The sequence below is a fragment of the Actinomyces culturomici genome (genome assembly GCF_900499005.1).
GTDB classification, from domain to species: Bacteria; Actinomycetota; Actinomycetes; order Actinomycetales; family Actinomycetaceae; genus Pauljensenia; species Pauljensenia culturomici.
This window is the reverse complement of record NZ_LS991317.1, coordinates 264822-322492: the sequence shown is the minus strand read 5'-3', so window position 1 is coordinate 322492 and position 57671 is coordinate 264822. Positions and strand designations below refer to the sequence as shown.

General features: G+C 66.3%; 48 protein-coding genes and 3 pseudogenes (2 of these 51 cut by a window edge). 31 read left to right on the top strand and 20 right to left on the bottom strand.

Annotated features, from left to right (window positions below; genetic code table 11):
- The 5 genes from gyrB to dnaA all read right to left on the bottom strand — a co-directional run.
- Positions 1 to 750: the 5' portion of a DNA topoisomerase (ATP-hydrolyzing) subunit B gene (gyrB, locus tag DY157_RS08465; protein WP_115728207.1), read on the bottom strand. 1278 nt of this gene lie to the left of the window's left edge; only the first 750 of its 2028 coding nucleotides appear in the window; the start codon lies at positions 748 to 750; its stop codon lies off the left edge, out of view.
- Positions 751 to 915: 165 nt separating this feature from the next.
- Positions 916 to 1725, bottom strand: coding sequence for a DUF721 domain-containing protein (locus DY157_RS08460; RefSeq protein ID WP_235827140.1), 810 nt, complete (start codon positions 1723 to 1725; stop codon positions 916 to 918).
- On the bottom strand, positions 1722 to 2906 hold the full coding sequence (gene recF / locus DY157_RS08455) for a DNA replication/repair protein RecF (protein WP_115728206.1): 1185 nt from the start codon (positions 2904 to 2906) through the stop codon (positions 1722 to 1724). The genes DY157_RS08460 and recF overlap by 4 nt, the downstream gene beginning before the upstream one ends.
- Positions 2907 to 2913: 7 nt before the next feature.
- Positions 2914 to 4050, bottom strand: coding sequence for a DNA polymerase III subunit beta (gene dnaN, locus DY157_RS08450; protein WP_115728205.1), 1137 nt, complete (start codon positions 4048 to 4050; stop codon positions 2914 to 2916).
- A 496-nt stretch (positions 4051 to 4546) separates the two neighbouring features.
- A complete protein-coding gene (dnaA, locus tag DY157_RS08445) occupies positions 4547 to 5986 on the bottom strand; it encodes a chromosomal replication initiator protein DnaA (protein ID WP_115728204.1) in 1440 nt (479 codons plus the stop codon).
- A gap of 460 nt (positions 5987 to 6446) precedes the next feature.
- Between dnaA and rpmH the strand changes: the two genes are divergently transcribed.
- The 9 genes and pseudogenes from rpmH (at position 6447) to DY157_RS08400 (ending at position 13680) form a co-directional block, all read left to right on the top strand.
- Positions 6447 to 6587: a 50S ribosomal protein L34 gene (gene rpmH / locus DY157_RS08440; protein ID WP_003791379.1), complete on the top strand. Its 141-nt coding sequence runs from the start codon at positions 6447 to 6449 to the stop codon at positions 6585 to 6587.
- A 10-nt stretch (positions 6588 to 6597) separates the two neighbouring features.
- Complete coding sequence (rnpA, locus tag DY157_RS08435) at positions 6598 to 6951, top strand: ribonuclease P protein component (RefSeq protein WP_115728203.1); 354 nt, start codon at positions 6598 to 6600, stop codon at positions 6949 to 6951.
- A pseudogene (gene yidD / locus DY157_RS11780) lies at positions 6948 to 7268 on the top strand (membrane protein insertion efficiency factor YidD); the annotation flags it as partial. The gene rnpA and the pseudogene yidD, both read left to right, overlap by 4 nt.
- 146 nt (positions 7269 to 7414) lie before the next feature.
- Positions 7415 to 8758, top strand: a complete 1344-nt coding sequence (gene yidC / locus DY157_RS08425; RefSeq protein ID WP_115728201.1) for a membrane protein insertase YidC — start codon at positions 7415 to 7417, stop codon at positions 8756 to 8758.
- Positions 8759 to 8838: 80 nt separating this feature from the next.
- Positions 8839 to 9396 (top strand): Jag family protein, encoded by a 558-nt coding sequence (locus DY157_RS08420; protein ID WP_115728200.1) that lies wholly within the window; start codon positions 8839 to 8841, stop codon positions 9394 to 9396.
- Entirely contained in the window at positions 9393 to 10124 is a 732-nt protein-coding gene (gene rsmG / locus DY157_RS08415) for a 16S rRNA (guanine(527)-N(7))-methyltransferase RsmG (protein WP_235827139.1), read from the top strand. Before DY157_RS08420 ends, rsmG begins: the two co-directional genes overlap by 4 nt.
- 131 nt (positions 10125 to 10255) lie before the next feature.
- Complete coding sequence (locus tag DY157_RS08410; RefSeq protein WP_174232155.1) at positions 10256 to 11137, top strand: ParA family protein; 882 nt, start codon at positions 10256 to 10258, stop codon at positions 11135 to 11137.
- 325 nt (positions 11138 to 11462) lie between these two features.
- A complete protein-coding gene (locus tag DY157_RS08405) occupies positions 11463 to 12872 on the top strand; it encodes a ParB/RepB/Spo0J family partition protein (RefSeq protein WP_115728198.1) in 1410 nt (469 codons plus the stop codon).
- Between the two features lie 181 nt (positions 12873 to 13053).
- Entirely contained in the window at positions 13054 to 13680 is a 627-nt protein-coding gene (locus tag DY157_RS08400; protein WP_115728197.1) for an HAD family hydrolase, read from the top strand.
- A 130-nt stretch (positions 13681 to 13810) separates the two neighbouring features.
- Here DY157_RS08400 and DY157_RS08395 read toward each other — a convergent pair whose 3' ends face one another.
- The 5 genes from DY157_RS08395 to DY157_RS11775 all read right to left on the bottom strand — a co-directional run bounded on the left by DY157_RS08395 (position 13811) and on the right by DY157_RS11775 (position 19811).
- A complete protein-coding gene (locus DY157_RS08395; RefSeq protein WP_115728196.1) occupies positions 13811 to 14806 on the bottom strand; it encodes a D-alanine--D-alanine ligase family protein in 996 nt (331 codons plus the stop codon).
- A gap of 76 nt (positions 14807 to 14882) precedes the next feature.
- Positions 14883 to 16214: an aminotransferase-like domain-containing protein gene (locus DY157_RS08390; RefSeq protein ID WP_115728195.1), complete on the bottom strand. Its 1332-nt coding sequence runs from the start codon at positions 16212 to 16214 to the stop codon at positions 14883 to 14885.
- A gap of 309 nt (positions 16215 to 16523) precedes the next feature.
- The gene (locus DY157_RS08385; protein ID WP_160159495.1) at positions 16524 to 16736 is read right to left on the bottom strand and encodes a hypothetical protein; all 213 of its coding nucleotides are present in this window, start codon (positions 16734 to 16736) and stop codon (positions 16524 to 16526) included.
- A 433-nt stretch (positions 16737 to 17169) separates the two neighbouring features.
- A complete protein-coding gene (locus DY157_RS08380; protein ID WP_115728193.1) occupies positions 17170 to 18393 on the bottom strand; it encodes a DUF3322 domain-containing protein in 1224 nt (407 codons plus the stop codon).
- Entirely contained in the window at positions 18390 to 19811 is a 1422-nt protein-coding gene (locus DY157_RS11775; RefSeq protein WP_235827138.1) for an SbcC/MukB-like Walker B domain-containing protein, read from the bottom strand. Before DY157_RS11775 ends, DY157_RS08380 begins: the two co-directional genes overlap by 4 nt.
- A gap of 366 nt (positions 19812 to 20177) precedes the next feature.
- On the opposite strand from DY157_RS11775, the gene DY157_RS11770 reads away from it, so the two are divergent.
- Positions 20178 to 21320 (top strand): hypothetical protein, encoded by a 1143-nt coding sequence (locus tag DY157_RS11770; protein ID WP_235827137.1) that lies wholly within the window; start codon positions 20178 to 20180, stop codon positions 21318 to 21320.
- Positions 21321 to 21578: 258 nt separating this feature from the next.
- Here the strand turns inward: DY157_RS11770 and DY157_RS11990 are convergent.
- The 3 genes and pseudogenes from DY157_RS11990 to DY157_RS08365 form a co-directional block, all read right to left on the bottom strand.
- Positions 21579 to 21797: pseudogene (locus DY157_RS11990) on the bottom strand (ATP-binding protein); the annotation flags it as partial.
- A complete protein-coding gene (locus tag DY157_RS08370; RefSeq protein ID WP_115728191.1) occupies positions 21794 to 22456 on the bottom strand; it encodes a DUF4194 domain-containing protein in 663 nt (220 codons plus the stop codon). The pseudogene DY157_RS11990 and the gene DY157_RS08370, both read right to left, overlap by 4 nt.
- Positions 22443 to 23903: a DUF3375 domain-containing protein gene (locus DY157_RS08365; RefSeq protein ID WP_160159494.1), complete on the bottom strand. Its 1461-nt coding sequence runs from the start codon at positions 23901 to 23903 to the stop codon at positions 22443 to 22445. The genes DY157_RS08370 and DY157_RS08365 overlap by 14 nt, the downstream gene beginning before the upstream one ends.
- A gap of 221 nt (positions 23904 to 24124) precedes the next feature.
- On the opposite strand from DY157_RS08365, the gene DY157_RS08360 reads away from it, so the two are divergent.
- A complete protein-coding gene (locus DY157_RS08360) occupies positions 24125 to 24631 on the top strand; it encodes an oxidoreductase (RefSeq protein WP_115728189.1) in 507 nt (168 codons plus the stop codon).
- Here DY157_RS08360 and DY157_RS08355 read toward each other — a convergent pair.
- Positions 24603 to 25058, bottom strand: a complete 456-nt coding sequence (locus DY157_RS08355) for a hypothetical protein (RefSeq protein ID WP_160159493.1) — start codon at positions 25056 to 25058, stop codon at positions 24603 to 24605. The two genes, DY157_RS08360 and DY157_RS08355, sit on opposite strands and share 29 nt — an antisense overlap.
- A gap of 280 nt (positions 25059 to 25338) precedes the next feature.
- Here DY157_RS08355 and DY157_RS08350 point away from each other — a divergent pair, with 280 nt between their 5' ends.
- From DY157_RS08350 to DY157_RS08320, 7 genes are all read left to right on the top strand, one after another.
- Positions 25339 to 25779 (top strand): RbsD/FucU family protein, encoded by a 441-nt coding sequence (locus tag DY157_RS08350; RefSeq protein WP_115728187.1) that lies wholly within the window; start codon positions 25339 to 25341, stop codon positions 25777 to 25779.
- 3 nt (positions 25780 to 25782) lie between these two features.
- Positions 25783 to 26736, top strand: coding sequence for a ribokinase (gene rbsK, locus DY157_RS08345; RefSeq protein WP_115728186.1), 954 nt, complete (start codon positions 25783 to 25785; stop codon positions 26734 to 26736).
- A 224-nt stretch (positions 26737 to 26960) separates the two neighbouring features.
- Positions 26961 to 28016 (top strand): autoinducer 2 ABC transporter substrate-binding protein, encoded by a 1056-nt coding sequence (locus tag DY157_RS08340; RefSeq protein ID WP_115728185.1) that lies wholly within the window; start codon positions 26961 to 26963, stop codon positions 28014 to 28016.
- 106 nt (positions 28017 to 28122) lie between these two features.
- On the top strand, positions 28123 to 29634 hold the full coding sequence (locus tag DY157_RS08335; RefSeq protein ID WP_115728184.1) for a sugar ABC transporter ATP-binding protein: 1512 nt from the start codon (positions 28123 to 28125) through the stop codon (positions 29632 to 29634).
- Position 29635: 1 nt separating this feature from the next.
- Positions 29636 to 30646: an ABC transporter permease gene (locus DY157_RS08330; RefSeq protein ID WP_115728183.1), complete on the top strand. Its 1011-nt coding sequence runs from the start codon at positions 29636 to 29638 to the stop codon at positions 30644 to 30646.
- A gap of 14 nt (positions 30647 to 30660) precedes the next feature.
- Complete coding sequence (locus DY157_RS08325; protein WP_115728182.1) at positions 30661 to 31713, top strand: ABC transporter permease; 1053 nt, start codon at positions 30661 to 30663, stop codon at positions 31711 to 31713.
- Positions 31710 to 32273: an RpiB/LacA/LacB family sugar-phosphate isomerase gene (locus DY157_RS08320; RefSeq protein ID WP_115728181.1), complete on the top strand. Its 564-nt coding sequence runs from the start codon at positions 31710 to 31712 to the stop codon at positions 32271 to 32273. Before DY157_RS08325 ends, DY157_RS08320 begins: the two co-directional genes overlap by 4 nt.
- Positions 32274 to 32445: 172 nt before the next feature.
- Here the strand turns inward: DY157_RS08320 and DY157_RS08315 are convergent, their stop codons facing one another.
- The 3 genes from DY157_RS08315 to DY157_RS08305 form a co-directional block, all read right to left on the bottom strand.
- Positions 32446 to 33465, bottom strand: coding sequence for a LacI family DNA-binding transcriptional regulator (locus DY157_RS08315; RefSeq protein WP_115728180.1), 1020 nt, complete (start codon positions 33463 to 33465; stop codon positions 32446 to 32448).
- Between the two features lie 60 nt (positions 33466 to 33525).
- Positions 33526 to 34566, bottom strand: coding sequence for a zinc-dependent alcohol dehydrogenase family protein (locus tag DY157_RS08310; protein ID WP_115728179.1), 1041 nt, complete (start codon positions 34564 to 34566; stop codon positions 33526 to 33528).
- A 108-nt stretch (positions 34567 to 34674) separates the two neighbouring features.
- On the bottom strand, positions 34675 to 35919 hold the full coding sequence (locus DY157_RS08305) for an ROK family transcriptional regulator (protein ID WP_115728178.1): 1245 nt from the start codon (positions 35917 to 35919) through the stop codon (positions 34675 to 34677).
- Between the two features lie 80 nt (positions 35920 to 35999).
- Between DY157_RS08305 and xylA the strand changes: the two genes are divergently transcribed.
- The 3 genes from xylA to DY157_RS08290 all read left to right on the top strand — a co-directional run bounded on the left by xylA (position 36000) and on the right by DY157_RS08290 (position 40316).
- Entirely contained in the window at positions 36000 to 37352 is a 1353-nt protein-coding gene (gene xylA, locus DY157_RS08300) for a xylose isomerase (protein ID WP_115728177.1), read from the top strand.
- 130 nt (positions 37353 to 37482) lie between these two features.
- Positions 37483 to 38841 (top strand): xylulokinase, encoded by a 1359-nt coding sequence (locus DY157_RS08295; protein WP_115728176.1) that lies wholly within the window; start codon positions 37483 to 37485, stop codon positions 38839 to 38841.
- Positions 38838 to 40316: an MFS transporter gene (locus tag DY157_RS08290; protein WP_115728175.1), complete on the top strand. Its 1479-nt coding sequence runs from the start codon at positions 38838 to 38840 to the stop codon at positions 40314 to 40316. Before DY157_RS08295 ends, DY157_RS08290 begins: the two co-directional genes overlap by 4 nt.
- Positions 40317 to 40349: 33 nt before the next feature.
- On the opposite strand, the gene DY157_RS08285 is transcribed toward DY157_RS08290, so the two are convergent.
- Positions 40350 to 41450 carry a LacI family DNA-binding transcriptional regulator gene (locus DY157_RS08285; protein ID WP_160159492.1) on the bottom strand — a complete coding sequence of 367 codons (1101 nt, stop codon included), beginning with the start codon at positions 41448 to 41450 and terminating at the stop codon, positions 40350 to 40352.
- A 251-nt stretch (positions 41451 to 41701) separates the two neighbouring features.
- Here DY157_RS08285 and DY157_RS08280 point away from each other — a divergent pair, with 251 nt between their 5' ends.
- The 7 genes and pseudogenes from DY157_RS08280 to DY157_RS08250 all read left to right on the top strand — a co-directional run bounded on the left by DY157_RS08280 (position 41702) and on the right by DY157_RS08250 (position 52640).
- Positions 41702 to 43009: an extracellular solute-binding protein gene (locus tag DY157_RS08280; RefSeq protein WP_115728173.1), complete on the top strand. Its 1308-nt coding sequence runs from the start codon at positions 41702 to 41704 to the stop codon at positions 43007 to 43009.
- Between the two features lie 13 nt (positions 43010 to 43022).
- Entirely contained in the window at positions 43023 to 43961 is a 939-nt protein-coding gene (locus DY157_RS08275) for a carbohydrate ABC transporter permease (protein ID WP_115728172.1), read from the top strand.
- Positions 43958 to 44785, top strand: coding sequence for a carbohydrate ABC transporter permease (locus DY157_RS08270; protein WP_115728171.1), 828 nt, complete (start codon positions 43958 to 43960; stop codon positions 44783 to 44785). Before DY157_RS08275 ends, DY157_RS08270 begins: the two co-directional genes overlap by 4 nt.
- Positions 44786 to 44825: 40 nt before the next feature.
- Positions 44826 to 46802 (top strand): right-handed parallel beta-helix repeat-containing protein, encoded by a 1977-nt coding sequence (locus DY157_RS08265; RefSeq protein WP_115728170.1) that lies wholly within the window; start codon positions 44826 to 44828, stop codon positions 46800 to 46802.
- Positions 46803 to 46876: 74 nt separating this feature from the next.
- Positions 46877 to 49255 (top strand): glycoside hydrolase family 3 N-terminal domain-containing protein, encoded by a 2379-nt coding sequence (locus DY157_RS08260; RefSeq protein WP_115728169.1) that lies wholly within the window; start codon positions 46877 to 46879, stop codon positions 49253 to 49255.
- Positions 49252 to 51573, top strand: a complete 2322-nt coding sequence (locus tag DY157_RS08255; protein ID WP_115728168.1) for a glycoside hydrolase family 3 N-terminal domain-containing protein — start codon at positions 49252 to 49254, stop codon at positions 51571 to 51573. The genes DY157_RS08260 and DY157_RS08255 overlap by 4 nt, the downstream gene beginning before the upstream one ends.
- Before the next feature lie 64 nt (positions 51574 to 51637).
- Positions 51638 to 52640 (top strand): annotated as a pseudogene (locus DY157_RS08250) (acetylxylan esterase).
- A 175-nt stretch (positions 52641 to 52815) separates the two neighbouring features.
- On the opposite strand, the gene DY157_RS08245 reads toward DY157_RS08250, so the two are convergent.
- Positions 52816 to 54045 carry an AGE family epimerase/isomerase gene (locus DY157_RS08245; RefSeq protein ID WP_115728167.1) on the bottom strand — a complete coding sequence of 410 codons (1230 nt, stop codon included), beginning with the start codon at positions 54043 to 54045 and terminating at the stop codon, positions 52816 to 52818.
- 104 nt (positions 54046 to 54149) lie between these two features.
- Positions 54150 to 55115, bottom strand: a complete 966-nt coding sequence (locus tag DY157_RS08240) for a sugar-binding transcriptional regulator (RefSeq protein ID WP_115728166.1) — start codon at positions 55113 to 55115, stop codon at positions 54150 to 54152.
- 135 nt (positions 55116 to 55250) lie between these two features.
- Here DY157_RS08240 and DY157_RS08235 point away from each other — a divergent pair, with 135 nt between their 5' ends.
- The 3 genes from DY157_RS08235 to DY157_RS08225 all read left to right on the top strand — a co-directional run.
- Positions 55251 to 56261, top strand: coding sequence for an ABC transporter permease (locus tag DY157_RS08235; protein WP_235827135.1), 1011 nt, complete (start codon positions 55251 to 55253; stop codon positions 56259 to 56261).
- A 61-nt stretch (positions 56262 to 56322) separates the two neighbouring features.
- Positions 56323 to 57342, top strand: a complete 1020-nt coding sequence (locus DY157_RS08230) for a substrate-binding domain-containing protein (RefSeq protein ID WP_115728165.1) — start codon at positions 56323 to 56325, stop codon at positions 57340 to 57342.
- A gap of 5 nt (positions 57343 to 57347) precedes the next feature.
- Positions 57348 to 57671, top strand: the 5' portion of a protein-coding gene (locus DY157_RS08225) for a sugar ABC transporter ATP-binding protein (RefSeq protein WP_115728164.1). Its footprint extends 1236 nt past the window's final position; only the first 324 of its 1560 coding nucleotides appear in the window; the start codon lies at positions 57348 to 57350; its stop codon lies off the right edge, out of view.

The following is a 57671-nucleotide window of genomic DNA, read 5'->3' as shown; positions in this document are numbered from 1 at the left end:
CTCGTACATGTACGTGACCTGGCGGAACCCGGGGACCGGGTCGTCGGCGGTGCCGAGCTCGTCGCCGGTGATCTCGTCGCCGTCGTCGACGGCGCTGGGGCGCTCGTCGGTGAGGGTGATCCGCAGGCCCTTGTTGAGGAATGCCATCTGCTGGAAGCGCTGGCGCAGGGTCTCGAAGGAGAATTCCGTCGTCTCGAAGATCTCGGGGTCGGGGTAGAAGGTCTGCGTCGTGCCGGTCTCGTCGGTCTCCTCGCCGCGGACGAGTTCGGTGATCGGCGTGCCGCCGTTCGCGAACGACATGCGCCATGCGTAGCCCTGGCGCTTGATGATCGTGTCGACGCGGGTGGAGAGGGCGTTGACGACGGAGATGCCGACGCCGTGGAGGCCGCCGGAGACCGCGTATCCGCCGCCGCCGAACTTGCCGCCGGCGTGGAGGATCGTCATGACGACCTCGACGGTGGGCCTGCCCTCGGTGGGGTGGATGTCGACGGGGATGCCGCGCCCGTTGTCCTCGACGCGCACGCCGCCGTCGGCGAGGATCGTCACCTCGATGTGGTCGGCGTATCCCGCGAGCGCCTCGTCGACGGAGTTGTCGACGACCTCGTAGACGAGGTGGTGGAGTCCGCGCTCGCCGGTCGAGCCGATGTACATGCCCGGGCGCTTGCGAACGGCCTCCAGGCCCTCGAGAACGGTGATGTCCGAGGCGCCGTAGCCGTCGGACCCGTTCGTCGTCTTCTCGTTGTCAGCCACACGGCTCCCCTCTTCGAGCCGGGTCCGCGGACCCGACGATTCACCTTGGAGATTCTATCAAGAACGGTCCTCGAAAACGGTTCCGGCGAGCCCCCGAGCGAACCCTGAGAGAGCCCGTGACCTGCGCGTTCCCGGGTGTGAGGAGCGCCACCCACAGGCGTCGCCTCACCCGTAGGTGTCGCGCGGACCCCTCCCCCTCACGGAGAGCGGGCCCTTGCGCCACGAGGGCGCGACCGGCCCCCGGATGATCACCCGTTCGACCACGCCGGCGCCCACTTCCTCGTCGATGCGCCGCTCGATCGTCTGGAGGAGGAGGTGGAGCTGCTTCGCCCATGCGGTCGAGGAGCATCGGACGATGAGGGTGCGCTCCTCGAAGGCCTCGACCTCGGAGTGCTCGGCGACGGCGGGACCGACGATCTGCGGCCACTTCGCCATGATCGAGCCCATCTTCGTCGGGGTGTCCCAGTGGTTCTTCTTGATCATCCGGCCGAGCACCGAGTCGAGACGCCCCGCGGGCCGGTACTCGAGGCGCATCGCCGCCATGCCCGGGGCCTTCGCCCACTTCGCGGCGGCGCGGATCCTCGCGCGTTCGAGGGCGACGAGATCCCCTTCGAGATCCCCCTCGATCGGCGCGGGCGCCCGGTGCGGACCATCCCCGGTCGCGTTGCCGTCCCCCGACGCCCCTTCGTCATCGCCGAGGTCGAGGGCGGCGGATTCCGAGGTCCCGGTGAGATCGCCCGACGCAGGACGGGTCCCCTCGAGGCCCCATGCGGGCAGGGCCGTGCGAATGTAGCCCTTCGCGCGGGCGATCCGCTGGGCGCGCTCGAGGGCGCGGGCGAGGTACTCCTCGGCGGATTCACGCGACTCCGCCGCTCCGATCCCGTCGGCCGGCGACTCCGCCGGGCTGAGCCCGTCGGCGGGCGATTCGGCGGCCTCACCGGCCCGCGCGCCCGCGTCGGTATTCACGCTGCTCACGAGGCGACCGATCCGGTCTCGGGAGACCACGAGACGCGCACGACGTGGGTGTCGAGTTCAGCGGGCACGTCCTCCTCGACGGCCGCGGTGATGAGGACCTGGTCGGCGGCGTCGATCCGGGTCGCGAGTCCCGAGCGCCGCTTCGCGTCGAGCTCGGCGAAGACGTCGTCGAGGACGAGGATCGGCGTCTCCCCCTCCGCCCGCAGGAGGTCGAAGGAGCCGAGCCGCAGGGCGAGCGCCACCGACCAGGACTCGCCGTGGCTCGCGAAGCCCTTGACGGGCATGCGCCCGAGGACGAGGGCGAGGTCGTCGCGGTGCGCGCCGACGAGGTTGACGCCCCGCTCGGTCTCCTGGTCGCGCATCCTCTCGAGAGCCGCGAGGATCCGCCTCGTCTGAGCCTCGACGTCCGCGAGGTCGGCGGAACCCGGATCGTCCGGATTCGTCCCGATCGACCTGTCGATCGACGCGTCGAAGGAGAGCTCGAGCCGGCGCGGGGAGTCGGCGACGTCGTCGTAGGCGGCGGCCGCGGGATCGGCGAGGAGGGCGACGACCTCGGCGCGCGCGGCGGTCATCGCCGCGGAGAGCTCGGCGAAGCGCTCGTCCCACACTCCGAGGGTCGACAGATCCGGGGTCCTCCCCCGCCGCACCGCCGACTGGGCGGCCTTGAGGACCGCTGCCCTTTGGCGGGCGACCCGCTCGAAATCGGACTTCACCTGCGCATGCAGGGGCTTCAGCTGGATCGCGAGATCGTCGAGAAGAGCGCGCCGAACGGACGGGTCGCCGCGGACGAGCTGAAGATCCTCCGGCGCGAAGACGACCGTGCGGACGAGTCCGAGGATCTCGCGGGGCCGGACGTTCGCCCGGTTGATGCGCGCCCGATTCGCCTTGCCCCTCACGATCTCGAGTTCGACGACGCGCTCGCGCTCCTCGGCCCCCACCGTTTTCACCCTCACGAAGGCGCCCGCGGGAGCGGCCTCGTCCTCGTCGATCGGGAGGCGGACGAGCGCGCCCTCTGCGCTCACGCGGTGGGAGGAGAAGGTCGAGAGGTAGGCGATCGCCTCGACGAGGTTCGTCTTCCCCTGCCCGTTCGCGCCGAAGAGCACCGTCGGCCCCGCGGGCAGCTCGAGGACGACGCGCCGCCACGACCGGAAGTCGTCGAGCGCGACGTGGGAGACGCGCATCGGGGGATCAGACTCCGAAGCGGATCGGCATGAGGAGGTAGCGGAACGCCGTGACCTCGCCCTCGTCGGCCTTCGCCTGGCCGGTCATGACGGCCGGTTTGTTCGGATGGGTGAAGCCGAAGCGGACGAAGTCGGTGTCCATCACCTGCAGGCCGTCGAGGAGGAACTGCGGGTTGAACGCCGTCGAGATGTCGTCGCCGTAGAGCGTCGCCTCGATCGCCTCGGACGCCTGGGCGTTGTCGCCCTGTCCGGCCTCGAGGACGAGGCGCCCCTCGGTGAAGGCGAGGCGGACGGAGGTCTTCCGCTCAGCGACGAGGGACATGCGCTTGACGGCCTCGAGGAGCGCGTGACGATCGCACACGGCCTGGATGGGCGTCGAGTCGGGGAAGAGGCGGCGCACCGGCGGGTAGTCGCCGTCCATGACCGTCGAGGTCGTCCGACGCCCGGACGCGGAGAATCCGATGAGGGAGGAGGCACCGGGCTGGGACTCGGCGGAGAGGCCGAACTCGACCTTCGCGCCCGAAGTCATCGACTTCGCGACGTCCTGGAGGATGCGCGCCTTGACGAGGGCGACCTGCTCGATCGACGGATCGATCGGCTCCCAGTCGAGCTCGCGCATCGCGAGGCGATAGCGGTCGGTCGCGAGGAGGGTCATGTGCCCGCCGTCGATCTCGATCCGCACGCCCGTGAGGAGCGGGAGCGTGTCGTCGCGCGAGGCCGCGATCGACACCTGCGCGACCGCCTGGGCGAGGACCTGCGAATCGACGGCGCCGGCGGAGGCGGGCTGGGCCGGGAGGAGCGGGTACTCGTCGATCGGCATGACCGCGAGCGTGAAGTGCGAGGAGCCGCAGGTGAGGTTCACCTTCTGGCCGTCGAGCTCGACGGCGACGGGCTTCGCGGGCAGCGACTTCGAGATGTCGGCGAGAAGGCGACCGGAGACGAGGACGTCGCCGGGCTCCTCGACGGTCGCGGGAATCCGCGAATTCGCCGAGACCTCGTAGTCGAAGGAGGAGAGCGTGAGCTCCTCGGCCTCCGCGTGGATGCGGACGCCGGCGAGGATCGGACTGGCCGGACGGACGGGGAGGGCCCTGGCGGTCCAGGACACTGCCTCGGCGAGGACGTCGCGGGCGACGGTGAACTTCATTCCGGCCTCCGGGAAGACATGACGATATGCCGTCCCACTCTACCCGGAGCGCGGGCATCGCGTGCAGCCCCCGATCTCGACCGTGGACGAGGGGCGCGAACAGGGCGTCGGGGATCGGCGGAGCTCATGGCGGCGAGTTTTCGTGTCATTCGAAATGACAAGAGTCTTGTCATCATCAGGGGTGTGGATTCTGTGGAAACACGGACTTCTCCGCGCGACCGCGCCGATTTCACCGGTGGACGGATCCGGGGACGCGCATGGGGATCCGCCACGAGCGCCTGTGGACGCGAATTCTTGTCATTCTCCGCGATCCACAGAGGCCGCTCCTGCGTCCACAGGATCGGGGCGTCGATCCACCCCGCGAATCACATGCTCTGTGGACGTCCTCGTCGATGAACGATCCCCCGCCCGCGGAAAGCGAACGGGGGACGGACGACGATCCTCGCTGCGCACGAGGCCGGGGCGGCGCGATCGACTCGACGGAGAGGACGGATCCTCAGTCGCCGCGGGCCTTCTTCTTGATCCGATTCGTCAGCTCGGCGACGTGGTTGAAGGTCTCCCGCTTCTCCTTCATCTGGGCGAGGATCTTCTTGTTCGCGTGGATGACGGTCGTGTGGTCGCGGCCGAAGGCCTGGCCGATCTTCGGCAGGGAGAGGTCGGTGAGCTCGCGGCAGAGGTACATCGCGATCTGCCGGGCCTCGACGACCTGGTGCGAGCGGTCGGTCGAGCAGAGCTGATCGATTGTCACCCCGAAGTAGTGCGCGCACTGGCCCATGATGAGGGCGACCGTGATCTCGTTGTCGTCCGGGTCGGAGACGTAGTCCTTGAGCATCATTTCCGCGAGGGAGAGGTCGACCCGCTCCTTCGTGAGGTTCGCGTAGGCGACGACGCGGACGAGGGCGCCCTCGAGCTCGCGGATGTTCGAGGAGATGCGCGAGGCGATGTACTCGAAGACCTCGGGCTGGATCTCGAGGGCGTCGGTCGCCGCCTTCTTCTGGAGGATCGCGATGCGCGTCTCGAGGTCCGGCGGCTGGACGTCGACGAGGAGCCCGGACGTGAAGCGCGAGGTGAGGCGCTCCTCGAAGCCGTTGAGGTAGTTCGGGTGGACGTCGGAGGTGAGGACGATCTGCTTGTCGGCCTCGTAGAGCGCGTTGAAGGTGTGGAAGAAGCCCTCCATCGTCTGCTCTTTATCGCCGATGAACTGGATGTCGTCGATGAGGAGGATGTCGAGCTCGCGGTAACGGCGGTGGAAGGCCTCGACCTGGGAGTTGTCCGTCTTGTTGAGGCGGATCGCGTTGATGAACTCGTTCGTGAACTCCTCGGAGTTCACGTACCGCACCTTGAGGCGCGGGTAGAGCGAGAGGGCGTAGTGCCCGATCGCGTGGAGGAGGTGCGTCTTCCCGAGGCCCGAGTCTCCGTAGATGAAGAGCGGGTTGAAGGTCGTGCCCGGTGACTCGGACGCGGCGAGGGCTGCGGCGTGGGCGAAGCGGTTCGAGGGGCCGATGACGAAGGTGTCGAAGGTGTACTTCGGGTTGAGGCGGGTCGGGGCCGAGTCGAAGCCGTTCGTCGGAGCGGGCGCCTCGGTGCGGCGCTTCTTCGCGGGCGCCGGGGTCTCGGCGGGGGCCGCGCCCTTCTCCTCCGGCTCCTCGGTCTCCTCGTCCTCGTCGAGCGACGCTGCGAGGGAGGGGTCGACGGTGATCGCGATGCGGATGTCGCGTCCGAGGGTCTTCGACAGTGCGGTCGTCACCTCTCCGTTCGCCTTGGACTCGATCCAGGCCTTCGTGAAGTCGGAGGGGACGGCGAGGAGGATCGTTCCCTCGATGTCGCCGAGCGGCTTCGCGCTGCGCAGATAGTTCGAGGCGGCGGGGCCGAGATCGTGCGTGGAGATGGTGTCGAGGGCCTGCGACCAGGCTTCGGCCAGGGGTTTCGTCTCCACGGAGGGTCCTTCTCATCGAGCTGCGAGTGATGTCGATCACCGGGTGGGGCCGCTTCGCGTACCACCCGACGGCTTGCCACTGTAGCCGTCCCCAGCGGGATTCACAGCTTGGGGATGAAACTGTGGAAAGAGGAATTCGAATGACATTCGTGTAGTTACATCGGCGGCGCGCGGCCGTTCTGCGGAAAGACGATTCTCCACAGCCCTGTGGACGAATATGTGGAATTCACAACTGTGGACGCCGACCTCCACAGAGAATTCCACAGGTGTGAATTCGGGGACTTCGTCACAGCGGCCGCAGCGGCGTTGACTCGCGTTCGGCGGCCTCCTAACCTGGTTGTTCGTCTGTGCCCGTTTCGGCGGGCGCGCCCATGGATTCCTGCGCGAAGCCCTCGCGGTGGAATCGCCACAACACGACCGATGAGCGGGGAAACGCCCGCTCCCGCCGAGGAGAACTGCAGTGACCACCAAGCGGACCTTCCAGCCCAACAACCGTCGTCGCTCGAAGACGCACGGCTTCCGCCTCCGCATGAGCACCCGCGCCGGCCGCGCCATCCTGGCCGCCCGCCGTCGCAAGGGTCGCGCCAAGCTGTCCGCCTGAGACCGCGCTGGTGCTGCCTCGCGCACACCGGATGGTCGATCCCGAGGATTTCCGGCTCACCTTCCGCAAGGGGGCGCGAGCCGGCGATCCGGTCCTGATCGTCCACGCACGAACCGACGAGGAGCGGGATGACCGCCTCGTCGGTTTCGTCGTGCCCAAGAGGGAGATCAAACGGGCGACCGGGCGCAACCGCGTGAAGCGGAAGCTGCGCCACCTCATGCGCGAGCGGCTCGACGCGATCCCCGAGGGCGGCAGGGTCGTCGTCCGCGCCAGCGGGAACGCCTTCGACCTCGACTCGAACGCGCTCGCTGGCCACCTCGACTCCGCCCTCGCGAGGGCGTGGAAGCGCTGGGAGTCGAAATGACGATCCCCGGCCCGCGCGCGCTCCTCAACCTCGTCGTCACGGCGCCGATCCGCTTCTACCGGCGGTTCGTCTCCCCGATGATCGCGCCGCGGTGCCGATACGCGCCGACCTGCTCGACCTACGCGATCGAGGCGATCGAGGTCCACGGGCCGATCAAGGGGATCCTCCTCGGCACATGGCGGATCCTCCGCTGCAACCCCTGGAGCCTCGGCGGCGTCGACCACGTCCCGCCCAAAGGCCGATGGAAGCCCGATCCCTGGGTCCCCCCCGAGGACTGGGCCGGCAATGCGACCGACATCGTGAGGCCCACCCCGATGGGNCCTCGGCGCCCTTCGGTCGTCCGGCCGCAGCCGGGGGGTTCTGGGGGACGAGGCCGGAGCCGCCCTCGTCCCCCAGAACCCCCCGGCTGCGGCCGGACGACCGAAGGGCGCCGAGGGCGCCCGCACTTCCTGAAGGAGCGCGCATGTTCGACAAGATCCTTCACCCCTTCGCCGTCGCGGTGGCGTGGGTGTGGGTGAAGATCCACGACCTCCTCGTCGTCCTCGGATTCTCCTCGGGATCCGGCGCGGCGTGGGTGATCTCGATCGTTCTACTCACCCTCATCGTCCGCATCGCGATCGTTCCGCTCTTCCTCAAGCAGATCAAGAGCTCGCGCGCCATGCAGGCCGTCCAGCCGGAGATGCAGCGCATCCAGGCGAAGTACAAGGGCAAGACGGACCAGGTCTCGCGCCAGAAGCAGGCCGAGGAGACCCAGGAGCTCTACAAGAAGTACAAGGTGAGCCCCTTCGCCTCGTGCCTGCCGCTCCTCGTGCAGATGCCGATCCTCTTCGCGATGTACCGCGCGATCTACGCGGTGAAGGACCTCGCCGCCGGCACCTACAAGTACGCGAACATCGAGACCGATCACCTCGGTCCGATCACGCAGGAGCTCGCGAAGTCGATCAACGGCTCGACCGTCTTCGGCGTCCCGCTCTCCCACACCATCACCTCGGGCGACGGCGCGGCCGCGGTCGCCGTCTTCGTCATCTTCATCGCCGTGATGATGGTGCTCCAGTTCTTCTCGATGCGGATCTCGATGGTCCGGAACATGCCGCCGGCGATGGACCCGAACAACCCGATGGTCCAGTCGCAGAAGTCGATGCTCTACATGATGCCGCTCATGTACCTCTTCTCCGGCGCGTTCTTCCAGATGGGCGTCCTCATCTACATGGTGACGGCCTCCATCTGGGCGATCGCCCAGACCTACTGGACGATCCGCGTCATGCCGACCCCGGGCTCCCCCGCCTACAAGGAGCTGGTCGACCGCCGCCACGCGAAGTACATCGAGTGGGCGAAGCCCTTCTTCGCGTCCTACGACGCCGAGCGCGCCGCCCTCCCCTCGTCCGCCGCCGACCCCGCGGTCGTCGCCCTCAATGAGAAGACCTACGCCGAGGCCGCCCAGCGCGCCAAGGGCGAGAAGGTCGCGACCGACTTCCCGGAGACGATGACCGCCGGCGACAAGGTGTCGATCCTCCGCAACCTCGCGAACCAGGAGTGGACGACCCTCCCCGACGAGATGTGGATGCACGGCGTCCGTCAGGCCACCGCCAAGGCCGACGAGCGCAAGGCCCAGCAGGAGCGCCGCGACCAGCACAAGAAGCTCTCGCGCGAGGAGCGTCTCGCCGAGGCCGAGCGGACCCGTGCCCGCGAGGCCCGCAAGGAGGCCGCTTCCGAGAGCCCGTCGGGCCTCAGCCCGGAGGAGATCGAACGCCGTCGGCAGGCGCGCCGCAAGGCCCGTCGCGAGCAGAACAAGAAGAAGGGTCGCTGACCGGCCGCGCGCCGAACGACCCGCGGGGGCGACGCCGCCCCCACCACCAGCCCTCGCCCACACGAATCGGGAGACCCGCAATGACCGAGAACCAGAAGGACAAGCTCAGCCGCCTCGAGGAGGAGGGCGAGCTCGCCGCCGACTACCTCGAGGAACTCCTCGACATCGCCGACCTCGACGGCGACATCGAGATCGACGTCGAGAACGGGCGCGCGAGCGTCGAGATCATCTCCGAGAACCCCGCCGCCCTCGAGCGCCTCGTCGGCGAGGACGGGGAGGTCCTCGACGCCCTCCAGGAGCTCACCCGCCTCGCCGTTCAGACCGAGACCGGGGAGCGCTCGCGCCTCATGCTCGACATCGCCGGCTTCCGCGCCGACCGGAAGGCCGAGCTGCAGGACCTCACCATGGAGGCGATCGCGCGCCTGCGCGCCACAGGCGAGCCGCAGAAGCTCGAGCCGATGAACCCCTTCGAGCGCAAGGTCTGCCACGACGTCGTCGCCGAGGCCGGCCTCGTCTCCGAGTCCGAGGGCACCGAGCCCCACCGCTGCGTCGTCATCCTCCCCGCCGACGAGGACGCCGAGTCCGAGGTCGACGAGGACATCGACGAGGTCGAGGCCGAAGGGTCGGACGAGGCGTGACCGACTCGACCCCCCTGACGGGATCCGACTCCGCGGGCGCGACCTCCCAGGCCGCGCCCGCGGGCGTCCCCGACCCTCTCAATCGGAAGGTCGGCGACCCCTTCGTCCCGGAGCGCCCGACGCCCGAGGTCGAGCGCTTCTTCGGGCCTGCCTTCGCCGATGTCGAGGAGTTCGTCCGCATGCTCGAGGAGGAGGGCGAGATCCGCGGTCTCGTCGGCCCCCGGGAGATGCCGCGCCTCTGGTCGCGCCACGCGGTGAACTCGGCCGCCGTCCTTCCCTTCCTCCCCCGCACGGGGCAGGTGCTCGACATCGGATCGGGCGCGGGCCTTCCCGGGATCATCATCGCGATCTGCCGGCCGGACCTCGACGTGCACCTCGCCGAGCCCATGCAGCGACGCTGCGACTGGCTCGCCGATGTCGTCGACAACCTCGGGCTCGACAACGTGACGATCCATCAGGCGCGCGCCGAGGAGCTGCGCGGCAAGGGCCGCGCCGACGTCATCACCGCGAGGGCGGTGGCGAACATGTCGAAGCTCATCCGCATGACGACGAAGCTCATCGCCCCGGGCGGATCCCTCGTCGCCCTCAAGGGCCGCAGGGCCGCCATCGAGGTCGAGGACGCCGCCAAGGAGCTCAAGAGCCACCACCTCGAGGCGACGATTCACGAGGTCCTCTCGATCATGGAGGACGAGTCGACGTACGTCGTCGTCTGCAAGCGGACGAAGTAGGCGGTCAGTCGGGCCTCCCCGCAGTCGGCGGAGGAGGCCCGTAGACTGTGGGGCGCAGTCGAATGGAAGGTGCGAAGGTGTCGGACGCCAACCGGGGAGGCACTCCCCTGCTCTCCCAGCTCGAGCAGAACATGCGCGATCGCAAGATGCTCGAGGCCGCGACCTTCGGACGACCCGCGCGCACCCGGGTCATCGCGGTCGCCAATCAGAAGGGCGGCGTGGGCAAGACGACTTCGACGGTCAACCTCGCGGTCGGTCTCGCGACGGGCGGCCTGTCGGTGGTCGTCATCGACGCCGACGCGCAGGGCAACGCCTCCAGCGCCCTCGGGGTCGAGCACCCCTCGGGGACGCCGTCTGCCTACGACGTCCTCATCGGCGGCACCGCGATTGCCGACGTCCTCCAGTTCTGCCCGGACGTCGAGGGCGTGCGCGTCTGCCCGGCCACGATCGACCTGTCGGGCGCCGAGATCGAACTGGTCGATCTCTCCCGTCGGGAGTTCCGCCTGGCCGAAGCCGTCAAGGAGTTCCTCTCCGTCACTCGGGACGTCGACGTCGTCCTCATCGACTGCCCGCCGTCGCTCGGCCTCGTCACCCTCAACGTCATGGTGGCCGCCGATGAGGTCCTCATCCCCATCCAGACGGAGTACTACGCCCTGGAGGGCCTCAGCCAGCTCTGGTCGACGATCGATCGGATTCGACGGGATCTCAATCCGCGGCTCCACGTCTCGACGATGCTGCTGACGATGGCGGACAAGCGGACGCGACTGTCGGAGGAGGTCGAGGCGGAGGTCCGCGCGCACTTCCCGACGCTCACCCTGCGCACGGTGATCCCCCGCTCGGTGAGGATCTCCGAGGCGCCGAGCTACGGACAGTCGATCATCACCTACGACCCTCGCAATGTCGGCGCGCTCGCGTACCGCAAGGCCGCCCTGGAGTTGTCGCTTCGCCTCGCCGCCGAGGATGCCGATTCCTCCGACGCTGCGGGTATTGAAATAGCCTCTGACCTGCACTGATAGTCAACTCTGGGTGGTCGATGGGCAGGAAGACCGCTCAGTCGATCGTCCGGGGCGCGCTCCGAAGAGGACTGTGAACGCGCGCGTGTGCAGAGGCGTGATGGCAAGCCTCGCCGACGTGGTCGATGATGTTTCACGTGAAACATCGACGTCGATGCATTGGGCGATGGGCTACTGGAGTCATATTGATGGGTGCTGAGGGCGTCATCGTCGGTACGGAGGTACGACGGTGTGCGGATGAGCTCCATAGGCCTCCGAGGTCATGGCGATGCGACGTCGGAGTGTTTCACGTGAAACAATGGGGGCCGACTTCATGGAGGTAGGCATGGCAGCGGAGAAGACTCAGCGGAATTCTGCACGTGGCGCGGGGCGGCACTCGGCGCTCGGGCGGGGCCTCGGCGCCCTGATCCCGACCCAGGTGGCGGAGCCGACCGATGATCCGGTAGCCGAGAATCCGCTCGATATCCTCTTCCCCGCCCGACCGAGCACCGGGGCTCGGGCACGAGGCGGTTCGGCGAAGGATCTGCTGGTGCCCAAGGGCGGCTCGTCGAAGAAGGCGAAGCGCACGAGCGTGTCGACCTCGAAGGCGACTGCGGGGCTCACGAAGGACGCCTCGTCATCGGTGAACGAAGCGAATCCGGCGAGCTCGGCGCTTCCTTCCGCAGAGGCGTCCGCTGCGGCAACCGCGGAGGATTTCGCCCAGGCGACGGACGGCGCGCAGTCTGCTGGGGAGAAGGGAGTGGCCGAGGCTCGGACTCCGGCGCACGGCGCGGAGGGCGCCGCGCCTGCGGCGCCGACCGGTTCTTCGAGTTCGAAACGAGAGCTGTTCGAGGACGTCCTCGGAGCCGATGTTTCACGTGAAACATCGGAGGAGCTCCTCCCCGTTCCGGGAGCGACCTTCGCGGAAATCCCGCTCGACTACATCGTTCCGAACACCAAGCAGCCTCGCGAGGTCTTCGACGAGGATGAGCTCGCAGAGTTGCGGGATTCGATTCGCGAGGTCGGAGTCCTCCAGCCGATCGTCGTCCGACCGATCGACTTCTCGATCGAACCGGGCGAGCGGCTCGCGCAGTACCTCGCGGAGAAGCCGAAGGCGCGCTTCGAGCTCATCATGGGGGAGCGGCGCCTTCGCGCGTCCGAGCTCGCCGGCTTGGAGACGGTGCCGGCGATCATCCGGCAGACGGAGGATCAGGACCTCCTCCGCGATGCGCTGCTCGAGAACCTCCACCGCGCGCAGCTCAATCCGCTCGAAGAGGCTTCTGCGTATCAGCAGCTCATGGCTGATTTCGGGGCGACTCAGGAGCAGCTCTCGAAGCGCATCGCGCGCTCGCGCCCGCAGATCGCGAACACGCTGCGTCTGCTCAAGCTGCCTCCGAGCGTGCAGAAAAAGGTCGCCGCGCAGGTAATCTCGGCCGGGCACGCGAGGGCCCTTCTGTCCCTCGAGACGGCGCAGGAGATGGAGCTCCTCGCCGAGCGGATCGTCGCGGAAGGATTGTCCGTCCGCACGACGGAGGAACTCGTGAGGCTTGGACGGACGAAGGCCGTCCCGCGTTCTCGGGCGAAGCGGTCGGCGGTCGTGTCCCCGCTCGGCGAGTCGGTCGTGGCGGCGCTGCAGGACGCCTATGAGACGCGAGTGACGATCACGGAGGGAGCGAAGAAGGGCCGTATCGTCATCGAGTTCGCCGGTCCCGACGATCTTCGGCGAATCGCGGATCTCATCGCGGCGAAGCGCTGAGCGAGGAGGGACTGCCCTCGGGTTCCGGGTGCGCACTCTTCGGAATCGTTTCCGATCGGCGCGCACGGGAATCGCGACATCGTGAGGCCATTCGTCCCCGTGCGATTGCCCACTAAAGTGGTTGCGCGCACCCTCGTCAGCCGACAATGAATCAAGGTCCCATCGGCAAGGAGGTGCTCGCATGCCCGCCCCGGCAACGCGTCCGATCCTCTTCGACGTCGGCGGCGTACTCGTGAATTCTCATCCAGATCCCGAGTACATCGCGTCGCTCATCGGCGACGGCGCGCCCGCCCTCGTTTCCCTCGTCGATCAGTCGATGTGGGCGAACAGGGACTCCTACGACGCGGGCTGCTCCGATCGAGAGTTCTGGGACCGCGTCTCCGGAGATTGCGGCAAGCCCCAAGTCTCCGATGAGGTCCTCGCCAAACTCGTCGAGCACGACGCGATGCGCGTGCATGAGGCGAACACCGACGCGATCGCCCTCGTCGATGAGCTCGCGGCGGCGGGCGTCCGCCTCGGGATCCTCTCGAACGCGCCGCAGCCGATCGCCGAGCAGATCCGTCTCGCCGAATGGGCGAAGCCCTTCGAATTCTTCGTCTTCTCCTGCGAGGTCGGCTCGTGCAAGCCGCATCGAGCGATCTACAGGGAGGCTCTCGAGCGTCTCGGCGGAGATCCGGAGGACGTCCTCTTCTTCGACGACCGGAAGAAGAACATCCGCGCCGCCGAACTCGTCGGCATGCACGGGCTCGTGTGGACCGATGCGGCCGCCGCGCGGGCCGAACTTGTCGCCCGGGGCTACCTCGCCTGACGACCGTACGGCAGGATCCATCCCGATCACACGCCTGTGACCTGGGGAAACATCGCTAATAGCTGACCGGCGGCCCGCGTGAGCGGACCGCCGGTCAATCGATAAGAGGAGTGGAGTGGGGGAGAGGGCCTCAGTCCTCGGGAGCCTCCGCCTCCGAATCCCCCGCCCCGTCCTCGTCGATGAGCGGACGACCCGCGGCGACGAAATCGACGATCCTGCAGCAGAGCTCGGCAAAGGAGCCCGCAGCCTCGGCCGCCTGGGGGAGGAGCGAGGTGTCGGTCATGCCGGGCATGACGTTCGCATCGATGAACCAGCATTCGCCGGCCTCGTCGACGACGAAGTCCATCCGCGAGAGATCGCGGAGGCCGAGGACCGTGTGCGCCTCGACCGCGGCCGCGCGCAGGGCGTCGAGTTGCTCGGCGGAGAGGCGGGCCGGCACGAAGTACTCGGTCTCGTCGGTCGTGTAGCGGGCGGCGTAGTCGTAGTCGCCGCGATCCGTCGCGATCTCGACCGGCGGAAGGGCGACGGGGCCGTCCTCGAGGTCGATGACCGAGACGGCGATATCGCGACCGGCGATGAACTCCTCGATCATGATGTGCTCGCCGTACGCGAAGGCGTCGACCATCGCCGAGCGGAGCTCCGCGGGATCGTGGACCGTCGAGAGGCCGAGGGCGGAGCCGCCGTCAGTCGGCTTGATGACGAGCGGGAATTCGATCCGCGACTCGATGGCCGAGAGCACCTGGGTGGCGCCGAGCTGGCGGAAGAGCACCTGGGGGAGGGCGAACCAGCCGGGCGTCGGCCGCCCGGCGGCGGCGAGGAGCGCCTTGGCGGTCGGCTTGTTGGAGGCGAACTTCGCCTGCGTCGACGAGGAGCCGACGAAGGGGATGCCGATCGCCTCGAGCAGGGTCTGGAGCGAGCCGTCCTCGCCGATCGAGCCGTGGACGAGCGGCCAGATGACGTCTGGGGCGAACTCATCGATCACCGAGGTGAGGGACTGGTCGACGTCGGACAGGCGGACCTCGTAGCCCGCCTGGGTGAGGATGTTCGCGACCCTTCGGCCGGAGCGCACCGACACGTCGCGCTCGTGGGTGAGACCGCCGGCGATGATGAGGACCTTCGACTTCACGGGGTATCTCCTTGTTCCTTCGACCAGTGGGCGCGACGCCGAGGCCGCGCCCACCGGGGGACTGTATCGGTGCTGATCAGAGAGTATTCGGAGCGGGGGCGACGCCGGGACCGACCTCGTCGACGTCCTGCCTGTGGAAGCCGGCGCCGAACATGTCGACGAGCTCCTTCTCCGCGTTGACGACCGTCGAGAGGCGACGGATGCCCTCGCGGATCCGCTCGGGCGTCGGATAGCAGAAGGAGAGGCGCATGTGGTCGGCGCCCTCGCCGTTGTAGTAGAAGGCCGTGCCCGACACGTAGGCGACCTGGGCGCGGACGGCGCGCGGGAGCATCGACTTCGCGTCGAGGCCCTCGGGGAGGGTCACCCACGTGTAGAAGCCGCCGTCGGGGTGCGTCCACTGGCAGTCGGGCATGTACTCGGCGAGGGCGTCCATCATCGCCTGGCACCGCTCGGCGTACATCGCGCGGAAGACCTTGACCTGCGAGTACCAGTCGTAGTCGGTGAGGTAGTCGGCGATCGCCATCTGCCCGACCATCGAGGGGGAGAGGATCGCCGACTCGGATGCGAGGACGAGCTTGTCGCGGATCGCATGCGGGGCGTACGCCCAGCCAATGCGGAAGCCGGGCGCGAACATCTTCGAGAAGGAGCCGAGGTAGACGACGCCCTCCGGGGAGAAGGACTTCAGCGCCGGGATCGGGTCGGAGTGGAATCCGAGCAGCCCGTAGGGGTTGTCCTCGAGGATGAGGACCCGCTCGCGCATGCAGATCTCGGCGACGAGCGGCCGGCGCTCGAGGGAGAGCGTGACGCCCATCGGGTTGTGGAAGTTCGGGATCGTGTAGAGCATCTTGATCGTCCGGCCGGAGGCGCGGACGTCCCGGATCACCTGCTCGAGGGCCTCGGGGATGATGCCCTCGTCGTCCATGGGGACGTGGACGACGTCGGCCTGGCGGGCGCGGAAGACTCCGAGCGCGCCGACGTACGAGGGCGCCTCGGCGAGGATGACGTCGCCCGGATCGATGAAGAGCTCCGTCATGAGGTCGAGGGCCTGCTGGGAGCCCGTCGTCACGACGACGTCGTCGGGGTCGGCGCCGATGATGCCGTCGTAGCTCATCACCTCGGTGATGCGCTCACGGAGCACCTCCCAGCCCTGACCGGATCCGTACTGCATCGCCTGGGCGCCGTGATTGGCGACGAGGCGGCGCGCCGACTCGGCGAGTCGGTCGAGGGGGAGGTCCTTGAGGTTCGGCATTCCGCCGGCCAGCGACACCACTTCGGGGCGCGAGACGACGGAGAAGAGCGCTCGGATCTCGGAAGCTCGCAGGTTATGAGCTCGCGCGGCGTAGGCGTCGAACCACGGGTCGAGTCGATTTCCCTGCTGATTTCCGGACCGTTGCGCTGAAGTGCTCACTGGACCTTCCTTACTCGTCTCGTTGGCGGCCGCCGTTCGGCGGTCGCGGCGCGCGCCGCCGTTCGTCACGTTCGCGTCGATCGACGAGGGCGGGGCGGGTTCCCCTGGAAGGGGAGCGGCCGGATCGCCGACGTCGAGTCGCGCCCCGTGATCCGGGCGACACTCGGTCCTAGTGTGCCACCCCACAAGCGGAAGAGCCCCATCGGTCCGCATCCCGCTGAGAGTCGGAGGCCCCGCCTCGCCGCGCGTTGGTAGCGCGACGCCGGCATGCGTGTTCGTCACAAGGCGAATCGGCCGTCGTTCACGCGATCACTCGCGGTCGAGGGCCCTCGGCCCCGGGGACGGGGGAGTCGTCCGTCCGTATCGCGTGGTCTTCTGGCCCTGCTTGCCGAGCATCTCCACGAAGCCCGCGTCGATGAGCTTGTTCAGCGACCAGCGCACCTGACTGACGTGAAGACCGGTGAGCTCGACGAGCGGGTCACGGCCAATATCCGTCGGCGTATTGCGAGCGATCCAATTCATCGCATCGTCGAGAAGATCGCGGATCGGTCCAGTGAGATGAACGAGATCCCTCGCGCGCGTCGAAGCGCCCCGCGGCATCTCAACCGCCGCGGTGATTCCAAGGGCGGGACGGCGTCCTTGAGGATGCGAGCCGCGTGCGTAGAGCCCGGCGAGTGTCGCCTCGCCTGCCCAGCGCCGCAACGATTCTGGCGACGGCATCCTCGTCGAGTCCTGCTGAGTGCGAGTCCATCACAGATAGACCCTAAGAGTCTGGGAGTGCGTCGACGAGAAATGAGGTGCGCGGTGCGCACGTGCAGTGGGTGTTGATGCGATGCGAATGCCCAGTTCGCAGCTGAAGTAACAGGCGGTCTCTGAGAGCGGGTGTCTGGTCATCAGCGTGTCGACATCGTGACGCGGGCTCATTGTCACACTGATACTCTCGCCGTCCTGAAACTCACCATCTCAGCTGCGCGATCGCAGTCATCAATTGCTCGAGCGCCCACGACCACTCGATGCGCTCCTGCTCGAGACGCACGCCGCCGTCCTCGTGGACTGCCTCCCAGGCGACCCTCTCCTCCGCGGTAAGTAGCGAGGGCGGAACGGACCAGGTCTGGGGATCGGGAACAGACAAATCTCGATATCGACCGAGCGTTCCCGCATCCATCATGAGCGAGCGGACATCGCGGTGGTGATGACGGAGGCGATGGAGGATAGTGAGTCCGTCCGCGTCGAGGTCGCCCCAGTAGAGCAGAGGAATATCGACGGCCCAATTCAGAGACTCGACATGATCGATCGCATAGCCTCCACCATGAACTGCGACGACACCGTCCAGATCAGGCAGAGCGAAGAGGGTCTGCTTGTTCTCGAGTACGAGGAGGACCCGCGGACGCGAGTCGACGTCACCGGAGGACTCCCACAGCTTGCCGAGTTCCCCGGTGTCGAGCATCGCATGTCGGATACCCATGGGCCGCAGCAGCGGATCGGCGAAGACGACATCGCGCGGGCGAGGCAACGAAGCGACTCCGAAGTCGGTTCCACCCGGGCGATGCAAGACTTCGCGGGCACCGCCGAGCAGCGCGGCGATCAGCCGACGGTGCCGCTCCACCCACTTCGAATCGACGCCCGCAATAGGAAGCTGCCGCATGTAGAGGCCCGAATCGGGGTGGTCGAGGAACCAGCGAGTGACGGCGATCGCCCGAGCGAAATCGGGATCCGCGGCAACCCGCAGATCGCGGGCGCACGACTGCATCGCCCGGGCCAGAACTTCGGCGCCGTCGATGCCACGGGCACCTTCAGCGTTCTCGACGAGCATCTCGCGAAGCCCGGTGAGGCGCGATGTGAGGAGAGACCAGTCCGCCGATCGTCCGGCGAGCGCGGCGAGCGCACTCGCCGAGTGCACGTCGAGGGAGCTCGGCACACGCTGTCGTCCTAATCCACGCCATCGTCGTTCCTCCCAAAGAACTTCGCAGCCGATGGGCATGTGCGCCGACGTCCATGCGGTGATCCACTCGGCAACGCGGCCGCCCTCGTTGAGGGCGAATGACGCAGTGGGCGGGTGAAGCTGGAACCTCAGGTGGAGAGCGCCATCGCTACCGTCAACGTGGGAGGCGAGAAAAGCGAAGGCGTGGCGATCGTAGGTCTTCTGCGCCCAAGAGCGAGCCTCCTGGAGTCCTCTCATAGCCTCCCCTCCGTTCGAGAATCGGCCCCGTCCTCGTCGATTGGCGTCACCCTGGTGAACGAGATGGACGACAGACGCGAGGCGTCGCCCGTCGGGTTCGAAACGGTGACCGCACCACCGACGTGCCGCGCGATCGTCTGAAGCATCTTGAGGGGCGTGGCGAGGAGGAGCTGGAATCGGAACTGGTCGAAGACCGCGAGACCCGCCTCGGTGAACTCGGCATCCGTCTTGTCGAACGCCTCGTCGAGAGCGACCGTACCGTAGCGGGGGATCTCGCGTCCCACATCTGCGAGCTGGTAGCGCAGGGCCGCGACGAGGCAGAAGGTGACGAGCTTCTGCGATTGTCCACCCGAGCGCCCGCCGCTTCCTTCATACACATCGGTCTGAACGCCCTGGGAATCGTGTTCGATCGCTCGGAACGAGACGTGCGCGCGTGTGTCGAGCACCCGATCCCGCCACCTCCGGTCCGCCGGATCAGCGGACCCGAGCCGTTCGAGAACCTTCTTCATGAGGAGGAACCGCTGCTCCGCCTGAGCGGAACTCTCCGCCGCCGAGTTGAACGCACCCGACGTGATCCGATTGAGGTCATCCGTGAATGCGCGGACCTCGCTGCTGATCCGGGGAGAGGGCTCGATCCGCAAGTAGCGATGCCGCCGCCTGTCGAATGGCGTGAGTGCCAGGGACGCGTTCGCCGGCTCGATGGACTTGCGGACGTGCGCGAGACTCGACGCGATCTCCTCGCGGATTCGCCCGAGGTTGTTCTGCGACTGCTCGGCGAGGAGGCGACGGAATCGGCCCTCGAACTCCGGGAGGCGGTCCGTCTGCAATTGCTCGAGAACGGCGAGGAAGTCCGGTGCCGACGCTGGTGTGTCGGGGACGAGGTTCGCCACCTTGCCGGGCCAACGAGACGCATAGGTGAGCTGGGCGTTCGAGATCCTCCGATCGAGGCCTGCGAACTCCTTGTGCGCATCATCGAGTTCGCGCGAGAGGATCGCGCCGATCTGATCGGTCACGGTCGTCACCGAGTCGGCGTCGATGTGGCGCTTGAGGTGGGTGGCGCGCTCACGAAGGCGCCCCTCGACTTCGGGATCGACGGACGCTTCGTTGAGATCGGATCGCGCCCGGGCTTCGCGTTCCTCCAAGTCGGAGACTCGGGATTGCGCGCGGCCGACGTTCGTCGTCGCGATCTTCTCGGTCGCCTGCGAGGACTCTGCGCGCTTCGTGAGCTCCTCGAGACGCTGTCGCAGGATCGGCACCTCGGAGTTCGCGGTCTCGAGGTCGGTGATGCGCTGCTCGGCGAGCTTGAGCGCCCTGCGTCGTCCCCCGACATCGATGGTCTCCCAGGACGTCTCCTCGAGGACCTTGAGCTCCGAGATCCGCTCGACCCGCTCCTTGTCCTGCGCGTAGAGACGTTTCACAACCGATTCAGCCGCCTGGAGCGACTCCTGCGCTGCACGGGCGCGTCCGAGGAGCTCATCAAGGAGGTCATCGTTCGATGTGCCGATACTCCACTTCGTCCGATCATTGATCGGTGTCGTGTCATCCTTCGTGAAACGTCGACCGGCTTTCACCGTGCCGCGAATCGTCACGGCCCTGTCGAATCGATTGAGCTCGTCGGCATCGAGGACGCACACGTGGGGGAAGCGCACAGCGACTTCGCGCCGGATCCACTGCTCGAACCGCCCCGGAGCGACGCGGAGCTTTCTCGCGGCAGATCGCGGGTCCGTTGACGGAACCTCCTGATTCCCCTCCTCCGGACACTGGAAGACGAGCCGGATGCCGAGATGCGTTGCGTCGATGAAGCGTCGCGCATCCTCGAATATCTCCGGCGCGATGAGAAGTGTTCGGGCGAATCCCGACATGAGGCGCTCGATGGCACCCTGCCACTCGATCTCGGCCACGTCCATGAGTTCGCCTGCGAAGGGGAGCATGCTCGACGGCACTTCAAGGGCCCGAGCGATTCGGTCGCGCCGCTCGGTGAGCCTCCGATCAATGCAGCTTCGGCCCTCCTGCCGGGCTCTCGTGTCCTTTTCCAACTCGGCAAGGGCCGCACGGGCCCGGTCCCGCTGAGCGATCGCCTCCTCGAAGGCCTGCGAGCCGCGTTCAGTCGCGAGGCGTTCGCGCACGTGTTTCACCTGCTCGATGACCTGCGCGAACTCCGCACGCGAGGAGGGAACGGCCGGCGCCTCCTCGATTCGCGAGAGCCGCGAGAGGAATCCGCTTGCCAGGCTCTCGGTGTGTGCGAGTTGCTCCAACGCCTCATCGCGCTCGCGCAGCGCCCTATCGATATCCGCGCCTCCGCGCTGCATGAGGTCGGCTCTCGCACGGTCCCGCGCCTCGAGATCTTCGCGGGCGCGGGCCTCGGCCTCCTGCTGCTCGGCTTCCCTCGCGGCCAATTCAGTGCGCGCACGCGCCAACTGTTCCCCGATATCGGTCAGGATGATCCGAGCTCGAAACGCGGGAAGCCCTTCACGATCCGCCTCCCGCTTCGCAATCTCGTCGATGAGATCGGTGCGCCGCGCCCAGAATCCATGGAGGGGGCGGAGAACCTCCACCTGGTCGCGCGCGTCGACGACTGCCTCATGGGCTTGGTTGAGATCGTCGAACTCACTCACCGCGTGATCCGCCGCCTCAAAAGTGCTCGGCTGATCGAGCATGAAGGAACGAAGGAGCTGATCGAGGCTCCGCATCGACTTCGCCGAAAGCGCCTTGTGGAGGAGCTTCTGCGCGGTCTCGCGTCCAATGCCGGTGCGCTTGCGGAGTTGCGGGCCGAAAGCGGTGTACGAGTCGAAGAAGACTCCTTCCGGGAAGGCCGCCTTGAGCCGCTTCTTGTCGATCCCGGAAAGGACGACGCCGATCCAGTCGGGGAGCTCGACCGGATCCGAGGTGAGGGCGTAGATGCTCCGCAAGTCCTGAGCCGCCCGTGAAGCCCCTTTCACATGGAAAAGACGAACCGCCGAGACGACGCCCCCGATGCCGTTCTCCCACGTCATCGAGATCCCAGCGCATGTCGGCCCCGTGCGGAGGTAGGAGGTACGGATCTCCTGGGTGTCGTCGTCCGTGTAGTTGCGGTGCGCGCCCCGGACGTACGACATGAGCGTGCGCTGATCGTCTCCGGTTTGCGAATCCGTCGCCGCCGAATTGAAGTGGGCATCCTGAGGGGCGATCATGATCGCCGACATCGCGTCGAGAAGAGAGGACTTCCCCGATCCGGATTCGCCCGTGAGAAGCAGGCCGGCGCGGGGAACGTCGATCGAGTGGTGACCGCAGAAGGTTCCCCAGTTCGTCACCTGCAGCCGGGAAAGACGGAATTGGCCAGGAGCCGGCACATCCTCGTCGAGTCCTTGAGCGTCGAGCGCGTCGAAGAGATTCGCCTCGTCTCCGAGGTTGGGCCGGTCGGTCATGAGTCCTCCTCATCGCGGATCCTGCGGTATTCCTCCTCGATGCCCGAAACGAGGTCGGCGGTGACGATGAGCCCGAGGATCGACATGATCTCGTATCGCCCCTCGGTGTCCGTCGCGTCGAGGAGGGCATACCTCGCGAATCGGTCGACCGCGGCTTTCACCCGCTTGGAGGCGAGGGCTCGGTCCTGATTGCCGTCGACGCGGTACTGCTGGATGTGCTCAACGAGCTCATCGAGGCCGACGAAGGCGCGCTCATTGTGCGCAGCAGCTCGCAGGAGAAGATGTCGAAGGTGAAGCAGTAAGGCCGTATCCACGAAGCTCAGCGACTGCTTCCGCATCATCTGCGGGATATCGTCGACGTCGGAAGAAGCGTTTCTTGCGAAGGCGACCTCACGGTCCTCGTCGAGTGCGAGGTCGAGGTAGAGATCGGCGAGGCGCGAGCGGATGATCGCCTCGTGCGCAAGAAGAACGGGCCACAGGTTCGGCGTCCGACGAGCCGAGACATAGGGGCCGCGAATGAGCTGGACAAGGGTGGAGCGGACCGGCGCCGGAAGCATTCCGGTATCACCGGGCCACAGTCTCTCGGTGCGCGGCGCCTCTTCGTCGGGAACGGAGTCCCCCTCGGACCGGGCGGCGTCATGTGCGTCAGGCGGTGCCATCAAAGGCCTCCTCGAAGAAGTAGCTCGGCGTCATGCGGGCCTCGACCCGTACACCCTGCCAGGTCCACTCCAGGTCCTCTCCGGCTTCGATCGGCGTGCCATGGCGCTGCCCGAGGATGTGGAGCCCGATCACCGATGCGAGCCCCTGTGTTGCGGGGAAGCGTTGAAGGACTCCACCGATCGAGGCGGGGGTGTCCTCGTCGAGAGTGCGGCGGACGTGATCAGTGAGCTCATCGAAGTCGATCTCGTACTCGCGGACCGAGGCGCGAAGAGCCTCCCAGTCGATCGTTGAGGGGGGAGCGGATTCGATGGGAACCTCCGCCTGAACCTCGGAGGGGACGTGGAGGCTGAGGCGACCGACGGAGAGCATCTCGGGGGAGGTCAGTTCGATGCTCGCCTGCATGTGGTCGTGGAGCCTCAGGACTGGAGCGGCATCAAGGCCGGCGCGCTGGGCGCGGCGAATGCGTTCGGACAGTTCGCGGAACTCCTCGAACTGGCGGGACTGGGCGAATTGACGGAGCGACCTCGAGAAAGAGCTCATCGAGCGGGCGACGACGAAAGACTCCGCCCGCAGTTTCACGTAGTAGTCCCGCAGGTAATCGACTTCATCCAGATCGACGGAGGAAATGAAGTCGCGCGTGAGAATCCTCGCCACCGCATCCTCGAAGAGGGCATGCGATTCGTCGTCCATGAGCAGCGAATAGAAGGCGTTGAAGGATCGCCATTCAGGGCTCTCGCGGATCTCATCCATGCCACGGAACACCGAGTCGAGGACGTCCCCCTGAACGAGATCGTCGTCGATGAGGCGGATTCGCAGTTCGCGGCCCAGGCGTTCCATCGCATCTCGGACGCGAGCGAAATCAGAAGGGACGTCTCGGGCATCCGCGAGGACTTCCGTAAGGAAGGCCGCCGCGGAATCCGCATTCATCGCCGTGAATTCACCGCGTCGGGTGGCTTCGATTTGACGATCGATTCGAGTTCGCTCTGCTTCCAGAGCGCGAAGACGTGCCGAGATCGAATCGTCCGTATCGGTTGCGAGGCGTTCTAACGAGCTGAGGATGGAGGCGAGGCGCGACTCCGACACGCCAGCTCTCGGAGCGAGGATCCTTTCGAGGAATCGGATCGCTTCGTGCCCGGGCGCAGATAGCTCGAAGATCTCGCCTTTTCCGATCGGCGCCGGCCGACGCATGAGATAGCCCGCTTTCACCCATTCCATGCAGTAGTGCTGGGCAGTGCCGGGAAGCTCGAAGCCGTGGCGGCGGAGCTCATCGAGATCGTCGTCGACGAGGGAATAGAGCTCCGCGGCAGGAAGTGAGGCTTCGTTGCCCCCAAGATGCTCGAGAAGGATCCCAAAGACGACCGGCATCGTCGGCTGGCGCATGAGGGCGAGAACGGGTGAATCCTCTCGCTGGCGCTGCATCCGGAGTGAATGAGCGATGGCGGACAAGGGGTTCACCTCCTCGTGACCAGCGTGGAATCGTCTCGACGGTCTGATTGTGACAACTGTACAAAGCCGCATGGGCAACTGAAGGCGGCGTTCGCCCCTCCCCAGCCGTCGCCGGTGCGTTCCTCATCGCGAGACGAAGGTCGCAGGATCGTGCGCCTTCGGCTTCCTAGCATGGGTGGTACGGGCGTCAACGGCGACGCCCGCACAGAGAAGGACCTCCCATGACCGGCGCGCGCGTCGGCGGGATGAGGACTGAACGGATCCTCGCCACGCCCTTCACCATCGGAAATCTCGCCCTGAGGAATCGGACCGTCATGACCCCGATGGGCACGGACCTCGCGAACCTGGACGGCACTCCTGGAGACCGCCTCCTCGCCTACTGGATGGAGCGCGCCGAGGGCGGGTGCGGGCTCCTCATCGCGGAGATCACCCGCATCAACGACGTCCACGGAGCGGGCACCGTCCACCAGCTCTCCGTCACCCGCGACGAGCACGTCGCGCCGCTTCGCGAGGCGATCGAGAAGATCCACGCGACGGGCGCGAAGTTCTTCGTTCAGCTCCATCACCCCGGCTCGGAGGGGATCCCCGCGATGTGCGCGGGCGGAACGACCGTGTCGCCCTCGGGAGTGGTCGTCCGGACGACCGGGGCGACGACGCGCGCGCTCGAACTCGGGGAGGTGGAGGCCCTCGTCGACGACTTCATCGCCGGCGCGAGGCGCGCGCGATGACGGAGCCGTCGAGGTCCGAGGCTGCGAGGCGCTCGCCCGAGAGGAGCCGCCGGGGCGCCCCGACGAGGAGGTCGTGGTCGAGGCCGATTCCCTCGAGGTAGAAGGCGCGGAAGGGGTCGTTGCCCTCTTCGAGGAGCGAGGCGGCCCGCTTGCCGAGCGAGTAGACGCCGCGGGACTCCTTGAGGACGCCGAAGGCCGCGCCCGCGTCGAGCCAGGACTCGAGGGCCGATTCCATTCCGGGGGCGATGCCGAGCGCCCTGCCGAGTTCCTCGGCGGTGCCGGGACGGTCGCGCATGATGTCGAAGAAGCCCGACTCGAGGCCGGCCCCCATGTAGGCGAAGCGCAGATAGGCCGGGCCCTCCATGCCGAGGCGGGCGACCTGTCCGAGCCAGCGTCGGCGAGCAAGGGCGAGGAGAACGGTGAGCATGGGGATTCCCTCCTGTCGGCGATCGGTGTGGATGAGCCGCATGGCCCGCGCAAGCGCGCGGATCTCGACGTCGATCATCGACGAGGACGCAGGGGGCGCTGCGCGAATGGAATGACGAGCGGATGCGTCGACGACATCCCGCAGGGACACGGTGGTGCGAGAGACCTCGTGACAGATGCAAACGTTTGCGTTAGCATCGTCGAACAGCGCCCGCGATGGAACGCCGAGCAACGACGCCCGGCTCGCGCGACGAGCGCTCCGCTTCTTGAAGGAGACGCGCATGCTCAAAGGAATCGATCCCCTCCTCAACGGGGATCTGCTGAAGGTCCTCGACGACATGGGGCACTCGGACACGATCGCCATCGTCGACGCGAACTTCCCCGCCCATCGAGTCCACGATCGGGTGATCGATCTGCCGGGCGTCGGCATCGTCCCCCTCGTCGAGGCGATCGTCTCGGTTCTCCCGCTCGACGTCGAAATCGCCCCGAAGATGATGGAGTCGAACCTCGATCCGCGGCCCGCGGTCGAGGACGAGATCCAGGCCGCGGTCGGCGGGCGCGAATGCGAGATGATCGATCGGTGGGCGTACTACGACCTCGTGAAGAACGCCTACGCCGTGGTGTCGACGGGGGAGATGCGCCTGTGGGCGAACATCGTCCTCTACAAGGGGCTCGTCACCGATCCCGCCGACCCGTCGGCGCGTCAGTTCGAGGAGGTCTGAGTCGTGAGCATCGCCGTCATCGGATCGAACAACACCGATCTCATCACCTACATCACGCGCCTGCCCATCGAGGGCGAGACGATCGAGGCTCCGGACTTCGAGATCGGCTTCGGGGGGAAGGGATCGAATCAGGCCGTCGCGGCCGCTCGCCTCGGTACCGAGGTCGTCATGGCGACCTGCGTGGGCGACGACTCCTTCGGCGCGTCGACGATCGAGAACTACCTCGCGAACGGCATCGACGTCTCGCTCGTCAAGCAGGTGCACGGGACCTCCGGGGTGGCGCCAATCTTCGTCGATCCCGAATCCCACAATCGCATCATCATCGTCAAGGGCGCGAACAACGGACTCCTCCCGGAGGACGTCGAGGCCGCCGCAGAAGCGGTCGCGCGCACGTCCCTCATCGTGTGCCAGCTCGAGATCCGGATGGAGACCGTCGTGGCCGCCATCGAACTCGGAGAGAGACTCGGCATTCCGGTCCTCCTCAATCCGGCTCCGGCGACGAAGGAGCTCGATCTCGGAGTCGCCGCCAAGTGCGCCTACGTGATGCCGAACGAATCCGAACTCGCCCTGCTCACCGGGATGCCGACGGAGACGGACGACGAGGTGCGCGCGGCGGCCAACGTCCTCCTCGAAGCGGGATGCCGCAACGTCATCGTCACGCTCGGAGCGAAGGGCGTCAGATGGTTCTCCGCCGAGGGCGATGACATGCGCCTCGAGGAGTTCCCCGCCGATCCCGTCGACACGACCGGCGCGGGGGACGCCTTCATCGGCTGCTTCGCCCACTGCCTCTCCGAGGGCCTCCCGATCGCCGACGGTCTCGAGCTCGCCAATGCGTACGCCGCGTTGTCGGTGACCACGCGCGGGACTCAGAAGTCGTACCGGACGGCCGCGGAGTTCCGCTCCTGGCTCGAAGAGAGGGTGAGCGCTCTCGCCGAATCCCCGGCATTGCGCCATTGATAACGATTGCACAACATCGCGCCGATGTGCTCGACAGAGCGTGACGCGCAACATACCATCGTTCGTGTTCGTTCGAAGGGTCGGCTGAAATCCTCTGCCGATCGACGAATCCCCATCGCGGCGGGCCCGAAGGAGAGCCCGATCCGACAGGGGAATGACCACGACGGCGCGTTCCGGCGCGCCACGATCCCCATCAGTGTCGATGTGAATCACAAGGAGTGACCATGAAGTCCCGTTTCGCAGCCGCAAGTGCAATCGTTCTCACTTCGGCTTTCGCCCTCGCCGCCTGCTCCGGCGGCACGGGCACCGCCTCGTCCGATTCCGCCTCCTCGGGCGGCTCTTCCTCGTCCGCCTCCGGCAAGGACTACACGATCGCCATCGTCCCGAAGGACGCGACGAACCCCTGGTTCGTCCGCATGGAGGTCGGCGTCAAGAAGTACGCCGAGGAGACCGGCCTCAACGTCTTCCAGAAGGGCCCGGCCGAGACCGACGCCACCATGCAGGCCCAGGTCATCCAGGACCTCATCGCCCAGGGCGTCGACGCGATCGGCGTTGTCCCGGTCGATCCGGGCGCCATTGAGCCCGTGCTCAAGGAGGCCATGGACGCCGGCATCGTCGTCGTCACGCACGAGGGCGCCTCGCAGGAGAACACGATGTACGACATCGAGGCCTTCAACAACGCCAAGTACGGCGCCTTCATCATGGACAACCTCGCCAAGGCGATGGGCGAGAAGGGCACCTACACGACGATGGTCGGCCACGTGACGAACGCGTCCCACAACGAGTGGGCCGATGGCGCGGTCGCGCGTCAGAAGGAGGCCTACCCGAACATGCAGCTCCTCGAGGCGGAGCCCCGCGTCGAGTCCCAGGACAACGGTGAAACCGCGTACCAGGTCGCAAAGGAGGTGCTGAAGAAGTACCCGGAGGTCACCGGCATCCTCGGCACGTCCTCCTTCGACGCCCCCGGCGTCGCGCGCGCGATCGACGAGCTCGGCCTGCAGGGCAAGGTCTTCACCGCCGGAACCGGCATGCCCGCCGCCAACAAGGAAATCCTCGACAAGGGCCTCGTCGCGGCCCTCACCCTCTGGGATCCCGCGGACGCCGGCTACGCCATGGCCTCGCTCGCCACGAAGATCCTCGACGGCGAGAAGATCGAGGACGGGATCGACCTCGGCCCCAAGGGCTACCAGATGCACTTCGCCGAGGGCTCGGACAAGGTCCTCGAGGGCGACGGCTGGATCCAGATCACCAAGGAGAACGTCGACAGCTTCGGCTTCTGACGTTTGCGCGGGGCGCCGAACCCCTGTTCGGCGCCCCGCATTCCGCGCATCAGGGCGCGCCCCCGAGCGATCGGGGGCGCGCCGCGGGCCTGGAAGGAATCGATCAATGGAATCCCCCCTCATCTCAGTGAAGAACGTCAACAAGACGTTCGCGGGCGTCCACGCCCTCAAGGACATCAACCTCGACATCGCGCCCGGCGAGATCCACTGCCTCGCCGGCGAGAACGGCTCGGGCAAGTCCACCCTCATCAAAGTCATCTCAGGCGTCCACGAGCCCGACTCCGGCATCATCGAGATCGGTGGCCGCCAGTGGACGAAGATGACCCCGCTCGAGGCCATCGGCGCCGGCGTGCAGGTCATCTACCAGGACTTCTCGGTCTTCCCGAATCTCACGGTCATGGAGAACCTTGCGCTCACCACCGAGGTCGCGGCCGGACGGAAGATCGTCAACTGGAAGCGCTTCAGGAGCATCGCCGAGGAGGCGGTGGCCAAGATCGGATTCCGCGTCGACCTCGACGCCAAGGTCGGCGATCTTTCAGTCGCCGACAAGCAGCTCGTCGCCATCTGCCGCGCCCTCATGTCGGACGCGAAGCTCATCATCATGGACGAGCCGACCACCGCCCTCACGAAGCACGAGGTCACGGCGCTCTTCACCATCATCTCCGACCTCAAGTCGCGCGGTATCGCGATCCTCTTCGTCTCCCACAAGCTCGAGGAGGTCTTCGAGATCTCCGAGCGCTTCACCATCCTCCGCTCCGGCGAGAAGGTCATCACCTGCGAGCGCGACGAGCTCGACCGTCACAAGTTCGCCAAGTACATGACGGGCAAGGAATTCGACGAGACCCGATTCGTCGCCGACCGCGTCACCGACGAACCCGTCCTCGAGGTGGAGAACCTCGGGTCCGAGGGGGCTTTCGCCGACGTGAGCTTCTCCCTGCGCGGCGGCGAGATCCTCGGCATCACCGGCCTCCTCGGATCGGGACGCACCGAACTCGCCCTCGCCCTCTTCGGATCGCTCGCGACGAACGCCGGATCGATCCGTGTGAAGGGCGAGGAGGTGCACCTGCGGAACGTCCAGGACGCGATCGACGCCGGAATCGCCCTCGTCCCCGAGGACCGACTCACGGAGGGCCTCTTCCTCTCGAGGTCGATCGGGGAGAACATCGTCATCTCCGAGCTGTCCGAATTCGCCGGAGCCCTCGGTGTCCTCGACAAGAAGGGGATCGCCGAGGAGGAGCGCCGCTGGGTGAAGGACCTCGAGGTCGCGACCCCCGATCCGGACAACGCCGTGAACACTCTTTCCGGCGGCAACCAGCAGAAGGTCGTCCTCGCGAAGTGGCTGGCGACGAAGCCGGACGTCCTCATCCTCAACGGGCCGACGGTCGGCGTCGACATCGGGTCGAAGTACACGATCCACTCGATCCTCCAGCGCCTCGCCCGCGAAGGCATGGCGATCGTCATCATCTCCGACGACATCGCGGAGGTCCTCACCAACTGCTCGTCGGTCCTCATCATGCGCGGCGGACGGATTCGCGAGTCCATCGATCCCGCCACGACGGCCGAGGCGGAGCTCGGCGAACTCATGTCGCGCGACGTCGCAGCGGAAGGAGCGAAGTGAAATGACATCCCTCAAGACGAAGATCCTTCGGGCGAACGAATTCTGGGTCTTCCTCGTCATCGTCGCCCTCGCCCTCGTCATCCAGGCGCGATCCGGCCAGTTCTTCTCCGCGAACAACCTCGTCGATCTCGCGAACGCGATGGTCGTCCCCGGTCTCTTCGCCGTCGCCGCGCACCTCGTCCTCGTGTCGGGCGGTATCGACGTCTCCTTCCCGGCGCTCGCCTCGCTCGCCGTCTACGCGACGACGCGGTTCCTCGTCGATCAGGGCTACAACGGGCCGGTCATCGTGCCGTTCCTGCTCGCGATGCTGCTCGGCGCACTGCTCGGCGCGTTCAACGGCCTGTTCACCTCGTGGCTCACGGTGCCGACGCTCATCATTACGCTGGGCACGGCGAACGTCTTCTCGGGCGTCATGCAGGGCGCGATGAAGTCGGTCCAGATCCCCGATATCCCCGCGTCGATGAAGGCCTTCGGGGAGTCCTCGCTCTTCACGGTGAAGAACCCCGAGTCGGGCCTCCAGTCCGTCATGCCGACGAGCTTCCTCATCTTCGTCGCCGTTCTCGCGATCGCCTACTTCGTCACCCGCTACACGATGTTCGGACGCGGGATCTTCGCGATCGGCGGGGACGAATCGGCCGCCGAACGGGCGGGCTTCAAGGTTCGCCGCACGAAGTTCTGGCTCTACGTCATCGTCGGCGTGATCGCGGCGCTCGCCGGCATGGTCCGCACGACCTCGATGGGGCAGATGCATCCGACGAACCTGCTCGGCATGGAGATGATGGTGATCGCCGCGGTTGTCCTCGGCGGCACCGCGATCACCGGGGGGACGGGATCGCTCACGGGCGTCGTCCTCGGCACCCTCCTCATCGTCATCGTCCAGAACTCGATGATCCTCACCGGCATCCCCACCTTCTGGCAGGGCTTCGCCCTCGGCCTCCTCATCATCGTCGGCACCGGCGTCTCCGCCGTCCAGGTGGCGAGGTCGAAGCGGGCCAAGGCCTCGATCCTGTGAAAGGAGAACGCGATATGACCACCTCATCAGCGCCCGCGCGCAAGGGGCTCTCTCTGCCCTCCTTCCTCCAGAAGGACTCGTACATGACGAGGCTCATCCTCGTCCTCGCCCTCCTCCTCGTCTTCTTCGCGATCATCCGCCCCGGGCCGTTCTTCGCGACGCGAACATGGGTGTCGATGGCGATCCAGTTCCCCGAGTTCGGCCTCATGGCCCTCGGCGTCATGCTGACGATGTTCACCGCGGGCATCGACCTCTCGGTCGTCGCGATCGCGAACGTCACCTCGATCTGCGCGGCGCTCGTCCTTCGAGCGGTGCTGACGGGCGACGCGACTCCCGGATCCATGGGGCTCGCCGCCGTCATCGCGCTCGCGATCGCGCTCGCGGTCGGCGTCGTGTGCGGGGCCTTCAACGGCTTCCTCGTCGCGACGCTGAAGATCCCGCCGATCCTCGCCACCCTCGGCACCCTCGAACTCTTCGGCGGCGTCGCGATCATCCTCACCGGCGGCAAGCCGGTGTCGGGCGTTCCCAAGGCCTACGGCGCGGTGTTCGCCGCGAGAATCGGCGGGCTCATCCCGATGGCGCTCATCATCTTCATCCTCTGCGCGGTGATCGTCGGCCTCATCCTGTCGCTCACCGGATTCGGCACGAAGATCCTCCTGCTCGGCACCAACGAGACGGCGGCGCACTTCTCGGGAATGAAGATCACGAGCCTCCTCATGAGGACGTACATCCTCTCCGGGATCATGGCGGCGATGGCCGGACTCGTCATGCTCGCGAACTACAACTCCGCGAAGGCCGACTACGGGGCGAGCTACACGCTGCTCACGGTCCTCATCGTCGTCCTGGGCGGAGTCAACCCCAACGGAGGCAAGGGCCGCATCGCGGGCGTCGTCCTCGCGATCGTCATGCTCCAGGTCCTCTCCTCGGGCCTCAACATGTTCCCGAACATCTCGAACTTCTACCGTCCGCTCATCTGGGGCGGCGTCCTCCTCTTCGTCATCTGCGCGAATGAACTCAATGGGAGGAACCCGTTCAAGGGACTCCTCCGAGAAAGGAAGAACTCATGAAGACCGTGAGAAGCAAGCACATCGTCGTGGGCGCCGACTTCGCGGGATTCCCCCTCAAGGAGGCGGTCAAGGCCCACCTCCAGGAGCGCGGGTGGACCGTCACCGACCTCACCCCCGATCTGGAGGCGACGCCGATGTACCACCGCGTCGGCTTCGCCCTGGGCGCGAAGATCGCCGAGGGCGAGTTCGAGCGGGCCCTCGCGTTCTGCGGAACGGGGATGGGCATCCACATCGCGGCGTCGAAGGTCCCGCACGTCCACGCCGCGGTCTGCGAGACGGTGCCCTCCGCGAAGCGTGCGGCGGCCGCGAACAACGCGAACCTCCTCGCCATGGGCGCCTTCTACGTGGCGCCCCGCACGGCGATGGCGATGGCGGACGCCTTCCTCGAGTCGGAGCTCGGCACGGGCTACGAGGATTGGGACGGCTTCTACGACTACCACCGCATCGGCTACGACGAGTGCGAGAACTTCGACTACGACGCCTACAAGGCGAACGGCTTCGAGGTTCCGAACCCGCAGTCGGCGGTCCTCGCCGACCAGCCGAAGGGCCTCGCGTACTGACGCGTCTCGTGTTCAGACGGTCCGCCCCCGAGATCTCCGCGACCGCGGCGGGTCCGGGGGCGGGCTCCTTTTTTCGGGGCAGCCTCCCCGATCGACGAGGCCGGGGCGGAGGCGCCTGAGGAAGGGGAGGGACTCGGACGCGGCGTCGTGGGCGGCGGAGCCGCGGAGAGGGTCAGAAGGCGTATCCGGTGGATTCTCTGACGATGAGTTCTCCGCGGACGGCGATCCGCTTCTCGGTCGGCTCCTCCTCCGAGAGGAGGATGTCGACGCCGCGATGGGCGATCTCGGCGAGAGGCTGGCGGAGGGTGGTGAGGGAGGGCCGCATGAACTGGGCGAACTGAATGTCGTCGAAGCCCGTCACCATGACGTCCTCGGGGATGCGCAGTCCGCGGTGGCGGAGCTCGGTGACGGCGCCGATGGCGATGAGGTCGTTGAGGCAGACGACCGCGTCCCACCGATTCCCCCGGGCGAGCAGGGCGCGGATCGCATTACGGGCGGAATCGACGGAGAAGTTGCACTCGACGACGTCCGAATCGCGCAGGCGCATGTCGAACTCCTCGGCGGCGGCCCTGGCCTCGCGGACGCGCGTCACCGACGAGACGTCGGATCCCGTATTCGCCAGGAGCGCGATCCTTCGGGCCCCCTTCTCGCGAAGGTGCTCGAGGACGGACCGGATCCCGTGGCGATCGTCGACGCCGACCATCGGAAGATCGGGGAGCTGCACCGCACGGTCGAGTTGCACGGTGTGGACGAGGGCGGAGGTGCGCTCGACGGCCGGAGTGGAGAAGGTCTCGTGGCAGGGGACGAGGATGAGTCCGTCGACGGAGCCCCCCTCGAAGGTGCGGAGCTGGAAGTCCTCCTTGATCACCGACATCTGAGAATCGGAGAGGAGGAGCGAGAGGCCCCGTTCCGCGAGGCGGTGCTCGACCTGGACGACGAGCTCCATGAAGAAGGGGTTGGAGATCGAGGGGACGACCATCCCGATCTGCTTCGTCTTCGCGAGGCGGAGGGAGCGGGCGACCGGATTCACCCTGTAGCCGAGCTCCCGCGCCACCTGACGGACGTGGTCCCGGGTCTGCGCGCCGATGAGTTCGGAGCCCCGCCCGAGGGCGCGCGAGGCGGTCGATACCGAGACGCCGGCGGCGCGCGCGACGTCGACGAGGCGAGGGCGGTGCTTCTCGTCGATCGTCATGTCCTCAGAGTAATGGTCGGAAACGTGGGGGCGCGGGGCGTTCCGCCGGGATCGGACGGATCAGATGTCCCCGATGCGCAGAAGGGACTTGATCGCCCGGCGCTCGTCCATCGCGGCGTACGCCTCCTGGACCTCGTCGAGCGAGAAGGTCTTCGTGAACACCCGTCCGGGATCGATGGCGCCGGCGAGGACGGCGTCGAGGAGGACCCCGCGGTCGTGCGTCGTCACGGAAGCCGGGCCGCCGCGCAGCCCGATGTTCTTCCAGAAGAGCGGGGCGAGGTCGATCTCGACGAAGTGGGGGACTCCGACTCGTCCGACGACGGCGCCCGGCCTCGCGACGCCGATGGCCGTCGCCGTCGCCTCGTTCGACCCGACGCACTCGAGAACGGCGTCGGCGCCCGCCCCCTCCGTGAGATCGAGGACCTCCGCCACGCCCTCGTCGCCCCTGGCGGCGACGACGTCGGTGGCGCCGAACTCGCGGGCGAGGGCCTGACGGTCTTCGTGCCGACTCATCGCGATGATCCGCTCGGCGCCGCGCATCCCCGCCGCGAGGACGCCGCACAGGCCGACCGCGCCGTCGCCCACGACGACCGCGGTGTCGCCGGGCCCGACCTCGGCGGAGAAGGCGGCGTGGTAGCCGGTCGCCATGACGTCGGAGAGCGTGAGGAGGGAGGCGCGCAGGGCGTCGGAGAAGGCGGCGGGGTCGCCCGGGACGACGACGAGCGAGCCGTCGGCGTTCGTCGCGCGCATGAATTCGGCCTGGTAGCCGGCGTTGCCGCCGCCCTCGGTATTCGCGCAGTTCGCGTCGAAGCCCGCCCGGCACGCGGGGCAGTACCCGCAGCCGTGGGTGAAGGGCACGACGACGAAATCGCCGGGCTTGACGCGGGTGACGGCGTCGCCGACCTCCTCGACGACGCCGGTGGCCTCGTGGCCCGTGAGGCCGGGGGTGCGCGGGGAGATCCCGCGGTACCACCACAGGTCGGACCCGCACACGCACGCGTCGACGACGCGGATGATCGCGTCGGTCGGCTTCTCGATGACGGGGAGCGAGGCGTTCTTCACGACCATTCGGCCGGGCTCGACGAAGAAGGCAGCGCGCATGAGGGCTCCTGGGGTGGGGGAGTGGGTGTCGGGCGGCGACGACTTCGCCCGACGCTCCAGACTAAGCCCGCGACGACCTCGGGCGGTGACTACTCGGTAAGGGAGACGTCAGGCCGTCCAGGCCATCGGATCGTCGACGAGGCGCTGGAGGATGCGCAGCGCCGCGCCTCGGACGCCGAGATCCTGCGAGTCCTTGAGGATCTCGACGGCGGGCTGCGACCAGGAGGCCTGGAGGACGCGCTTCGCGATCTCCTCGCGAGCGGGTTCGAGGACCCATTCGCCGACTTCGGCGACGATGCCGCCGATGAGGACGAGGGGGATGTCGACCGAGTTGATGACCGCGGCGAGGGCGCGCCCGAGCGCGGCCCCGCCCTCGTGAAGCGCCTCGAGGGTCGCGGCGTCGCCGGCGAGGGCGGAGGCGCGGATGTCGGAGATCGTCGCGCCCTTCGGGAGGCCCGCCCTTCTCGCGAGGGCGCGCAGGCCGAGGTAGGCCTCGAGGCAGCCGGTCGCGCCGCAGGAGCACGGCGGACCCGCGGGGTCGGCGCAGATGTGTCCGATCTCGCCGGACCATCCGCGCGCGCCGCCGAGCGGGCGGTGGTCGACGATGATGCCGGCGCCGATCCCGACCTCGCCGGACACGTAGACGAAGGAGGCGGGTCCGGAGGGGACGCCGGGCAGCGGGTTGGCGACGGCGAACGCCGACAGATCGGCCTCGTTCGCGACGATGGCGGGATAGACCTTCGCGAGCGGGGCGAGGAGCTGCTCGAGCGGGACGTCGCACCAGCCGAGGTTCGGGGCGAGCGCGAGTGAGGCGGGGGAGACGAGGCCGGGAAGCGCGAGGCCGGTGCCGAGGAAGATCGCGCCCTCGGGCAGGGAGTCCTCGACGAGGGCGTTCGCGATGCCGGCGAGACGGGTCATGACCTCCGCGGGTTCGGACCCCGCGGAGTCGGTCTCGACGTGGGCGGCGCCGATCTCCTCGCCGGCGAGGTCCATGAGGACGGCGTCGAGGCTCGAGATGTTGACCTCGAGGCCGAGGGCGACGGCTCGCCCGGGGGCCGGGGTGAGGCGGTTGGCGGGGCGGCCGCGCCCGCCCGAGGGCGGTTCGAGTTCGAGGACGAGGCCGGCGCCGATGAGTTCGTCGACGAGTCGGGAGACGGTCGCCCGGGTGATACCGGTCGCCTGCGCGATGCCGGAGCGCGAGATCTCGCCGGGCGCGGCGAGGATCTGGCGGAGCGCGAGGGAGAGGTTCATGGCGCGAAGGCTCTCGGCCTTCACGCCCGACATCGCGCGTTCGGCGGGGTTGAGCGGAGATCGGTGGGTCACTGCGGCGTGACGGCGAGCTGCGGGCGGCATGCCCTTGACTCTAGTGCATTTCGACCACTATGTTTTGTTATGTAACAAAAACCCGCCCACTGATCCTCAGAGAGGCACCCATGTCTGACAATCTCTGGAACATCGAGAAGATCCCCTACGTCGGAACAGAGTCGCTCCGCCAGGGCCTCGGCTTCCGCTACTACGACGCCGACCGCGTCGTCGCCGGCAAGACGATGAAGGAGTGGCTGCGCTTCGGCGTCGCCTACTGGCACACCTTCGAGCAGCGACTCGTCGACCCCTTCGGCGAGGGCACCGCGCAGCGCCCCTTCGATGGCAAGTACTCCAAGCCCCTCGATCTCGCGCTCGCGAAGGTCGACTACGCCTTCGACTTCTACAAGGCCCTCGGCGTCGAGTACTTCTGCTTCCACGACCGCGACATCGCCCCCGAGGGCGACACCCTCCGCGAGACGAACGCCAACCTCGACAGGGTCGTCGACCGCATCGAGGAGCTGAAGAAGGACTCGGGCATCAAGCTCCTGTGGAACACCTCCTCCCTCTTCACCAACCGCCGCTTCCTCTCCGGCGCCGCGACCTCGCCCTTCGCCGAGATCTACGCCTACGCCGGCGGCCAGCTCAAGCACTCCCTCGAGATCGCCAAGCGCCTCGGCGCCGAGAACTACGTGTTCTGGGGCGGCCGCGAGGGCTACGAGAACCTGTGGAACACCGACCTCAAGCGCGAGCAGGACCACATCGCCCGCTTCTTCCACATGTGCGTCGACTACGCCGCCGAGATCGGCCTCGACGCCCAGTTCATGCTCGAGCCGAAGCCCAAGGAGCCGACCGCTCACCAGTACGACTTCGACGCCGCTACCTCGATCGCCTTCCTCCAGAGCTACGACCTCGCCGACAAGTTCAAGCTCAACCTCGAGGGCAACCATGCGAACCTCGCCGGCCACACCTACCAGCACGAGATCCGCGTCGCCCGCGCCGCCGGCATGCTCGGCTCGCTCGACGCCAACCAGGGCGACAAGCTCATCGGCTGGGACATCGACGAGTTCCCGTCGGACCTCTACGAGACGACCGCCGTCATGCACGAGGTCCTCGCCGAGGGCTCGATCGGCCCGCACGGCGGCCTCAACTTCGACGCGAAGCCGCGCCGCACGTCCTTCACCGCCGAGGACCTCTTCCAGGCCCACATCGTCGGCATGGACTCCTACGCGGCCGGCCTCCTCGTCGCGGCCCGCATGCACGAGGACAAGTTCATCGAGGATCTCGTCGGCGAGCGCTACTCGTCCTTCGACTCCGGCATCGGCGCGACCGTCGAGGACGGCACCGCCACCCTCGCCTCCCTCGAGGAGTACGCCCTCGACGTTCCGCAGGCCGACCTCGTCGCCGCGGTGAAGTCCGACCACCTCGAGGCCGTCAAGGCGACGATCAACAACTACATCGTCGACACCCTTGGCCGCGCCTGAGAAGCCCCCGGAGCGGGCGGCCCTGGAATACGCTTTCCAGGGCCGCCCGCTCCGCACTCATCCCGATGGCGGACTCCCCGCGCCCGCGGGCTCCGCGCTCGTCCACGACAAGGAAGTTCTGGAGACACCCATGAGCACCCGCCCCTACGTCGCCGGCGTCGACACCTCGACCCAGTCCTGCAAGGTCGTCGTCTACGACCCCGAGCACAAGGTCATCGTCCGCCAGGGCAAGGCCTCCCACCCCGACGGCACCGAAGTCGATCCCGAGAAGTGGTGGGAAGCCTTCCTCGAAGCGGTCGAGCTCGTCGGCGGCCTCGACGACGTCGCCGCCCTCTCGGTCGGCGGCCAGCAGCACGGCATGGTCCTCCTCGACGAGGGGGGCGAGGTCATCCGCCCCGCGCTCCTGTGGAACGACACCCGCTCGGCCGGAGCCGCCCGCGACCTCATCAGAGAGCGCGGCGCGGACGGGCGCGACGACGCGGGCTCGCAGGGCGTCGCCTGGTGGGCTGACGCCACCGGATCGGTCCCGGTCGCCTCCCTCACCGTGACGAAGCTGCGCTGGGTCGCCGACAACGAGCCGGAGAACGTCGCGCGCATCGCCGCGATCTGCCTCCCCCACGACTACCTCACGTGGCGGATCATGGGCCGCCCCTCCCTCGAGGCGCTCGCCACCGACCGCTCCGACGCCTCCGGCACCGGGTACATGGCCCGCGAGACCCCGACCTACCGGCGCGACATCCTCGCCTCCGCGCTCAAGATCTCCGAGGACGAGGCCGCGCGCATCGTCCTGCCGAAGATCGCGGGCCCGTGGGACGCGATCGGCCACGGCGACCCCGAGCGCGGCTGGGGCGAGATCGTCCTCGGCCCGGGCGCCGGCGACAACGCCGCCTCCGCCCTCGGCGTCGGCCTCGAGCCGGGATCGGCGCTCCTCTCTCTCGGCACCTCCGGCGTCGTCGCCGCGGTCTCGGCGACCTCCGTCGCCGACCCCTCGGGCCTCGTCACCGGATTCTCCGACGCCTCCGGCAACTGGCTCCCGCTCGCCTGCACCCTCAACGCCTCGCGCATCATCGACGCGATGATGAAGGTGACCGGACTCGACTACAAGGAGTTCGACGAGTACGCCCTCTCCGTCCCGGACGCCGGCGGCCTCGAACTCATCCCCTACTTCGAGGGCGAGCGCACCCCGAACCTTCCGGATGCGACCGCCGAGCTGCGCGGGATGACCCTCGCGAACTCCGACCGCGCCCACGTCGCCCGCGCGACCGTCGAGGGCCTCCTCGCCCTCATGCGGTACGCCCTCGACGCGATGCGCGCCCTCGGCGTGCCGCTCGACCGCGTCCTCATCGTCGGCGGCGGCGCGAAGTCGACCGCCGTCCAGGCGCTCGCGGCCGAGAAGCTCGACGCGACGATCGAGATGCCCGAGGCCGGCGAGTACGTCGCCCTCGGCGCCGCGAAGCAGGCCGCCCGAGTCCTCGCCGAGCGCGAGTGACCGGAACGAGGAGCGGAGGAGGGCTGCGCGTCTACGCGGCCCTCCTCCGCCGTCCCCGCGTCGCCCGTTTCCTCCTCGGAGGCGTCATCGTCCAATTCCCCTACGGAATGGTGAACATGGCGCTCCTCATCGGCGCGCGCGACGGCTACGGCTCCTATTCGAGCGCGGGCGTCGCCGCCGCGGTGATGTCGGTCGCCGGCGCCCTCTTCGGCCCGAACGTCGGGCGCGCGATCGACAAGTGGGGGCAGAAGCGGGTCGCGACCATGGTCGGCGCCTTCTGGCTCGCCTCGATCGCGCTCCTCGGCCTCGTCCTCGTCCTGCGGCCCCCGTATTGGGTGCTCGTCGCGGTCGTCGTGATGCTCGGCGTCAGCGTGCCCGGCGGCTCGCTCATCCGCGCGAGGTGGCGGGTCGCCCTGCGCTCCGATCCGGGCGCGATGCCCTCGGCCCTCTCCCTCACCTCGGTCGCCGAGGAGTGCATGTGGGTCCTTTCGACCCCAATCGCGACGGCCCTCGCGACCCTCGTGTCGCCGGTCGCGGCGCTCGTCTTCGGCGTCGCGACGATCCTCGTCGGCCTCCATCTCCTTCTCGGCGACTCGACCCACGAGCCGGCTCCGCTCGTTCCCGGGGCTCCGCTCCCGCTGCGGCGCCGGCGCGAGCCGAGCGATCCGACGATCGAGGACACCGCCGTCCTTCCCGGCGTCGCGGCTCCCGGCGTCGACGCCGACTACCCGCCGCTGCCCGGCTCCCTCCCCTCCGACGCGGAGGCCGATGGCGATCCGGATCGCGACGGCACTGCGAACGATCCGGCAGGGCACGCGTCCGCGCCCGAGGAGCGCCCCGCCCCGGCCTCGTCCACGAGGATCCACGAACGGCTGTGGACGCCGACTTTCGCGGTGCTCCTCCTCGTCCTCGTCTTCTACGGCGCCTTCCAGTCGACGACCGGCATCGCGATCGTCGCCTTCGCGCGCGAACTCGACGTCCAGGCGTGGGCGGGCACCGTCACCGCGTGCTTCTCCGGCGGCTCGATGATCGGCGCGCTCGTCTACGGGATGCGGACCTGGCCCGGCGCGCTGTGGGCGCGCTTCTACATCGGGCTCGCCGCGCTCGCCATCTCCTGCTCGCTCCTCGTCCTCGTCGACTCGATGCCCTTCGCCGCGGTCGTCATGCTCATCGCGGGACTCTTCCAGGCGCCGACGATCGTCAACATCAACCAGATCTTCATGCGGATCGTCCCGGCCGCCCGCTTCACCGAGGGCATGGCCCTCTTCGGCTCGATGTGGGTCATCGGGATGTCCCTGTCGAACATCGTCGCGGGCGCCGCGATCGACCGCTTCGGCGCGCGCGGCGGCTTCGCCACGGTCGTCGGGTTCGCGCTCGCGGCACTCGCGCTCGCGGTCGTCTCGATGCCGTCGGTACGCGGTGCGTTGCGGCGCTCGCCGGACCTTCGCCTGGGCGACGAGGGCGCAGAGCGGTAGCCGCACTCGTGGAAGGAGCCGGGGCGGGGCGTCTCAACCGACGGGGAGGTCCGGCGAGGGGGTCATACGTGTCGAGTCGACGGATGAATCGGGAAGAACTCGTGCCGGAACGGGTCCCGTTGTCTCTCTGACAATGAGCTCGGTGGCGAGACGCATCGGACTCATGGCATCTGGCTTGCTCTGGAGTGTGAGGATCGCTCGGACGGCCGTCGAACCGAGCTCCCTCATCGGTTGACGGACGACGGTCATCCGCGGGGTCGATGTCGAGGCGATCTCCGTATCGTCGAAACCGATGACGGAGATGTCACGGGGAATCTCCATGCCGCGTCGGCGGGCCGCATCCATGACGCCGAGGGCGATCCAATCGGAGGCGCAGATGAACCCGGTGGGTCGTTCCTCGGGTCGAAGGCTCAGCAGTGAGTCACCTGCGGAGACTCCTCCGGGGAAGCAGAAGTCCGACCACCGTACGAGGTTCGAGGCGTGTGGGACGTCATGCGCCTTCAAAGCGGAGAGATATCCCTGGTACCTCTCGAAGGAGGGAACCGAGGTCTCCGGTCCGCCGACGAACGCGATTCTCCGATGGCCAAGAGAAATGAGGAGCTCCGTCGCCTCCATCGAGGCGTTCCAATTCGTCGCTCCGATCGTCACAAGGCCGTCGCGAGGCGCCGTCGTGGGGTCGACGGCGACCAATGGGAGACCGAGGCGCGAGCACGTCGAACGAAGCGCACCGGACAGCGGAGTCGTGACGACGATGAGGCCGATGTGTGTCTTGGCGATCGAACGCAGCCACGTCGGCGTCAGCGGAACATCCTCTGAATCGCCGTCGACTTCGAGATGGGTCGTGTTGAGGTAGATGCCCTGTGCGGCCGCCTCGATGCAGGCTCCGGCAAGGACTTGAGCGGTATAGAGCGAACTGAAGGTGTCCACGACGAATGCGATCTGAGGAACCGCGCTGATGTTGCTTCTTCCCACATAACCGAGGTCGGTCGCCGCTGCGATCACGCGTTCATGGGTCGAGCGGGAGACGTCCTTGCGATGATTCAGGGCCTTGGATGCGGCCGCGGTCGAGACGCCGGCGAGTCGGGCGACGTCGGAGAGCGTGGGGCGCCCCGATAGTCCTTGCGTCCGTGTCATGTCCGTCGGGTCGTCCTTCCGGGAGGTGCGAAATAGTTTCGACATGCATCGTACATCGAGCCGTAATGGATTCGTGATGATTCAGGGATTGACAGATATAGGTGCGCTACTAAACTAAAGACACGAAGGCGAGCGTCCGAAATAGTTTCGATCATGGTCGATCGAACCGAAGCCCGCCGGGGGGTGCGTCGGGAGGTATCGGCGCACGTGTCATCCAAAGTGGTCATCGACGATCGAAGAAGGAAGATCCCATGAACCTCAAGAAGCGACTCTCAGTGGTGGGGGCCCTCGGCATTACGGCCTCGCTGCTCCTCTCCGCATGCTCCGGCGGCGCCCAGCCGAGCGGAGCCTCGGACTCGTCCGGCTCCGCCTCCGCCTGGGTGCTCACCGGCGGTACCCACGAGACGATCTGGAAGGATTCCTTCGACTCGTGGAACTCGGCGAATCCCGACAACACCATCAAGACCGAGTGGTTCGCCAACGACGCGTACAAGGAGAAGGTCAGGACCGCGATCGGCTCGGGCAACGCTCCGACGCTCATCTTCGGATGGGGTGGCGCAACCCTCAAGGACTACGTCGCCGCCAACAAGGTCGTCGACATCACCGCCGATACGCAGACCGTTCTCGACAAGGTCATCCCGTCGATCGCCGAAGGCGGCAAGGTCGATGGCAAGGTGTACGGCGTTCCGAATATCGGCACGCAGCCCGTCGTCCTCTACTACAACAAGCAGCTCTTCGACCAGGCCGGCATCTCCGTTCCGACGACCTGGGACGAGCTCCTCTCGGCGGTCGACACCTTCAAGTCGGAGGGTGTCATTCCGATCGCGCTCGCCGGCGCTTCCAAGTGGACGAACATGATGTGGCTCGAGTACATGTTCGACCGGGTCGGCGGCTCCGATGTCTTCAAGAAGATCGCGGCGAATGAGAAGGACGCCTGGTCCGACCCCGCAGTGCTCGAAGCCCTCACGAAGATTCAGGACCTCGTGAAGGCGGGCGCGTTCGGCGACACCTTCGGTTCGGTCGTCGCCGACAGCAACGCCGACGTCGCTCTGGTCCACACCGGGAAGGCCGCGATGCTCCTCCAGGGATCGTGGGCCTACGGCACGTTCCTCACGGACTCCCCCGACTTCGTGAAGGCGGGCAACCTCGGGTTCGCGGCGTTCCCGACCGTCGCCGACGGCAAGGGCGATCCCTCGGCGATCGTCGGCAACCAGTCCAACTTCTGGTCCGTCTCCGCGACGGCTTCGGAGGCGGCGCAGACCAGTGCCAAGAAGTACCTCGACAACATGTTCTCCGACGACTACGTGAAGGCCATGGTCGAGGGCGGCGACATTCCTGTGACGAAGGATGCCCAGAAGTTCATCGAGGGCACGGACCAGGCCGACTTCGTCTCCTTCGGTTACAACCTCGTCCTCAACTCCTCCAACTTCCAGCTCTCGTGGGACCAGGAGCTTCCGTCCGACACCTCCCAGGTCCTCCTCGACAACATTCAGCAGCTCTTCAACCTCTCGATCACGCCCCAGCAGTTCGTCGATACGATGAACGCGACGATCAAGTGATGATCCTCTGATCATGGCAGTCACTTCGGTCAACGGCGGCCCCGGTTCCCATCGGGCCGGGGCCGCCGCCCGGACCGGCGCACGCGCTTCCGGTCCGAATGCGCTCTTCGCCCTCCCCGCACTCGCCTTCTTCATCCTCTTCGCGATCATTCCGCTCCTCGGTGTGATCGCCCTGAGCTTCATGAACTGGGATGGACTCGGCACCCCATCCTGGGCTGGCCTGTCGAAATGGGCTGAAACCATCAAGGATCCGGCGACCCTCAAAGCAATGACTTTGACGATCTGGATCATGGTGCTCTCGTGGCTGGCGCAAACGCCCCTGTCGATCCTCCTCGGAGTCTTCATGGGGAAGCAGCAGCGCTATCGCGAGTTCCTCTCCGTCCTCTACTTCCTGCCCCTTCTCTTCTCGTCGGCCGCCCTGGGCATCGCGTTCAAGTCGCTGTTGGATCCCAACTTCGGTCTCTCCCGAGCCTTTCATCTCAAGTTCCTCGAGCAGGACTGGATCGGTTCGACGAGCCTCGCGCTTCCGGTTACGGTCTGCGTGATCGCATGGGCCTTCATCCCCTTCCACTCCTTGATCTATCAGGGCGGTGTCCGGCAGATTCCGAAGGTTCTGTATGAAGCCGCAGCGCTCGACGGGGCATCGCCGTGGCAGCAGTTCTGGCACATCACGATTCCGCAGCTCAAGTACACGATCATCACCGACTCCACTCTTCAGCTCGTCGGCGCGCTCACGTACTTCGACCTGATCTACGTCCTCACGGGCGGCGGGCCGGGCGATGCGACTCGAATCCTGCCGCTGCATATGTACATCACCGGATTCAAGAGCTTCGACATGGGGAAGGCCTCCGTCATCGGCACGATTCTCCTGGTCGTCGGACTCGCCCTATCGCTCGGACTCAATCGACTGTCCGGTGCGACCAAGATGGAGAGCCAGGTGAGCGGACTATGAACCGCAACAGGAAGATCGGCGCGCTCGTTTCGGGTGCGCTCGGGTGGCTGTGGCTGATCATCGCGCTCCTGCCGATCTACTACATCGTCGTCACGTCGCTCCGCTCGCAGTCGTCGTTCTACTCCGAGAACCCGCTTCTGCCGACCGCGCATCCGACTTTTGCGGCCTACGTCGAGGTCTTCAAGAACGACTTCTTGATGTACTTCCTCAACACCGCGATCGTCACCGTCGTCGCGGTCGCCGTGATTCTCATCGTTTGCGTGCTCATCTCGTACTACATCGTTCGCAAGCGCTCCAAGGCATCGCAGCGGGTGTTCTCTCTGATCCTTCTCGGACTCGGGATTCCCCTGCAGGCGGTCATCGTCCCCGTGTACTACCTCGTGGTGAAGATGGGCCTTTACGACACCCTGGCCGGCATTGTTCTGCCCTCGATCGCCTTCGCGATTCCGGTCACCGTCATGATCATCGTGAACTTCATGAGGGATATTCCCGAGGAGCTCTTCGACTCGATGGCGGTCGATGGCGCGAGTCAGATGAAGATTCTCCGGACGCTCGTCGTTCCGCTGACGATGCCGGCGATCACGACTGCGGGGGTCTACCAGGCGCTCCAAGTGTGGAACGGCTTCCTCTTCCCGCTCATCCTCACCCAGTCGGGAAGCGTCCGTGTCCTCACGCTTTCGCTGTGGACCTATCAGGGCCAGTACACGTCCAACATCCCCGCCATTCTCGCGGCCGTTACGTTGTCCGCAGTGCCGGTCCTCGCCGCCTACATCGTGGGACGCAAGCAGATGGTCGCCGGCTTGACCGCCGGATTCGGAAAGTGAACCGAATCCACCTCCTTTCGTGTAGAGATCAAGGAATGAAATGAACAACTCAGTTATCCACGTCGCGCTTTCCGGCGACGACGCCAACATCGGAAGCGTTGACGCTCCCGTCCGCACGATCAACCGGGCCGCTGAGATGGCCCTGCCCGGAGATGAGGTCATCGTTCATTCCGGTGAATACCGCGAATGGGTGAAGCCCCGTACATCCGGACTCTCGAACCTGCGCCGAATCACTTTCGCCGCAGCGCCCGGCGAGCATGTCGTCATCAAGGGTTCGGAAGTCGTCGACGCGTGGACCCAAGACGGACTCGGGATCTGGAAGGCCACCATTCCGGCCTCCGTCTTCGGCGACTTCAACCCGTTCGCCACACCGGTCGAAGGCGACTGGGTCGTCGTTCCATATGTCTTCGGCGATGAGAAGAGGCACCTCGGAGACGTCTACCTCGACGGCCACTCGCTGTACGAGGCCACGAGTCTCGAGTCCCTTCGCGAAGCTCGTGTCGAAACGACGATTCTCGACAACTGGACGGGCACGACGGTATCCGTTGTGGAACCGGAGTGGACGGCTCGTCGGTGGTTCGCGGAAGTCGGAGATGAAGAGACCGTCATCTGGGCGAGCTTCGGCGACATCGATCCGCGTGAGCATCTGATCGAGATCAGCGTGCGGCCGGCGGTGTTCTGGCCGACCGAGCATCATGTCGACTGGATCACGGTTCGCGGATTCGAGCTCTGCCACGCGGCTACCCAGTGGGCGCCTCCGACCGCATTCCAGGAAGGCCTTATCGGGCCGAACTGGGCGAAGGGATGGATCATCGAGGACAATGACATCCACGATTCCAAGTGCGTCGGCGTCTCGTTGGGCAAGGAACGCTCGAGCGGCGACAACTACTCGACGAAGCGTGCGGACAAGCCCGGGTACCAGTACCAGCTCGAGTCCGTCTTCTCAGCTCGTCAGATCGGCTGGGACAAGGAGCACATCGGCTCGCACATCGTTCGAAGGAACCACATTCACCATTGCGGCCAGGCCGGCATCGTCGGTCATCTCGGTTGCGTCTTCTCGACGATCGAGGAGAACGACATCCACGACATCGCCCTCAAACGCGAGTTCTGGGGCCATGAGATCGCCGGAATCAAGCTGCATGCCGCACTCGACGTGCGGATCGCCAGGAACCACATCCATGATTGCTCGTTGGGGATCTGGCTCGACTGGGAGACTCAGGGAACGAGGGTGACGAGGAACGTCCTCGATTCGAACTGCCGTGATCTCTTCGTCGAAGTGAGCCACGGTCCCTACGTCGTCGACCACAACGTTCTGGCGTCGAAGGCCTCCATCGAAGTCGTTTCCGATGGCGGAGCGTTCGTCCGGAATCTCGTCGCGGGCACCGTGCGGCTCGAGCCCGTCATGGATCGATCAACGCCCTACCACGTCCCGCATTCGACTCAGGTTTCGGGCTTCGCCTTCATTCCCGGTGGGGATGACCGGTGGGTGGGGAACGTCTTCCTCAATATCGATCCCGATACCGCCTATGCGGTCGATGGATGGTTTGGGGGGAAGGCCCATGCCGGCACCGAGGGTTACGCGGAATATCCGGCGAGCTTCGACGAGTACATGCGCCAAGTCGGCGAGTCCGAGTCCGACCATGAACGCTACTTCGGTCGGAAGCTGCCGGTATACGCGAGGATGAACGCCTACTTCGGTGGTGCCCGCCCCTACGCGGGGGAGGTCGACCCCATCGTCGAGGAGTTCCCTGCGGCCGCGAAGGTGGTCGCCTCGGATGAGGGAGTCTTCCTCGAGACGGTTTTCCCGGAGGATCTCGCCGCCATCGAGATCTCCCGTCCTGCGGGGTCATCCCTCGAGAGGTGCCACTTCCCCGATTGCGAGTACGAGGATCCGGATGGCTCACCGGTGTGTTTCGCGCTCGATCTCATCGGCGAGTCCAGTGAAGCGGGCGCTCGAGTCAGCGCCGGGCCGCTGAATGCGCTTCCTGCTGGAGAAGGACGCATTCGAATCCTGTGATCGAGTTCGGCGGCGGAGGGGATCTCCGCCGCCGAACTTCGGTTCGAGCACGATTTGGCAAGTAGAGGGGCGGGATGATTGTGGTAGTGGATTCAGGAAGCCGAGCCGGCGGCGGACATCTGGACCTCGCAGAGGAAGCGGCGCATCTCGTAGCTGAGATGAGCCTCGAGGAGAAGGCGGCTCTGACATCGGGGCTCGACTTCTGGCACACGAAGGGCTGCGAGCGCTTGTCTCTTGCGCCGATGATGATGACGGATGGTCCCCATGGGCTTCGCAAGCAAGCCGCCTCAGCTGATCATCTCGGTCTTAACGAGTCGGTTCCCGCAACCTGTTTTCCGACTGCGGCAACCCTGGGGTCGAGTTGGGATCCGTCCCTCCTTCAAGAGGTCGGACGCGCACTCGGCGCGGAGAGCGCCGATAACGGAGTCGGAGTTCTTCTCGGCCCGGGCGTGAACATCAAGCGTTCGCCGCTCTGCGGTCGGAACTTCGAATACTTCTCGGAGGATCCGATTCTCGCAGGACGAATGGCGACCGCTCTCGTGAAGGGGATTCAATCGCGCGGAGTCGGCGCCTCTCTGAAGCACTTCGCCGTCAACAACCAAGAGACCGACCGCATGAGAGTGGATGCGAGGCTCGATGAGCGGACGCTCCGTGAGATCTACCTGCCCGCTTTCGAAGCGACAGTCAAAGATGCTCACCCGCGGACAGTGATGTGTTCATACAACAGAATCAACGGAGAGTACGCGTCCCAAAGCAAGTGGTTGCTCACTGAGATCCTTCGTGATGAGTGGGGTTTCGAGGGCCTCGTGGTTTCGGACTGGGGGGCGGTGGACGATCGCGTCAGGGCGCTGGCTGCGGGGCTCGATCTTGAAATGCCCTCGTCCGGAGGCGACACGGACGCGCAGATCGTCGCTGCGGTCCGTTCGGGAGCCATCGACGAAGCGGCACTCGATGCCGCAGCGCGTCGTGTCGTCGCCCTGGTTCTTGCGGCAGCTCCCGCTCTTGAGAACCCTCCGTCGGTCGACTACTCGTCCCACCATGAACTCGCGCGTCGAGCGGCGGCCGCTGGTGCGGTTCTTCTGAAGAATGCGGTCGTGAACGACCACGCGGTTCTACCGTTCAACAAGGCGACGATCACCGCAGCGGATCCAGTCGTCGTGATCGGGGAATTCGCACGCAGGCCCCGATATCAGGGAGCGGGTTCATCGCAAGTCGCGCCGAGGCATCTTGTCGCCGCACTCGATGAGTTCGGTCGCCGACTCGATGAGGGCGCGCTCGTATTCGAAGACGGCTTCCCAATCGATTCTTCAGTCGATGCCGACGCTCAAAGAGAACGAGCAGTCCAAGCCGCCTCTGGGCGAAGGGCCGTGATCTTCCTCGGGCTTCCGGAGTCGATCGAGGCAGAGGGCTACGACAGGGACGACATGCGCATCCCTGAGGTCCAGCTTCGTCTCCTCGGCGAGATCTCGAAAGTCGCGCGAGAGTGCGTCATCGTCCTCTCGAACGGGGCGTCCATCGAGGTCGCAGACATGCTCGAGAGGTGCGATGCGCTCCTTGAGTGCTGGTTGGGCGGAGAGGCCGGAGGCGCGGCCATTGTCGACGTCCTCCTTGGAACGGCCGAGCCCGGCGGAAGACTCGCAGAGTCACTGCCAGCGCGTCTCGAGCATGTCGCTGCTCAGTTGAATTTCCCGGGAGAGGGCGGAATCGTCAACTACGGGGAGGGTATCTTCGTTGGCTACAGGGGACTCGACGCCCAGGCGTTGGATCCTGTCTTCCCCTTCGGGTTCGGCCTTTCGTACACGTCATTCTCCGTGGAGCTTCTCGATGCCCCGACTGAGATCGAAGTGGGCGATGCGTCTGGAAGAGATGCGCTCGGACGTGTTCGGGTACGCGTCGGCAACGTTGGAGATCGCCGAGGAAGCGAGGTGGTGCAGTTGTACCTCGAACGTGTTTCGGACTCGAAGATCGTGCGAGCGCCTCGGTCCCTCGTGGATTTCGCCAAGGTCGAATTGGAACCGAATGAATCGACCGTCGTGGATCTCGAGGTATCGGCGCGGTCGTTTGCGCACTGGGACGTCGGAATCGGGAATTGGCTTGTGGAACCGGGATATTGGCGCTTCGTCGTGGCTCGACACTCGCGAGATCGCGGGGACAACGTCGTATGCCGAGTTCGCGCTGATGAGGCTCGCAGGCCGCTCGACCGGGAGTCGACGCTCTCGGAGTGGATCGATGACCCGATTGGTGAGGAGGTGCTTCGTCGAGAAGCCCCAGGGTTGGCCGAGCTCGTAGAGGATCCGAAGTCGGGTCGGATGATGGGTGCGATCCCCCTGATGCGACTCGTCACGTTCCCCGGAATGGGATTCTCCCGGGCGGATGTCGATCGTCTTCTTCATCAGGTTGATTCGACGGCAAGCAATAGGACGAACGAGCAATGCCATGGAGGAGAGAAATGAGGACCTGGCACAACACCTCGCTGAGCCCCGAGCCGCGCGTCGATGCTCTTCTCGCCGAGATGGACCTCGACGCGAAGATCCACCAGCTCGGATCCTTCTGGGCCCGCGATCCCGAGGATGAAGTACCCGCTCCCGAGCCGACCGGCGATGACCACGAGGTCGCCCCGATGGAGAACGCGTTCCAGGTCGACTCTCTTACGTGGGAGGAGACGACGGATGGTGGTCTCGGCCATCTGACACGCGTGTGGGGCAGCGATCCTCTTGAAGTTCCCGAGGGCGTCGCGAAGCTCAAGCGGATGCAGGAGGACGTGCGCGCGCGCAACGCCTTCGGCATTCCCGCGATCGTCCACGAGGAGTGCCTCACCGGCTTCACCGCCTATCGGGCGACTGTCTACCCCGCCGCGATCGCCTGGGGCGCGACGTGGAACCCCGAGCTCATCGCCGAAATGGCGACCCGCATCGGCTCCGATCTCGCCGCCGTCGGCGTCCACCAGGGCCTCTCTCCCCTCCTCGATGTCGTCCGCGACTACCGATGGGGCCGCGTCGAGGAGACCTGCGGCGAGGATCCCTACCTCGTCGGCTCGCTCGGAACCGCCTACGTCAAGGGCCTGCAGTCCACCGGCGTCATGGCGACGCTCAAGCACTTCGTCGGCTACCCGGCATCGCGCGGCGGGCGCAACCACGCGCCTGTTTCGATGGGACCGCGCGAGGTCGAGGACATCATGCTCCCCTCGTTCGAGATGGCGGTCCGCGAGGGCGGCGTCGCCTGCGTGATGAACTCCTACTCCGATATCGACGGCGTTCCCGCCGCCGCCTCGCACCGGCTTCTCACCGAGACCCTCCGCGACCGCTGGGGGTTCGACGGCGCGGTGGTCTCCGATTACTGGTCGATCCGCTTCCTCGAGAGGATGCACCGGATCGCAGGCGACTACGTCGAGGCCGGGGCTCTCGCCCTGCGGGCGGGCCTCGACGTCGAGCTCCCCGAGACGACGTGCTTCGCGGGCCTCGCCGAGGCGGTCGAGCGCGGGCTCGTCACCGAGGAGCAGATCGAGACCGCAGCCCGGCGCGTCCTCCTCCAAAAGGTCCGTCTCGGTCTCCTTGACGCCGATTGGGAGCCGACGGCCGACCCGTCGCGCGACCTCGATTCCGCGGAGAACCGCGCGGTCGCCAAGCGCATGGCGGAGGAGTCGATCGTCCTCGCGAAGAACGACGGGATCCTCCCGCTCGCCCCTGCGACGCGCCTCGCCGTCATCGGCCCGGTCCCCGGTGACGTCCGGTCCTTCATGGGCTGCTACGCCTTCCCCAACCACGTCCTCACCCGCTACGAGGACAAGGGAATCGGCCTCGACATCGAGACCCTGCCCGAGGCCCTCTCCTCCGTCTTCGACTCCCCCGTCTTCGTCCGCGGCACCGGATTCATGGAGGGGACCGACGAGGAGATCGCCGAGTCCGTCGAGGCCGCGAAGAGCGCCGAGGTCGCGATCCTTGCGCTCGGCGACATCGCCGGCATGTTCGGCGGCGGCACCTCGGGGGAGGGCTGCGACGTCGCGAGCCTCGATCTGCCCGGACGCCAGGGGGAGCTTCTCGACGCGGTCCTCGAGACGGGTACGCCCGTCGTCGTCCTCCTCGTCACCGGCCGCCCCTACGCGATGGGCCGCTACGCCGAGCGCTGCGCGGCGATCGTCCAGTCCTTCATGCCCGGCGTCGAGGGCGCGGGCGCCATCGCGCGCGTCCTCACCGGCGAGATCAACCCCTCCGGGCGGCTTCCCATCGCGATTCCCAACACGCCCGGCGGTCAGCCCGGCACCTACCTCCAGCCGCCGCTCGGCTGGGAGTCCGAGGGGATCTCGAACGTCGATCCGCGCCCCCTCTTCCCCTTCGGGCACGGCCTGTCCTACACCTCCTTCGAGTACTCCGACCCGTGCGTCTCCGCCGAGTCGATCGCCCTCGACGGGACGGTCGAGTACTCGGTCGTCGTGTGGAACAGCGGCGAGCGCGAGGGTGACGAAGTCGTCCAGCTCTACGCCTCCGACCCGATCGGAGAAGTCGTCCGACCGCTCAAGCAGCTCATCGGCTTCACGAAGGTGCGCCTCGCGCCCGGCGAGTCGGTCCGCGTCGTCTTCACCGTCCACGCCGACCGCTTCTCCTTCACGGGGATCGATATGCGCCGCATCGTCGAGGGCGGGGACGTCCTCCTGTCGGCCGGTTCCTCGTCCGAGGACCGTCTCGAGCCGACGCGGGTCGTCCTCGAGCCGGGCCGCCGGATCGTCGGCGAGGGTCGTGTGCTCACGACGCCCGTCAGGGTCGAGCGGATCTGATGCGACGCGCGGCGGACGGCATCGGCCGCCCGCCGCGCCGCATCCGACGGAACGGAGTTGGACGATGCCGACCCGATACGACATGGACCTCGAGGAGCTCCGGGGCTACAGGCCCGAGCGGGCGGAGCCCCAGGATTTCGACGACTTCTGGGCCTCGACCCTTGAGGAGAACCCCTTCGACCCCTCGTTCCTCACGATCGAGCGGGCCGAATGTCCGCTCGTCACGCTCGAGGTCTTCGACGTCTCCTTCCCAGGCTTCGGATCCGATCCGGGCGTGGCTCGTGGTCCCGGCGGACGCGAACCGCCCGCTTCCGACGATCGTCCAGTACCAGGGGTACGGCGGAGGTCGCGGTCTTCCCGTCGACCACCTCGACTGGGCGAGCGCCGGATTCGCCCACTTCTTCATGGACTCGCGCGGCCAGGGCGGCACCTGGGGGAACGGGGGAGCGACCCCGGACCCGCGCGGGTCGGGCTACGGCGATCAGGGCTTCATGACCCGCGGGATCGAGGATCCCCGCGACCACTACTACCGGCGCCTCTACGTCGACGCCCATCACGCGGTCGAGGCCGCCGCGGCTCTCCCGCAGGTCGACGCCTCGCGCATCCTCGTGACGGGCGGATCCCAGGGCGGGGCGCTCGCGATCGCAGCCGCCTCCCTCAATCACCGGGTTGTCGGGGCGATGCCCGACGTCCCCTTCATGAGCGATTTCCCCCGCTCTGTCGGCCTCACCGAGGGCACCCCCTACGACGAGGTCGTCCGCTACCTCTCAGTGTTCCGCGACCGGGCGGACATGGTGTTCCGCACGCTCTCCTACTTCGACACGGTGATCGTCGGACGGAGGGCGATCGCGCCCGCGCTGTTCTCCACCGCCCTCCTCGACACCATCGCCCCGCCCTCGTCCGTCTTCGCGGCGCGCAACTGGTGGGGGGCGGCCGGAGGGGCGGCGCCGACCGCCGACATCGACGTCCACCGCTTCAACACGCACGAGGGCGGGGCCGCCTACCAGTGGCTCCACCAGGTCGAGTGGGCGAAGCGCCTTCTCGCCTCCCGCGATGCCGAGCACTGAGCGGTCCGGGGAAAGGGACTAGGTACCACCCGGTGCACTTTGAGTAGGCGTCGAGCCTTACACGGTTCTCATCCGCTTAGGTTTCATCGAACTACACATGTCGGACGTGAACTCAGGCTCTCTCAAGGGTGCAGCGGGTATCAGTCGCGACGTGGGGCGCCAACGTTTTGCGGCCTCAGACGGATGATGGGACGACGTGCGGCGTGAAGAAGCCGGAGGCGGCCGTCGTGAAGCCGTAGAGGGTCGCTTGGTAGGCGTGGTAGAGGTCGGGCTTCCCGTCCCAGGTGAAGGCGGTCGGAGCATTCGCTACGGACAGCTCGTGGAACCAGCCACCCTTCACCCTGTCGATGAGGTGAGTGTCCGTCCACTCCCACAGGAGCGAGTAGGTGTCTGCGTACTCGCGTTGACCGGTGAGCTCGGCGAGGTAGGCAGCCGCGCCGATCGCCTCGGCTTCCGCCCACCAGTACTTCTCCGGGACGACCGGCGTGCCGTCCCAGTCGACCGTGTAGCAGAAACCGCCATTCGGCCCCCAGGCGTCGGTGAAGGCGCCGTGGAAGAGTCGCTTCGCTGCGCTCAGCGTCCACGCGCCCTCGACCCCGCGGGCGCGCAGCTGGCACAGTAGCTTCGCCCATTCGAGCCAGTGGCCGGGCTGTGACCCGTAGGGTCGGAACGCATGCCGAGGATCGTCGACATTGTGGTCGGGAATCGGGCTCCAGCGGGAGTTGAAGTGCTCGTTGAGCCGCCACGCGCCGTCGCGGTCCTCGGCAGCTCCGCCGGCGATCGACCGGGCGATGCGCTCGGCGCGGGAGAGCCAGCGCTCCTCCCCGGTCGCATCGAAGGTCGCGATGAGCGCCTCAGTCAGGTGCATGTTGGCGTTTTGCCCGCGGTAGTCCTCGGCAACTGCATACGAGCGATCGAAGGCCTCGATACCGCGGCCGTCCTCCTCCACCCAGAAGCGCTCGATGTTCGCAAGCGCCAACTCCAAGAGCTCGTCGGCTCGGGCGATGTTAGCGCGCAGCGCCGAGGAAGAAGCGAGGAGGACATGCGCCTGCCCGTAGAGTTCCTTGCGATCATCGGGGGCCGCGCCACCCACGATCGAGCACCATCCGCCAAATCTGGCATCTAGGCCCGCGCCGAGCAGATAGTTGACCCCGTGCTCGGCAATCGCGCGCGCTCTTGGATTCCCGAGCACGGACTCGATCGAGAAGCAGTGGAGCATGCGGGCGTTGAGCCAGAGCTGCGCGCCCTTCGATGCGAGGGGTCGGCCGTCCGCATCGAGCCAGTAGTAGCCGGCACCCTCGTCGACCACTGCGGGCGTGTAGAAGGAGACGAGCACCGCGCGCTGCGCCTTGAGCCAGGGGAGGTGCTCCGGGGAGCCGAACGCGTAGAGGGAGGGATGAGACACGCGTGTCTTCCAATCAATCGGAGGAGTTTGGGCGCTTAGGGGTCAAGAGCCTACGCAATAGGGCACCCCGGGTGACCACATGGTGTGGCATGGAGGGCGTTGCGTTATCGCTGCCCGCGGTCCCGCTCGAGGATGTCGTATGCGACCTCGTCCGTTGTGACGAGAGCGGTGATCACTCCTGAACGGGCGATCGCTTCAATCGCTCTTGCTTTTCCGATTTCGCCGGCAACCGCCACCACCTCGTTCGTATCGCGGAGTTGATCGACGCTGATCGAGATCCTTCGATCATTCAACGATGTATGGAGGTAGTCACCGTCAGCGTTGAAGAAGAGTCCGACTACCTCCGCGACCGGGTGCAAGGAGTTGAGCTCGTCGATTTCACTTGCGGACATGTGTTGAACCAACTGGTTGATTGGAGGGTTCCAAGATCCGACCGAAAGGTAGGCGGCATCGAGTGAGTTGTAACTCGAAAGGACTTCCGCAACGGCGGGCTCGCGCCGCGCAGCGTCGGCTACTTGAGGAGTTGAACTGAAAAGAGGCGCGAAAAGTGCCTTCGTCGTGAGTTGTGACTTGGACGAGAGGGTGGCGAGCATGCTGATGGGTGATTGGAGTGGATCGTTTCCCACCATTCCGCTTACTTGGACGAACTCCATTCGCGGAAGTTTCGCGAGCCCCTCGACGACTGGAATGAGCGTTCGGCCCCACGAGAACCCGACGCGTTGCCCCTCGCGAGCATGTGTGCTAAGGAACTCTGCAGCGCGCTCTCCCAGGCGCTGACGCTCGACTGTGATGTCGGTCGACGCTTTGACGAGCAGCACTTCATCGATCCCGAGGACTGCTCGAAGACGTCGGGCGAGTGCGACGTCGCCGACCAGGGGGTGCTCAATGGCGATGCGTACAACCCCGCTCCTCTTCGCTGTCTGCAATAGGCGCGCAACTTGGAATCGTGAAATGCCAAGTGCGGAGGCGATCTCAACCTTCGTTTCATCGTCGAGGTAGTAGCGCTGCGCGACTTCGGCCATGAGCTCAAGCTCGGACTCGTCGAGCGTCTTCGGCTTTCGAACTGCCATGTCGTCCTCCCCGACCCATCGCGACAATTATAACGCTCAAATGAGAGGTATGAAACACCTTGCGGTCTCATATGTGAACGTATACCGTGTTTTTAACACACGTAGCGAAGATGCTGCGAGAGTGGAGGAGTTCTGATGCTGAAACGGCGCCGCGTTCCACAAGAGCTGGGAGTCTTCATCGTCGTTGTGATCGTCGCCCTCGTCATGGGGTCGATATCGCCCGAGTTTCGGACGACGAGTAATCTCTCCGTCCTGCTACTCAATGGGTCTGTCGTCACCTTCCTCGCCGTTGGGCAGGCATGCGTCCTTCTCACCGGGGGAATTGACCTTTCAGTCGGTTCAAACATCGCCCTGACTGGGATGATCGCGGCGTTGGCGATGAAGGCGGGAATCCCATGGTGGGCGGGCGCCCTCGTCGCGATTGTTGTCGGCGCACTCGTCGGTGTCTTCAACGGGTGCATCATCCATTACGGGCACATGCCGCCCTTCATCGTCACATTCGCGACGTTCGGTATCTCGGCATCGATTCCGAAGATTCTTACGCAGGCCAAGTCGGTCACCGTGACCGAACCGCTGTTCGCCTTCTTCGGACGCGGTTCGATCTTCGGAATTCCGGTGCCGATCATCATGGTTGTCATCGCGGCTCTCCTTGTTGGCTTCCTCCTCAAGAAGACCGCTACAGGAGTGCATATCTACGCGATCGGTGGCAACCGAGAAACAGCGCGTCTAGCAGGCGTCTCAATTGCGAAGAACACGATTCTCGTCTATGTGATCTCTGGAATCTGTTCGGCATTCGGCGGAATCATCACAACATCCCGCCTCATGGTCGGGTATCCGACTGCTGGTTCGGGCACGGAGCAGTTCTACTCGATCGCCTCCGCCGTAGTCGGCGGGGTCTCCCTCTTCGGTGGTGTTGGCACGATTCTCGGCGCGTTCATTGGATCGCTGCTCATCGCGGAAGTCTCAAACGGAATGAACGTGATCGGCGTTGATTCCTACTGGCAGCCCCTTGTCATCGGGGTGATCATCCTCGGTGGTGTGCTCCTTGACACCAACAAGGGCGGCCTCAAGAAGCTCCTCTTCTGGAGGAAGACCGGGGGCCTCGTAGAACAGAGGCCATCGGATCCGGAAGCGAAGGCCGCTTGAGCGGCTTTCGAATCGCGGGAACTCATCACACAACGAAAAGGAGAACCTGATGAGAACTTCAATGACGAAGGTTGCGCTCGTCACTCCGCTAGCCGTCTTCGCGCTGGCACTTACGGGATGCAGCGGTGCGATCGATACCGGCACTGGCTCGAAGTCCGACACTGCGGCGTCCGGTTCGAGCGAATCCGGAACGATGGCCGCACTTCCTGATTCATGCAAGGGCGATTCTCCGCTCATCGCCGTGCTGCTGCCGAATCAGACCAACCCCTACTACGTCGCGATGAAGGAAGGCTTCGAAACCGCAGCTGCGGACAACGGTTTCAAGGCCGAGGTGCAAATCGCGGGCGATGATGACGCTCAGCAACTCGCTCAGGCGGAGGCGGCTCTTCAGAAGTCGCCGTGCGCGATCGCCCTCAATCCGGTCAAGTCGGAACCCGCTGCCGCAATCGTTCGAGAGGCGAACGATGCTGGAGTCCCGGTATTCACAGTGAATGTCATCGTGAATGAGGACGCCTTGAAGGCGCAGAATGCGACGATTATCCAGTACCTCGGCGCTGACAACAAAGCCGGCGGCGTCGACACCGCGAAGAAGGTGCTCGAAGACATGGGAGCGGATGCGAAGCTAACGATCGGCTTCGTCACTGAGCCCGATGAAGTGCCGGTCGTCATCCGAGATGAGGGCTTCAAGGAGGCAATCGCGGCGGATGCCAATGCCAAGGTCGTCGCCGAGGTCGACGGCAATGTCAAGGCGACTGACTCTCTCAATGTCACGACCGACATGCTTCAGGGAAATCCTGATCTCAACGTCATCTTCGCGTCGACAGGTCCGGCGGCGCAAGGCGCGCTCGAAGCAGTCAAGGCTTCCGGTCGTGACGTGAAGGTCTATGGGTTCTGCGCGCCCGAGGTTCCGCTCACCGACACGTATCCCGCTTGCGTCGCTCAGGAGCCCGCGGACTACGGCAAGAGAGTCGTTGAGCAGATCGCGATGTATGTCAAGGGTGAGACCGTGGAGACCGAAATTCTCCGGCCTCTGAAGATGTTCGTCTCCGGGCAGACGCCGGGTGCAGGAGAGGTTGGCTGATCAGAATGACTGCGGAGGAGATGCCCAGGGGCGCCGTAGGGCTCGCTGCACGCGATATCCGAAAGGACTACTCGGGTGTTCAAGTGCTCCTGGGCGTCTCCCTGGCAATTGCACCCGGAGAGATCGTTGGGCTCGTAGGGCACAATGGTGCCGGGAAGTCGACGCTGCTCAAGGTCCTTTCAGGGGCGCATCGACAATCGTCTGGGACCCTCACGATCGACGGTGAGTCCGTCGCATTCTCCTCGCCGTCGGAGGCCATCGCCCACGGAGTATCGACGGTCTATCAGGAACTCTCTTTGCTCGGGAATCTCACGGTCGCCCAGAACGTT

Coding starts and splice junctions, on each gene's coding strand:
- DY157_RS11770 (WP_235827137.1), top strand. CDS start 20,178: ATGCGTTGCGTCGATGAAGCGTCGCGCATCCTCGAATATCTCCGGCGC.
- yidC (WP_115728201.1), top strand. CDS start 7,415: ATGTTCGACAAGATCCTTCACCCCTTCGCCGTCGCGGTGGCGTGGGTG.
- DY157_RS08305 (WP_115728178.1), bottom strand. CDS start 35,919: ATGCCGCCCGCAGCTCGCCGTCACGCCGCAGTGACCCACCGATCTCCG.
- DY157_RS08385 (WP_160159495.1), bottom strand. CDS start 16,736: ATGAATTGGATCGCTCGCAATACGCCGACGGATATTGGCCGTGACCCG.
- DY157_RS08275 (WP_115728172.1), top strand. CDS start 43,023: ATGGCAGTCACTTCGGTCAACGGCGGCCCCGGTTCCCATCGGGCCGGG.
- DY157_RS08340 (WP_115728185.1), top strand. CDS start 26,961: ATGAAGTCCCGTTTCGCAGCCGCAAGTGCAATCGTTCTCACTTCGGCT.
- DY157_RS08255 (WP_115728168.1), top strand. CDS start 49,252: ATGAGGACCTGGCACAACACCTCGCTGAGCCCCGAGCCGCGCGTCGAT.
- DY157_RS08320 (WP_115728181.1), top strand. CDS start 31,710: ATGAAGACCGTGAGAAGCAAGCACATCGTCGTGGGCGCCGACTTCGCG.
- DY157_RS08285 (WP_160159492.1), bottom strand. CDS start 41,450: ATGACACGGACGCAAGGACTATCGGGGCGCCCCACGCTCTCCGACGTC.
- DY157_RS08370 (WP_115728191.1), bottom strand. CDS start 22,456: ATGGCACCGCCTGACGCACATGACGCCGCCCGGTCCGAGGGGGACTCC.
- DY157_RS08235 (WP_235827135.1), top strand. CDS start 55,251: ATGCTGAAACGGCGCCGCGTTCCACAAGAGCTGGGAGTCTTCATCGTC.
- DY157_RS08405 (WP_115728198.1), top strand. CDS start 11,463: ATGGCAGCGGAGAAGACTCAGCGGAATTCTGCACGTGGCGCGGGGCGG.
- DY157_RS08260 (WP_115728169.1), top strand. CDS start 46,877: ATGATTGTGGTAGTGGATTCAGGAAGCCGAGCCGGCGGCGGACATCTG.
- DY157_RS08280 (WP_115728173.1), top strand. CDS start 41,702: ATGAACCTCAAGAAGCGACTCTCAGTGGTGGGGGCCCTCGGCATTACG.
- DY157_RS08310 (WP_115728179.1), bottom strand. CDS start 34,566: ATGCGCGCTGCCTTCTTCGTCGAGCCCGGCCGAATGGTCGTGAAGAAC.
- DY157_RS08265 (WP_115728170.1), top strand. CDS start 44,826: ATGAACAACTCAGTTATCCACGTCGCGCTTTCCGGCGACGACGCCAAC.
- DY157_RS08360 (WP_115728189.1), top strand. CDS start 24,125: ATGACCGGCGCGCGCGTCGGCGGGATGAGGACTGAACGGATCCTCGCC.
- DY157_RS08325 (WP_115728182.1), top strand. CDS start 30,661: ATGACCACCTCATCAGCGCCCGCGCGCAAGGGGCTCTCTCTGCCCTCC.
- DY157_RS08355 (WP_160159493.1), bottom strand. CDS start 25,058: ATGCTCACCGTTCTCCTCGCCCTTGCTCGCCGACGCTGGCTCGGACAG.
- DY157_RS08295 (WP_115728176.1), top strand. CDS start 37,483: ATGAGCACCCGCCCCTACGTCGCCGGCGTCGACACCTCGACCCAGTCC.
- xylA (WP_115728177.1), top strand. CDS start 36,000: ATGTCTGACAATCTCTGGAACATCGAGAAGATCCCCTACGTCGGAACA.
- DY157_RS08335 (WP_115728184.1), top strand. CDS start 28,123: ATGGAATCCCCCCTCATCTCAGTGAAGAACGTCAACAAGACGTTCGCG.
- dnaN (WP_115728205.1), bottom strand. CDS start 4,050: ATGAAGTTCACCGTCGCCCGCGACGTCCTCGCCGAGGCAGTGTCCTGG.
- DY157_RS08230 (WP_115728165.1), top strand. CDS start 56,323: ATGACGAAGGTTGCGCTCGTCACTCCGCTAGCCGTCTTCGCGCTGGCA.
- recF (WP_115728206.1), bottom strand. CDS start 2,906: ATGCGCGTCTCCCACGTCGCGCTCGACGACTTCCGGTCGTGGCGGCGC.
- DY157_RS08380 (WP_115728193.1), bottom strand. CDS start 18,393: ATGAGAGGACTCCAGGAGGCTCGCTCTTGGGCGCAGAAGACCTACGAT.
- DY157_RS08270 (WP_115728171.1), top strand. CDS start 43,958: ATGAACCGCAACAGGAAGATCGGCGCGCTCGTTTCGGGTGCGCTCGGG.
- DY157_RS08315 (WP_115728180.1), bottom strand. CDS start 33,465: ATGACGATCGACGAGAAGCACCGCCCTCGCCTCGTCGACGTCGCGCGC.
- DY157_RS08330 (WP_115728183.1), top strand. CDS start 29,636: ATGACATCCCTCAAGACGAAGATCCTTCGGGCGAACGAATTCTGGGTC.
- DY157_RS08240 (WP_115728166.1), bottom strand. CDS start 55,115: ATGGCAGTTCGAAAGCCGAAGACGCTCGACGAGTCCGAGCTTGAGCTC.
- DY157_RS08400 (WP_115728197.1), top strand. CDS start 13,054: ATGCCCGCCCCGGCAACGCGTCCGATCCTCTTCGACGTCGGCGGCGTA.
- DY157_RS08410 (WP_174232155.1), top strand. CDS start 10,256: ATGCGCGATCGCAAGATGCTCGAGGCCGCGACCTTCGGACGACCCGCG.
- DY157_RS08420 (WP_115728200.1), top strand. CDS start 8,839: ATGACCGAGAACCAGAAGGACAAGCTCAGCCGCCTCGAGGAGGAGGGC.
- DY157_RS08350 (WP_115728187.1), top strand. CDS start 25,339: ATGCTCAAAGGAATCGATCCCCTCCTCAACGGGGATCTGCTGAAGGTC.